Annotated in this window: 48 protein-coding genes; 25 read left to right on the top strand and 23 right to left on the bottom strand. The window is 65.8% G+C overall.

Features of this window, described 5'->3' with window-relative positions:
• Positions 1 to 283 precede the first annotated feature (283 nt).
• The 3 genes from EWH21_RS19570 to EWH21_RS19560 are packed head-to-tail and all read left to right on the top strand — an operon-like array spanning position 284 to position 3,825.
• Positions 284 to 928, top strand: coding sequence for a paraquat-inducible protein A (locus EWH21_RS19570; protein WP_047586646.1), 645 nt, complete (start codon positions 284 to 286; stop codon positions 926 to 928).
• Positions 915 to 1,532 (top strand): paraquat-inducible protein A, encoded by a 618-nt coding sequence (locus EWH21_RS19565; protein ID WP_277699120.1) that lies wholly within the window; start codon positions 915 to 917, stop codon positions 1,530 to 1,532. The genes EWH21_RS19570 and EWH21_RS19565 overlap by 14 nt, the downstream gene beginning before the upstream one ends.
• Complete coding sequence (locus EWH21_RS19560) at positions 1,525 to 3,825, top strand: MlaD family protein (RefSeq protein WP_277699119.1); 2,301 nt, start codon at positions 1,525 to 1,527, stop codon at positions 3,823 to 3,825. The genes EWH21_RS19565 and EWH21_RS19560 overlap by 8 nt, the downstream gene beginning before the upstream one ends.
• Before the next feature lie 190 nt (positions 3,826 to 4,015).
• Here the strand turns inward: EWH21_RS19560 and mksF are convergent, their stop codons facing one another.
• From mksF to mksB, 3 genes are all read right to left on the bottom strand, one after another.
• The gene (gene mksF / locus EWH21_RS19555; RefSeq protein ID WP_277699118.1) at positions 4,016 to 6,847 is read right to left on the bottom strand and encodes an Mks condensin complex protein MksF; all 2,832 of its coding nucleotides are present in this window, start codon (positions 6,845 to 6,847) and stop codon (positions 4,016 to 4,018) included.
• A complete protein-coding gene (gene mksE / locus EWH21_RS19550; protein WP_037055946.1) occupies positions 6,844 to 7,536 on the bottom strand; it encodes an Mks condensin complex protein MksE in 693 nt (230 codons plus the stop codon). The genes mksF and mksE overlap by 4 nt, the downstream gene beginning before the upstream one ends.
• A gap of 168 nt (positions 7,537 to 7,704) precedes the next feature.
• A complete protein-coding gene (mksB, locus tag EWH21_RS19545; protein WP_037055948.1) occupies positions 7,705 to 8,946 on the bottom strand; it encodes an Mks condensin complex protein MksB in 1,242 nt (413 codons plus the stop codon).
• A gap of 224 nt (positions 8,947 to 9,170) precedes the next feature.
• On the opposite strand from mksB, the gene EWH21_RS19540 reads away from it, so the two are divergent.
• The 7 genes from EWH21_RS19540 (at position 9,171) to EWH21_RS19510 (ending at position 17,728) form a co-directional block, all read left to right on the top strand.
• Positions 9,171 to 9,776, top strand: coding sequence for a hypothetical protein (locus EWH21_RS19540; RefSeq protein WP_134678210.1), 606 nt, complete (start codon positions 9,171 to 9,173; stop codon positions 9,774 to 9,776).
• A 186-nt stretch (positions 9,777 to 9,962) separates the two neighbouring features.
• On the top strand, positions 9,963 to 10,991 hold the full coding sequence (locus EWH21_RS19535; RefSeq protein WP_277699117.1) for a DUF6160 family protein: 1,029 nt from the start codon (positions 9,963 to 9,965) through the stop codon (positions 10,989 to 10,991).
• Positions 10,992 to 10,993: 2 nt separating this feature from the next.
• Positions 10,994 to 12,049: a hypothetical protein gene (locus EWH21_RS19530; RefSeq protein ID WP_256662998.1), complete on the top strand. Its 1,056-nt coding sequence runs from the start codon at positions 10,994 to 10,996 to the stop codon at positions 12,047 to 12,049.
• On the top strand, positions 12,036 to 12,626 hold the full coding sequence (locus EWH21_RS19525; protein ID WP_277699116.1) for a DUF6160 family protein: 591 nt from the start codon (positions 12,036 to 12,038) through the stop codon (positions 12,624 to 12,626). Before EWH21_RS19530 ends, EWH21_RS19525 begins: the two co-directional genes overlap by 14 nt.
• Positions 12,627 to 12,636: 10 nt before the next feature.
• The gene (locus tag EWH21_RS19520; protein ID WP_277699115.1) at positions 12,637 to 14,964 is read left to right on the top strand and encodes a DUF6160 family protein; all 2,328 of its coding nucleotides are present in this window, start codon (positions 12,637 to 12,639) and stop codon (positions 14,962 to 14,964) included.
• Positions 14,965 to 15,242: 278 nt separating this feature from the next.
• A complete protein-coding gene (locus EWH21_RS19515) occupies positions 15,243 to 16,340 on the top strand; it encodes a carboxynorspermidine decarboxylase (RefSeq protein ID WP_152489493.1) in 1,098 nt (365 codons plus the stop codon).
• A gap of 143 nt (positions 16,341 to 16,483) precedes the next feature.
• Positions 16,484 to 17,728, top strand: a complete 1,245-nt coding sequence (locus EWH21_RS19510) for a saccharopine dehydrogenase family protein (protein ID WP_037055960.1) — start codon at positions 16,484 to 16,486, stop codon at positions 17,726 to 17,728.
• 60 nt (positions 17,729 to 17,788) lie between these two features.
• On the opposite strand, the gene EWH21_RS19505 is transcribed toward EWH21_RS19510, so the two are convergent.
• Genes EWH21_RS19505 through EWH21_RS19495 form a run of 3 tightly spaced genes read right to left on the bottom strand, consistent with a single transcriptional unit; the run spans position 17,789 to position 20,816 of the window.
• The gene (locus EWH21_RS19505) at positions 17,789 to 19,096 is read right to left on the bottom strand and encodes a citrate:proton symporter (RefSeq protein ID WP_277699114.1); all 1,308 of its coding nucleotides are present in this window, start codon (positions 19,094 to 19,096) and stop codon (positions 17,789 to 17,791) included.
• 50 nt (positions 19,097 to 19,146) lie between these two features.
• Complete coding sequence (locus EWH21_RS19500) at positions 19,147 to 19,467, bottom strand: hypothetical protein (protein ID WP_175253872.1); 321 nt, start codon at positions 19,465 to 19,467, stop codon at positions 19,147 to 19,149.
• The gene (locus EWH21_RS19495) at positions 19,467 to 20,816 is read right to left on the bottom strand and encodes an acyclic terpene utilization AtuA family protein (protein ID WP_277699113.1); all 1,350 of its coding nucleotides are present in this window, start codon (positions 20,814 to 20,816) and stop codon (positions 19,467 to 19,469) included. Before EWH21_RS19495 ends, EWH21_RS19500 begins: the two co-directional genes overlap by 1 nt.
• A 110-nt stretch (positions 20,817 to 20,926) precedes the next feature.
• Between EWH21_RS19495 and EWH21_RS19490 the strand changes: the two genes are divergently transcribed.
• From EWH21_RS19490 to rimI, 3 genes are read left to right on the top strand one after another with little or no spacing between them, the layout of a single operon-like run.
• Complete coding sequence (locus EWH21_RS19490) at positions 20,927 to 21,865, top strand: LysR family transcriptional regulator (protein ID WP_277699112.1); 939 nt, start codon at positions 20,927 to 20,929, stop codon at positions 21,863 to 21,865.
• A 20-nt stretch (positions 21,866 to 21,885) separates the two neighbouring features.
• A complete protein-coding gene (locus EWH21_RS19485) occupies positions 21,886 to 22,677 on the top strand; it encodes an energy transducer TonB (RefSeq protein WP_277699111.1) in 792 nt (263 codons plus the stop codon).
• 31 nt (positions 22,678 to 22,708) lie between these two features.
• The gene (gene rimI / locus EWH21_RS19480) at positions 22,709 to 23,161 is read left to right on the top strand and encodes a ribosomal protein S18-alanine N-acetyltransferase (RefSeq protein WP_134678217.1); all 453 of its coding nucleotides are present in this window, start codon (positions 22,709 to 22,711) and stop codon (positions 23,159 to 23,161) included.
• Positions 23,162 to 23,180: 19 nt separating this feature from the next.
• Here the strand turns inward: rimI and EWH21_RS19475 are convergent, their stop codons facing one another.
• Genes EWH21_RS19475 through hmpA form a run of 3 tightly spaced genes read right to left on the bottom strand, consistent with a single transcriptional unit; the run spans position 23,181 to position 25,797 of the window.
• Positions 23,181 to 24,359 (bottom strand): NnrS family protein, encoded by a 1,179-nt coding sequence (locus EWH21_RS19475; protein ID WP_277699110.1) that lies wholly within the window; start codon positions 24,357 to 24,359, stop codon positions 23,181 to 23,183.
• Positions 24,346 to 24,597 carry a transmembrane sensor/regulator PpyR gene (locus tag EWH21_RS19470; RefSeq protein ID WP_134678219.1) on the bottom strand — a complete coding sequence of 84 codons (252 nt, stop codon included), beginning with the start codon at positions 24,595 to 24,597 and terminating at the stop codon, positions 24,346 to 24,348. Before EWH21_RS19470 ends, EWH21_RS19475 begins: the two co-directional genes overlap by 14 nt.
• An 18-nt stretch (positions 24,598 to 24,615) precedes the next feature.
• Positions 24,616 to 25,797, bottom strand: coding sequence for an NO-inducible flavohemoprotein (hmpA, locus tag EWH21_RS19465; protein ID WP_277699109.1), 1,182 nt, complete (start codon positions 25,795 to 25,797; stop codon positions 24,616 to 24,618).
• Positions 25,798 to 25,990: 193 nt separating this feature from the next.
• On the opposite strand from hmpA, the gene norR reads away from it, so the two are divergent.
• Complete coding sequence (gene norR, locus EWH21_RS19460) at positions 25,991 to 27,541, top strand: nitric oxide reductase transcriptional regulator NorR (RefSeq protein ID WP_277699108.1); 1,551 nt, start codon at positions 25,991 to 25,993, stop codon at positions 27,539 to 27,541.
• A gap of 74 nt (positions 27,542 to 27,615) precedes the next feature.
• On the opposite strand, the gene EWH21_RS19455 is transcribed toward norR, so the two are convergent.
• From EWH21_RS19455 to EWH21_RS19445, 3 genes are read right to left on the bottom strand one after another with little or no spacing between them, the layout of a single operon-like run.
• Positions 27,616 to 28,542 (bottom strand): class I SAM-dependent methyltransferase, encoded by a 927-nt coding sequence (locus EWH21_RS19455; protein WP_179554814.1) that lies wholly within the window; start codon positions 28,540 to 28,542, stop codon positions 27,616 to 27,618.
• Positions 28,535 to 28,873 (bottom strand): FKBP-type peptidyl-prolyl cis-trans isomerase, encoded by a 339-nt coding sequence (locus tag EWH21_RS19450; RefSeq protein ID WP_037055976.1) that lies wholly within the window; start codon positions 28,871 to 28,873, stop codon positions 28,535 to 28,537. Before EWH21_RS19450 ends, EWH21_RS19455 begins: the two co-directional genes overlap by 8 nt.
• The gene (locus EWH21_RS19445; protein ID WP_277699107.1) at positions 28,870 to 29,304 is read right to left on the bottom strand and encodes a group II truncated hemoglobin; all 435 of its coding nucleotides are present in this window, start codon (positions 29,302 to 29,304) and stop codon (positions 28,870 to 28,872) included. The genes EWH21_RS19450 and EWH21_RS19445 overlap by 4 nt, the downstream gene beginning before the upstream one ends.
• Positions 29,305 to 29,465: 161 nt before the next feature.
• On the opposite strand from EWH21_RS19445, the gene EWH21_RS19440 reads away from it, so the two are divergent.
• The 3 genes from EWH21_RS19440 to EWH21_RS19430 all read left to right on the top strand — a co-directional run bounded on the left by EWH21_RS19440 (position 29,466) and on the right by EWH21_RS19430 (position 33,375).
• Complete coding sequence (locus EWH21_RS19440) at positions 29,466 to 31,829, top strand: DNA polymerase II (RefSeq protein WP_277699106.1); 2,364 nt, start codon at positions 29,466 to 29,468, stop codon at positions 31,827 to 31,829.
• Between the two features lie 187 nt (positions 31,830 to 32,016).
• The gene (locus tag EWH21_RS19435) at positions 32,017 to 33,006 is read left to right on the top strand and encodes a TerC family protein (protein WP_037055982.1); all 990 of its coding nucleotides are present in this window, start codon (positions 32,017 to 32,019) and stop codon (positions 33,004 to 33,006) included.
• Positions 33,007 to 33,066: 60 nt separating this feature from the next.
• Positions 33,067 to 33,375: a hypothetical protein gene (locus tag EWH21_RS19430; protein WP_277699105.1), complete on the top strand. Its 309-nt coding sequence runs from the start codon at positions 33,067 to 33,069 to the stop codon at positions 33,373 to 33,375.
• A gap of 7 nt (positions 33,376 to 33,382) precedes the next feature.
• On the opposite strand, the gene EWH21_RS19425 is transcribed toward EWH21_RS19430, so the two are convergent.
• The 6 genes from EWH21_RS19425 to EWH21_RS19400 form a co-directional block, all read right to left on the bottom strand.
• Positions 33,383 to 34,510 carry an FAD-binding oxidoreductase gene (locus tag EWH21_RS19425; protein ID WP_277699104.1) on the bottom strand — a complete coding sequence of 376 codons (1,128 nt, stop codon included), beginning with the start codon at positions 34,508 to 34,510 and terminating at the stop codon, positions 33,383 to 33,385.
• 72 nt (positions 34,511 to 34,582) lie between these two features.
• A complete protein-coding gene (gene rhlB, locus EWH21_RS19420) occupies positions 34,583 to 36,025 on the bottom strand; it encodes an ATP-dependent RNA helicase RhlB (RefSeq protein WP_037055988.1) in 1,443 nt (480 codons plus the stop codon).
• A gap of 110 nt (positions 36,026 to 36,135) precedes the next feature.
• Entirely contained in the window at positions 36,136 to 37,299 is a 1,164-nt protein-coding gene (locus EWH21_RS19415; protein WP_277699103.1) for a membrane dipeptidase, read from the bottom strand.
• Between the two features lie 77 nt (positions 37,300 to 37,376).
• On the bottom strand, positions 37,377 to 38,315 hold the full coding sequence (locus EWH21_RS19410; protein WP_277699102.1) for a GGDEF domain-containing protein: 939 nt from the start codon (positions 38,313 to 38,315) through the stop codon (positions 37,377 to 37,379).
• Positions 38,316 to 38,506: 191 nt separating this feature from the next.
• Complete coding sequence (locus tag EWH21_RS19405; RefSeq protein ID WP_277699101.1) at positions 38,507 to 40,408, bottom strand: acyl-CoA synthetase; 1,902 nt, start codon at positions 40,406 to 40,408, stop codon at positions 38,507 to 38,509.
• Between the two features lie 24 nt (positions 40,409 to 40,432).
• Entirely contained in the window at positions 40,433 to 41,092 is a 660-nt protein-coding gene (locus EWH21_RS19400; protein WP_037055996.1) for an alpha/beta fold hydrolase, read from the bottom strand.
• A 478-nt stretch (positions 41,093 to 41,570) separates the two neighbouring features.
• Here EWH21_RS19400 and EWH21_RS19395 point away from each other — a divergent pair, with 478 nt between their 5' ends.
• From EWH21_RS19395 to EWH21_RS19380, 4 genes are all read left to right on the top strand, one after another.
• The gene (locus EWH21_RS19395) at positions 41,571 to 42,599 is read left to right on the top strand and encodes an amino acid ABC transporter substrate-binding protein (protein ID WP_152489478.1); all 1,029 of its coding nucleotides are present in this window, start codon (positions 41,571 to 41,573) and stop codon (positions 42,597 to 42,599) included.
• A gap of 143 nt (positions 42,600 to 42,742) precedes the next feature.
• Positions 42,743 to 43,927 carry an amino acid ABC transporter permease gene (locus tag EWH21_RS19390; protein WP_152489477.1) on the top strand — a complete coding sequence of 395 codons (1,185 nt, stop codon included), beginning with the start codon at positions 42,743 to 42,745 and terminating at the stop codon, positions 43,925 to 43,927.
• Between the two features lie 9 nt (positions 43,928 to 43,936).
• Positions 43,937 to 45,034, top strand: a complete 1,098-nt coding sequence (locus tag EWH21_RS19385; RefSeq protein ID WP_277699100.1) for an amino acid ABC transporter permease — start codon at positions 43,937 to 43,939, stop codon at positions 45,032 to 45,034.
• Between the two features lie 153 nt (positions 45,035 to 45,187).
• Positions 45,188 to 45,949 carry an amino acid ABC transporter ATP-binding protein gene (locus tag EWH21_RS19380; RefSeq protein WP_037056004.1) on the top strand — a complete coding sequence of 254 codons (762 nt, stop codon included), beginning with the start codon at positions 45,188 to 45,190 and terminating at the stop codon, positions 45,947 to 45,949.
• Positions 45,950 to 46,015: 66 nt separating this feature from the next.
• Here the strand turns inward: EWH21_RS19380 and EWH21_RS19375 are convergent, their stop codons facing one another.
• Positions 46,016 to 46,960 (bottom strand): helix-turn-helix domain-containing protein, encoded by a 945-nt coding sequence (locus tag EWH21_RS19375; RefSeq protein WP_277699099.1) that lies wholly within the window; start codon positions 46,958 to 46,960, stop codon positions 46,016 to 46,018.
• Between the two features lie 120 nt (positions 46,961 to 47,080).
• Between EWH21_RS19375 and EWH21_RS19370 the strand changes: the two genes are divergently transcribed.
• The 4 genes from EWH21_RS19370 (at position 47,081) to EWH21_RS19355 (ending at position 49,727) form a co-directional block, all read left to right on the top strand.
• On the top strand, positions 47,081 to 47,551 hold the full coding sequence (locus EWH21_RS19370; protein ID WP_134678232.1) for a nuclear transport factor 2 family protein: 471 nt from the start codon (positions 47,081 to 47,083) through the stop codon (positions 47,549 to 47,551).
• A gap of 99 nt (positions 47,552 to 47,650) precedes the next feature.
• Positions 47,651 to 48,370, top strand: coding sequence for a phosphatidylcholine synthase (gene pcsA / locus EWH21_RS19365; protein ID WP_037056010.1), 720 nt, complete (start codon positions 47,651 to 47,653; stop codon positions 48,368 to 48,370).
• Complete coding sequence (locus EWH21_RS19360; RefSeq protein WP_037056025.1) at positions 48,367 to 48,684, top strand: GIY-YIG nuclease family protein; 318 nt, start codon at positions 48,367 to 48,369, stop codon at positions 48,682 to 48,684. The genes pcsA and EWH21_RS19360 overlap by 4 nt, the downstream gene beginning before the upstream one ends.
• Before the next feature lie 107 nt (positions 48,685 to 48,791).
• Positions 48,792 to 49,727, top strand: a complete 936-nt coding sequence (locus EWH21_RS19355) for a glutathione S-transferase family protein (protein WP_277699098.1) — start codon at positions 48,792 to 48,794, stop codon at positions 49,725 to 49,727.
• Between the two features lie 97 nt (positions 49,728 to 49,824).
• Here the strand turns inward: EWH21_RS19355 and eutC are convergent, their stop codons facing one another.
• The 4 genes from eutC to EWH21_RS19335 form a co-directional block, all read right to left on the bottom strand.
• Entirely contained in the window at positions 49,825 to 50,634 is an 810-nt protein-coding gene (gene eutC / locus EWH21_RS19350; RefSeq protein ID WP_037056013.1) for an ethanolamine ammonia-lyase subunit EutC, read from the bottom strand.
• 15 nt (positions 50,635 to 50,649) lie between these two features.
• Entirely contained in the window at positions 50,650 to 52,044 is a 1,395-nt protein-coding gene (locus tag EWH21_RS19345; RefSeq protein WP_150606387.1) for an ethanolamine ammonia-lyase subunit EutB, read from the bottom strand.
• Between the two features lie 46 nt (positions 52,045 to 52,090).
• A complete protein-coding gene (gene eat / locus EWH21_RS19340) occupies positions 52,091 to 53,539 on the bottom strand; it encodes an ethanolamine permease (protein ID WP_037056018.1) in 1,449 nt (482 codons plus the stop codon).
• A gap of 63 nt (positions 53,540 to 53,602) precedes the next feature.
• Positions 53,603 to 53,739 (bottom strand): aldehyde dehydrogenase family protein (locus tag EWH21_RS19335; RefSeq protein ID WP_074968520.1); only part of this gene is annotated, 137 nt, incomplete at its 5' end.

The raw sequence follows: 53,739 nt of genomic DNA, 5'->3' as shown, positions 1-53,739 counted from the left end.
AACGACGCATCGCCGATGGTAGTGTGGTGCTTCACCATGTGAGAGTAGGTCATCGTCAAGCTCCTATACGAAACCCCAGATCTCTAACGAGGTCTGGGGTTTCTTCTTTGCGCGGCAGAAAGTCGGGCGTGGATAGCGCCGTCGGTGGCGGGGCAACCTGCAGGACCCGTGATCGCCGGCAAGCCGGCTCCTACGGGGGCGGAAAGTTACAACCTTGCCGGACACGGACGGTCTCATGGCAAATGGCTCGGTTAGAATGCGCGCATGCATTCAGGGGACCTTCATGTCTGCTCCGTTATCCTCCTTGCCTGTGCATGAGCTGGTGGCCTGCCATGAGTGCGACCTGCTCATGCGCAAGCCACAGCTTGCCGATGGCGAGAGCGCTCAATGCCCGCGCTGCGGCTACGAGCTGTTCAGTCACCGCCATCAGGTAGTGCGCCGCAGCCTGGCTCTGGTGATGGCGGCGTTGCTGCTGTACATCCCGGCGAATTTCTTGCCGATCATGCAGCTCAATCTGCTGGGCCAGACCTCTCAGGATACGGTCTGGAGCGGTGTGCTCGGGCTGTACGACAGTGGCATGCAGGCGATCGCCGTGGTGGTGTTTCTTTGCAGCATGGCGGTGCCGCTGCTCAAGCTGCTGTGCCAGTTGCTGGTGTTGCTGAGCATTCGCCTGGACTTCGGGCGCAGCTATGGTCTGCTGCTGTATCGGATTTACCACCACCTGCGCGAGTGGGGCATGCTCGAGGTCTACCTAATGGGCATCCTGGTGGCGATGGTCAAGCTGATGGACCTGGCAGATCTCAGCCTTGGCCTGGGCCTGTTCTGCTTCACTGCGCTCCTGTTGATACAGATCTGGCTGGAGGTGACGATGTCGCCACAGCAGATCTGGCAGGCGCTGTCCGGGGAAGACGTTCATGCGTGCGATTGATGCCGGCCTGCTGGTCTGTCACGAGTGTCACCAGCTCAATCCGATCGAGCCCGAAGTCGAGCACCAGTACTGCAGCCGCTGTGGTGGTTCGGTGCATGCGCGCAGGCCCAACAGCCTGGTTCGGACCTGGGCGCTGCTGCTGACCTCGGCGTTGCTGTACATCCCGGCCAACGTGCTGCCGATCATGACGATCAACAGCCTGGGCAAGGGCGCACCGGCGACGATCATGGAAGGGGTGGTCGAGCTGCTCCAGCACGGCATGCTGCCGATCGCTGCCGTGGTCTTCATCGCCAGCATCCTGGTACCGACCTTCAAGCTGGTCGGCATCGCCTTGCTGCTGTATTCGGTGCAACGGCACCAGCCGATGTCGGCCCGGCAGCGTATTCTGATGTATCGCTTCATCGAGTGGATCGGGCGCTGGTCGATGCTCGACATCTTCGTCATCGCCATCCTCGTGGCCCTGGTCAACTTCGGCAGCCTGGCCAGTATCGAGGCCGGTGCCGGCGCGGCTGCCTTCGCCAGTGTGGTGATCCTCACCATGCTGGCTGCACTTACTTTCGATCCCCGCCTCATCTGGGACAACACGGAAACCAACCATGACTGATCTTCCTATGGCCAAGACGCGTCCTGCTTCCAACTGGTCGGCCATCTGGGTCCTGCCGCTCATCGCCCTGCTGATCGGCGGTTGGCTGGCCTGGCGCGCCTACAGCGAGGCCGGTATCCAGGTCGAGCTGATCTTTGCCAGCGGGGAAGGCATCCAGGCTGGCAAGACCGAGTTGATGTACAAGGGCATGGCCGTGGGCAAGGTGGTCTCGATCAGCCTCGATCAGACCGGCAAGAATCGTGGCGTGGTGGCGCAGCTCGAGGTCAACAAGGATCTGGAGCAGTACCTGCGCAAGGGCACGAGCTTCTGGCTGGTCAAACCCAATGTCAGCCTGGCCGGGATCAGCGGCCTGGAGACGCTGGTGTCGGGCAACTACATCACCTTCAACCCGGGTGACGGCGAGGCAAGCCGTACCTTCACCGCGCTGACGCAAGAACCGCCGATGAGCGACGACGTGCCGGGCTTGCACCTGACCCTGAAGGCCGATCGGCTGGGGTCGCTCAACCGTGACAGCCCGGTGTTCTACAAGCAGATTCAGGTCGGCCGGGTGAAGAGCTACACCCTGGGGGACGATGAGAGCACCGTCGAGGTCAAGGTCTTCATCGAGCCCGAGTACGCCAGCCTGGTGCGCAAGCACACGCGCTTCTGGAACGCTAGCGGCATCAGCATCGATGCCGACCTGTCCGGCTTCAAGCTGCGCAGCGAGTCGCTGGCCAGCATCGTCGCCGGTGGCATCGCCTTCGCCACGCCGGAACATCGCAAGGACAGTCCGCCGACCGATCCGTCGCTGCCTTTCCGCCTGTACGAGAGCTACGACGCCGCACAGGCCGGTATCAAGGTGGTGGTCAAGCTCACCGACTTCGATGGTCTGCAGGAAGGCAGAACGCCGGTCATGTACAAGGGGATCGAGGTCGGCACCCTGAAGACCATGAAGATCGACCGCGACCTCGCCAGCGCCACTGCCGAGCTGACCATCAACCCCTTGGCCGAGGACTATCTGGTCGAAGGTTCCGAGTTCTGGGTGGTCAAGCCTTCCATCTCGCTGGCGGGCATCACCGGGCTGGAGGCACTGGTCAAGGGTAACTACATCGCGGTAAGGCCGGGTGAGAAGGGCAGCCCGCCCGCTCGCAGCTTCGTCGCGCGGAGCAAGGCGCCGCCCCTGGACCTCGGCGCACCGGGGCTGCATCTGGTTCTGTTCAGCGATCAGCTGGGCTCCATCGAAGTTGGCAGCCCGGTGCTCTATCGCCAGATCAAGGTGGGCTCGGTACAGAGCTATCAGCTGTCCAGGGACAATAGCCAGGTGGTGCTCGGCGTGCATATCGAGCCGGACTACGTGCATCTGGTCAACACCTCGACACGCTTCTGGAACGCCAGTGGCATCACCCTCAAGGGCGGGCTCTCCGGGGTGGAGGTGAAGAGCGAATCCCTGCAGACGCTGTTGGCCGGCGGTATCGCCTTCGAGACCCCGAACCCCGAGGCCCCCGCTTCGGGGCGCCAGGTGCAGCGCTTTGCGCTGCACGCGGACCGGAACAGTGCCCTGCAGCCCGGCACGCAGATTCGCATCCGGGTGAACGATGGCGATGGCCTGCAGCCGGGGACCCTGATCCGCTACAAGGGGCTGGAAGTCGGCAAGGTGGAAAGCCTGGCCCTGACCGATGACCTGCAGGCGGTGATGCTCGATGTGCGTCTCACCCAGGCGGCAGGGCAGATCGCCCGCGAAGGCTCGCGCTTCTGGGTGGTCAAGCCCGAACTGAGTCTGACCCGCGCCGCCAACCTCGGCACGCTGGTCAGCGGCCAGTACCTGGAGGTGCTGCCGGCGTTGCAGGGCGGTGCCCAGCGCCTGCAGTTCACGGCACTGGATGGCCCGCCCAACCAGGCGGTACGCGAGCAGGGGCTGCGTCTGGTGCTGAGTGCGCCACGACGCGGTTCGATCAAGCCGGGGGTGGTGGTCAGCTACCGTGAGGTGCCGGTGGGCAAGGTGGTGGATTTCGAGCTGGGGCCGACCTCGGATCGGGTGTTGATCCACGTGCTGATCGAGCCGCGCTACGCGCCGCTGGTGCGTTCGGGCAGCCGCTTCTGGAACGCCAGCGGTATCGGGGTGGATGCGGGGTTGTTCAAGGGCGTGAAGGTGCGTACCGAGTCGCTGGAGGCGCTGATCGAAGGCGGAATCGCCTTCGCCACGCCGAACAATCCGGAGATGGGCGGTCCGGCGCAGCCGGGGCAGACCTTCGCATTGTTCGATGAGCCGCAGGATGCCTGGATGCAGTGGGCGCCGAAGATCGTCCTGGAGTAGGGCGGGGCGCGCGGCGGTTGCCGGGAGGGATGTAAGAACGACATCCTCCCTGCGCAGTAACGAGAAGGGCCGCATTGTGCGGCCCTTTCTCTTGGGGGATGTGAACAGCGGCATCCAGATACAAGCTCGCGGCTGAAGCCGCTCCTACGCTCATGTCCCGAGCCGTGGGAGCGTCTTCGGCCGCGACGAGTCAGGCCGGTTCGGCCGTTTCTGCCTGCTCGGGCGCCTGCGCCTTGGCATTCTCGCGGGGCTTGATGAACTTCCAGTCCGCCTCGTCGATGTAGATGCCGTTGGGGCCGCTGCCGCCTTCCAGGTCGATGGCCACGTGGGCCGAAACCTGCGGCTTGACCGAGGCCAGGATAGGCACGAAGCCCAGCTGCAGGCTGGTCTCGATCAGCGCCTGCTGGTTGCGTTCATCGATGTCCGCCGCCTCGTCGAGGTAGTAGGGCAGACGCACGCGCCCGGCCTGCTCGCGATCCATCAGGTGCAGCAGCAGGTACATGTTGGTCAGCGCCTTGATGGTCATGGTGGTGCCGTTGCTGGCTGCGCCATCGATGTCGGTGTGAATCACCGGCTGGCCATGCACCTTGGTGATCTCGAAGGCCAGTTCGAACAGGTCCTTCAGGCCCAGCTGGTTGCCGTTGGCGGCCACCAGGCGCGACAGGTAGTCCTTGGCTTCTTCGTTCCTGGCGTCCTGCTCGGCCGACTGCGACAGGTCGAACACCGACAGGGTCTCGCCTTCCTCGTACTGGCCGGCGCTGTGGATGATCTGGTCGATGTGGCGCAGGGCTTCCTTGTTCGGCGCGAGGACGATGCGGAAGCTCTGCAGGTTGGAGACCTGGCGCTTGTTGATCTCGCGGTTGAACAGGGCCAGCTGGTGTTCCAGGTTGTCGTAGTCGCTGCGGATATTGCGCAGGGTACGGGCGATATCGGTGACCGCTGCGCGTCTGGCCTTGGCCAGCGTGAGGGCTTCGTCCTGGCGGTGGGCGTAGGCGTTGACCAGCAGTTGCAGGCGGCGCTCGACGTCGTCTTCGCTGTCGAACTTGGCCACGCCCTTGAGGCGAACCTGGGCGTACAGCGCCTCGATCTGGCCGTCGATGCGTTGCAGTGCCTGCCAGGTATCCTGGTAGTCGTTGAGCAGCGGCAGCAGGTTGTCCAGCGAGTCGTCCACCGGATCCATGAACGGCGTGCCGAACGGCAGGTCGGCCGGCAGCAGCTGGCGACGGCGCAGGGCGTCCTCCAGGGTGCGTTCCTTGGCTTCCAGATCGGCCAGTTGGCGGCCGACCAGCTGCAGCTTGGCGGAGAGCTGCTGCACCCGCTCGGCGAAGGCGTCGCTGGCACGCTTGAGTTCGTCCTGAGCGCCTTCCAGTTCGGCCAGACGTTCCAGTTTCTGCGGCTCCTCGGCGGCCAGGGTCTGGCTCTTGCGGAAGTCTTCCAGGGCTTTCTGCGCGTCCAGCACGGCCTGGTACAGGGTCTCGGCCTGGGCCTTGCTGGCGGCGCGGTCGGCGGCGACCGACTGCTGGGTCTTGAGCTGCTTCAGCTCGCGCTCCAGGCGATCCTTCTGGTCGCGCAGGGCGGCGCGGTCGGCCAGTGCCTGCAGGGCCGGCGGCTCGATATGGCTGAGGTCGATGGACAGGCCGGGTACGGCGAAGGTGTCGCCCTTGAAGCGGTCGAGCACGGCTTCGACCGCCTTGACCCAATCGTCGCCGTCGGCCTGGATGCCTTTCTCGCCCAGCGGCAGGCTGAACAGCTGGCCGTTGAACAGGCGCATCAGGCGGTCGACGTCGGCCTGGCTGAACTCCTCGCGCAGGCGCGAGTAGCTGTTGTTGTCGGCGTGGTCGAGCTGCTGCCGGACCGACTTGAGGCGTTTTTCCAGATCGCGCAGACGCTCGTCGAGGTCTTCGCTGGAGAACTGCCGCGACTGCGCCAGGGCGCCAGCCAGCTCGTCGTGGGCGTCCTTGGCGGCGAGCAGTTGCTCTTCCAGGACCTTGGCGTCTTCGACTAGGGCGAAGCGGTTCTTCAGCACCGCCAGTTCGCCCAGCCAGCGCTGGATTTCGCTGATCTCGCGCTCCAGGCGCATCAGCTCGCTGGTGCCGCCGCGCTGTTCGTTCTGCAGGCCGTCCTGCTCGTTGCGGTAATGCTCGGCCTGGATCACCAGCTCTTCCTTGCGCGCATCCGCGTAGTCGTGCCAGGTGCCCAGCAGGTTGTCGAGCAGTGGCGACAGGCGATGCAGCTTGCCGCGCAGGATCTCGCGCTGGCCGACGCCGGTGGCCAGTGCTTCGATCAGCGGGCCGGCAGTGACCAGTGCCTGGTAGTCCTGCTCCATGCGGCGCACGTCGCGGAAGGCTTCCTCGGTGGCGGCGATGTAGTCGACGCTGCCCGAGCGCAGGCTGTGCTCGAAGGCATCGAGGAACAGCTGCTTGAGCTTGGCCGCAGTGATTTCGCGCATGTGCAGCAGGTTGATGAACAGCGCGCGGAAGGTCTTCAGGCTCTGCTCGCTGGTCGAGCGCAGCGGGATCAGGGTCAGGTCCAGCGGGATGCTGGTGTGCCCACCCACCAGCAGGCGGCGCAGTTCGTCGGGCTTCAGCTCGTAGGCGGTGATGCCGGCCTGGCCGAGGTTCTTGAACAGTTCGCGCTGGCGCAGGCAGGTGCCGTTCTGCTGGTAGTGCTCCAGGTCCAGCTCGCCGGCGTAGGCGAAGAACTGGTGGCCGAAGCCGCCGCCCGGGCCGCGTCCGGCCACGCCGATGACGTGCGGGCCATGGGGCAGGGCGACTTCGACGAGGATGTAGCTGGTGTCGCTGGCGAAGTAGAACTTGCGCGAGGCTTCCAGGCTGTACTTGCCGAAGCTCATGTCCGACATGCGCGCCAGGATGGGGAACTGCAGGGCGTTGATCGAAGCGGACTTGCCCAGGTTGTTGGCGCCGTACACCGACAGCGGGTTTTCCAGTGGGAACAGGCCGAGGCTGTAGCCGGCAGTGTTCAACAGGGCGAAGCGGCGGATGCCGTAGCGTTCCTGGCTCATGCGTCCATCTCCTGTGCAGCGCGTTCTTCTGCCATGGCGCGGGCCAGGGCGTCTTCCTCGGACTCCTCGGTGTCGCTGGCCTCGGCCACTGCGGCATCACCGTCATCGTCCAGCAGCACCGGTGCCGGCAGCGGCAGGTCGCTGCTGTGCAGGCTGGCGGCCAGGTCACGGTCGTGCTGCACCGACAGGCAGACGTCGAGGAAACGGTGCATCGGCGGCAAGAAACGGTACACGCCGTTGCTGTCCTCGGCGAAGCCGAGCTGGGTCAGGCGGCGGATGATTTTGTCTTCCAGCTCCTCGAAGGTGGTCACCTCGGCCTGCAGGAACAGGTCGCGGTACTTCTCCAGCAGGGCTGGCAGTTCGTCACGGCCAATGCTGCCGCCGTCGAGCACGGAGAGCGGGTCGCGGCCCTGGTCGGCCAGGTGCTCGACCAGGATGAAGGTGAACAGCGCCAGGCGCTGGGCGGTCTTGTTCACCTGCGGTGCGACCTGCTCGGGGACGAAGTAGTAGAAGCCGCGCGGGTCGCAGACCAGCTCGAAACCGAGGGCGCGGAACAGGGCACGGTACTGGTCCTGCATGCTCGACAGCTGGGCGTAGCACTCCGGCTCGCTGCGGGAGATGTGGTAGCCCTTGAACAGATCGCGAAACGCGGCTGCCAGCTGGGTCATTTCTTTCAGGTCGATATTCATAGACGGTGCTCACGGGCAAGCATTGGGTCGAGTGCGCCTGGGCGCGCTCCACCTGAGAGTTCGGGGTGGCCGATGGCGGGCAGGCGCAGGGCGGACGACGCTTGATCCGTCCGCCGCCCGGCCAGCGGCGAGATGGGCAAGTAGAGCGTTGTCCACCCTAGGGGTTGCTCATGCATCGGGGCGGCCCACCAGGGCGTAGGAGCTGATGCTGATTTCATGCTCGCGGGTCAGGTAGGTCTGGCGCTGCAGGCGGTCGCGCTGGAAGCGCGATTCGCGCGACAGGCGCGAGAACCAGTAGAGCAGTTCGTCGGTGGCGCCTTCCGGTTCCTGCTCCAGCAGCCAGGTCATCAGGTCCGGCAGCGGCAGGGCCTGTTCGCAGCGTTCGATCATCTCCCGTGCGGTCTTCGGCGCCTTGGGCGCGCCGCCCTTGCGGCTGCTGCTGGCCTTGGGGAAGTGCGCCGGCTTGGCTTCGAAGCGGGCCAGGGCGTAGACATAGGCCTCGACCTGGCTGGCCGAGCCCAGGAAGTTGCTCTGCGGTCGGGTGAACAGCGGCATGGCGGCCTGGGGCACGGCGTCGATGCCCTTCTTGCGGATCACCGACAGGGCCAGCGCCGCGCCACGGGTCACGGCGTTGTGCCGGCGCGCTTCCTCGCGCAGCGGCAGCAGCAGTTCGCGGGCCTTGCGCAGGGTCAGCTGGGCGGTGGTCTGCATTTCCAGGATGCGCGCGTGGGTACGCAGCAGCAGGTCGTCGTCGACCAGTTGGCCGAGGCGCTGCTGGTCGCCGAGCAGGCGCAGCAGCACCTGTTCGACCCGGCGTACACCTTGCTCGAAGGCACCATCGGCGGCGACCAGCTGGATCATCGGCTCGACGTATTCGTCCCAGGTCGCCAGGACCTCGGCGTAACGCTGGCGCAGGGGAATCTGCCGGTCGCTGGTCTTGGCCCGGTCGGCCACGCCGACCAGGGCCTGTTCGTCGTTGCCGAGTTTCTTCAGCACGTCGCGCACGCGCATGTCGAGCAGGCGCAGCTGGCGTGCCAGGTCGTTGGCGTCGCGTACCTCGAAGGCGTCCTGGATATAACCGGCCAGGCGCTCCAGATGGCGCAGGTAGGCCTCGATCTCCAGGCACAGGCCCAGACGGTGCTCGCGGCGCAGGTAGGCGAGGAAGTCGTGAATCTGCGCGTTGAGCTCGAAACGGTTGGGGCTCTTCGCCACCGGCACCAGAATGTCCAGGCGAATCCAGGTGTCGAGCAGAGCGGTGGTGTCACTGGGCGTCGCGTCGGGCAACTGGGCCGCGAGCTGGCCGCGCAGCTCGACCAGGCTCAGGGTGCCCGCGTCGAAACGCTCGCACAGCGGTTCGAGCAACGTCCAGTGTTCGGCGAGGGCGCGCAATACGCGCTTGGGATCGATCATCGAGGCGCCGGGTTCCAGGCAAGTGAAAAGGAGCGATTGTACTGCAAGGCGGATGCCTGTTTTGAGCCCGAATCGATCAGTTGCAGGTGACGTTATTCGGCACATTGGGACGGGCTGCGGTTCGCTGGTAGCTGCAATCCCTTGAAATGCCGCAGAAATCGGCACTCTGGCGGATGGCACGCTTTCTGCCATGTCCCTGAAGAGAACCTGCCAGTGGAGTCACCATGTCCGCCCTTGCCCTTAATGTCGATGCCCGTTGGCACGAGTTGCAGCATCAGCGCGACCTGGATTGGGACCTTCACGCCATCACCGACCGCGCCCAGGCGATCGCGTTCCTGCGGCGTTTCGAAAACCGCCTGTGCATCTACTCCAGCTACGTCGAGAAGCTCTACAGCAACTACAGCTTCGTGGTACCGCAGGACGAGCAGGGCGGCATCACCATCCTGCCCGACGAGATGGCCTGGCACGACATCTTCCATGACATCCCCGCCGACGCGGTGGAGCCTACCGGCGTGCACGTCCTGCCGGGTGAGGCCATCGGCTGTGACGGGCTGTACATCAAGGTTCCAGGAGAGTCGCGGCTGGTGGCCTCGCGCGAGCTGCCGTTCCAGGAAGGATTGCGCCTGCTGATCGAGCGCTACCGCCAGCGCGGCGAGCATTTCCTGCCCGTGCTGGTGAAGGGGGATCTGCGCGAGTACGAGGCGCGCATGCCGTCGTTACACCTGCACCGCATCAACCCGAGCAAGCTCGGGCACTGCTCCCGGCTGAGCATCGACGCCATTCGCAGCGCGATCGCCGAGCACCTGCTGAGCCTGTTCCGCCAGCGTTGACCGGCAGTGGTGTTACGCCGATGTGACTGCTGGTAACACCCGTCTTGCGGTCATTCTCCCGCTGCAGGCCGTTTGCCAGCCTTTTCTCGACTATGGGTCGGGCCGCTTTTGCCGGTGCGCTTCTATAGTGGCTTCAAGAAATCGAGTCGGAGCGCTCGATGCCACTATAAGAAAAGGGGTTTTGCCATGCGCCGGTCCTTTCGCTTCGCCAGACATGCCCTGGCGGTGGTTTGTGCTGGAGTCCTGAGTGCCCAGGTCCAGGCCAAGATGGTCGAGCTCGAGGACAGCGAGCTGTCGGACATCACCGGACAGGCCTTCATCAACCTGACCACCGACAGCAATGCCGGCATCAACTACACCCGCGTCAATCTCGGCCTGAACATCGACACCCAGCTGAACGTCAAGAAGCTGCAGCTCGGCCAGTACACCCGTCCGGGGGAGGCCGCCGGTTCGTCCGACATCCTGATCAACAACTTCGCACTGGGGACGGTGGGGCCGAACGACACGATCAACCCGTTCAAGATCTCCAATCCCTTTCTCGAACTGGCTTACGAAGGCGATCGCGTCGTCGGGGTGCGCATCGGCTTCGGTGAGGCCAAGGGTACGCTGTCCGGGGATATCCAGAGCCTGACGGGCAACATCCCGGTGCACATCAAGGGCACCGGCGATGCCATCTACGACAAGGCGACCTTCGCCCAGCGCGCCGCGCTGGTGCTTGCGGGGGTGTATCGCAGCAGTACCGTCGAGGCCGACGCCATACTGGTCAACTCCGGTGGCACGGCAGACCCGGTCAGGGGCACCATGGCCGGTATCAAGAATGGCGATGGTCTGACCTGCACCTCCGGCTGTGCCGGCGGCTGGACCGATGCCCTGCTGGGTGCCTTCGCCTCGGGCAATTGCAGCATCCTCGGCATCCAGACCTGCTTCAATCTGTCCCAGTTCCAGTCGCTGCCGGTGGGTAACACCAGCGACATGAGCAACATGCAGAACGCCGCCAAGGGCTTCTTCATCTCTCTGCAGACCCAGGACGTCGCCTGGCGAGACATGGACAGCAATGCCTTCATCACCGCGCTGCAGGGCGCGTTCATGAACCTGCCCAAGTACCGTGACGCCAACGGCAACCTGGTGTCGCCGATCAATATCGACTTCGACCAGGCCTTCAACGGTATTCCCCGGCAGGATACCTGCGTCGGTAGCGCCACTGCGGGGTGCTGAGCATGCGTAACGGGGTGCTGCTGATGGCGCTGCTCCACGCCGGAACCACGCTGGCGATGGAGCCGCTGAGCGACGCGGAAATGTCCGACGTGCAGGGCGCCGGCCTGGGCTTCGTGCTGGATCAGGTGCTGCTGGATGGTTCCGGTGCGCAGATCGTGATCAACGACATCACCGACGGTCAGGGGCGCAACGTGCCCATCTCCCTGAAGAACCTCTATCTGGGGGCCGCCGGCAGTGACAAGGGCAGCAATCTCAATCCGGTGACCATCGGCAGTCTGGACCATCCCTTCGAGCTGGAGCTGGCCAAGGGGGAGGAGCTGCGCAGTCTGCGCGACGACGGGCAGTGGGTGCAGACCACACCGAACGACATCACCGTGCTGTCACTGAAGTTCCCTGAGCGTCTCGTATCGGGCGGCAATCCTTGCATCGCCAGCTATGCCGGTGCCGGTTCCAACTGCTCGACCGGCCCCAGCGGGCGTGCTGACCTGGGCATGCGTTTCGATTTTCAGGTGTCGGCCGGACGTACCGAGATGCTGGCGCTGGACATCCATCAGTTGGTGATGGACGGCTCCTACCTGCGGCTGTGGGGTGATCCTGGGCAGAATGGCAATGGCGAGCTGGTTGGCGAGGCGCGGATCAACATCTTCGCCAAGACCCTGGAAGTGATGTCCTGCGCCCAGGCCAATTGCGATACCGCCGGCGAAACCGCTGCGCAGCGCGGCGCGCGCACCCTCTATATCACCAACGGTTACGCCAACATTGCCCTGGGTTACGGCAAGTCGCAGCCGCTGCGGTTGCGGGCGAGCGCTGACGGCCAGTTCGTGCTGGAGTTGCAGAACCCGACGGCGACCGGCACCACGGCGGCACAGCGCCAGGCCCTGGCCAGCGACTTCTATGCCAATGCGCCGCGGACCAACCTGGTGTTCGAGAACCTCACCATGGGCGGCACGCGCAGCAGCCCCACGGCGGTTCCCACCGGCGGCTACAACTTTGGCCGCAACGAGATCTCTGGGTTGAGCTTCAACTACCTGAAGGTGAGCAGCTATGACCTGCGTTAGCCGAGCGATTGCCGTGCTGGCGCTGCTTCCAGGTCTGGCGCTGGCGGAAATGCAGGCTCTGGATGACGACGCCCTGAGCGAGCTGAGCGGCCAGGGTGGCGTCTACCTCTCCGGCGAGTTCAGCATCAACAAGAACGGGGGCGTGCTCTGGGATACCCCCGTCAGCAACAACCCCGCGCAGTGGACGGCCAACCAGCGCAGCTGTGCCCTGGTCGGTGCCAGCAGCCCGGAGAGTTGCGGCATGCGGGTGGCGGTGCGCTCCGGTGCCAATGCCGGCTGGTATGTGCTGGACAACATCAAGGGCATCTTCAGTTTCGAGGGCCTGACCCTGGATACCCGCACCCTCACCAGTGCCGGCGGTGAGCGTGAGGTGCTGGCGTTGGGGCTGCCCAACGAGATTCGCTTCAAGGACGGCAACTTCGCCTTTGCCGTGGCCAGCCAGGGCGGTTGGAAGAACAAGGCGCTGAGCGCCGCCAGTGGCGGTGACCCGAGCTACCAGCAGACCACGATCTTCTCCGCCAAGATCGATGGCAGCATCCGCATGCAAGGCAGCGTGCTGGTGTTCCCGACCAACTGAGGAGGCCGTTATGCAGCGTTACGGATGGCTTTCTGCGCTGCTGCTCGGCAGCACGCCGGTCTGGTCGATGCAGGCGCTGGACGATGCCGGCCTGGCCAGTGTCAGTGGCCGTGGCGGTATCAGCATCGAAACGAGCGGTGGCGGCTGGTCCGCCGATAGCCTGGAATACCGCGAGGACGGCCAGAGCCTGCGTGTCGAAGGCATCTCCAGTCGTGCACAGCAGGCTGGCAGCCGCTCCACGACGCAGATCGACGTGATCGACGACCGCTTGCATGTCGAACACCAGGGCCGAGCGAACGAGCTGGCGGTGAACGGTATCGGTTTTGCCGGCAGCGACAGGAGCTTTGGCGCCTTCCGGGCCTTCTATACCCTGGGGGCCAGCCTACAGTTGCGCGGTGGCGGCGCCAGCGGTGTCGCCGGGTTCAGCGTCGATGACAGCCGCCTGAGCCTGGATGCGGTGACCTTCTATTACCGCGACAACGGCTTCGACCTGATCGTGCGCAACGCTTCGTTCGATGCCTACCTGAACAACGCCTATCTGGACATCGTCAGCGGCGGCAACGGCTCGGCGGTGCGGCTCGATCTGGGGGACACGCGCTTCGTCGCGCAGATTGGCGGTATCGGTCTGGATCTCGCCCATGGTGACCCTGATCCGGGTGTCGCTGCGACACCGAGTGCGCCGGATACCCGTCACGTCGACCATGCGCGCAGCTTCGGTCAGCTGGACATGGATCTGCGCCTGGGCGGCAGTGTCCGCATCGCCGGCGGCGGCGCGAGTGGCCAGGGCGTGCGCCTGATCCCCCAGATCACCATCGCCAACAGCCTGTTCCAGTACAAGGATGATGGCGTGCTGCGCGCCGAGAATTTCGCCGGAGTGCTCAGCAGCCAGAATGGCATCACCCTCGACCTGGGTGAGGACGGCAGCGGGCGCTATGCCCAGTTGGCGTTCCAGGATCTCAAGCTGAATGCCAGCCTTGGCGGGCTGATTATCGGTAACCCGAGCAATCAGAAGATCGGCAGCCTGGCCCTGGACCTGAACTTCCAGGATCAGGGCGCGCGGCAGAACTGGTTCAAGCTGCGCCCCGGCGGTGAGCCCAATTCCGGCTTGCAGGGCATCACCGCCGATGTGTCGTGGAACATGGTCAGCAGCTCGGTCTCGCTCACCGATAACGGTAACAGCATGTGGTTCAGCGGCCTGCGCACCCATGGTGTCGGTCAGCTCACGCTCGACCTGACCCGTAGCTGTGCCGGCGGCGTCAGCACCGGCTGCTACGCCGGCAGTGTCGACACGCAGCCCGGCAGTGGCGGCTATGACGGACATTTCGACGGCCTGCGCCTGGGGCTGAAGAACGTCAGCGGTGGCTACAGTTTCGATGGCCTGCGGGTCGGCGGGGCCGACGCACCGTTGCAGGGCGGTACCGAACTGCTGGTTCTGCTGGAGATCTTCCCGGCCTACGACTTCACCCTCAACGGCCAGCTTACGCTGCGTCCCGGCGGCGCCAGTGGCGACGGTGTGCGCTACAACGCCGACTTCTTCGTCACCGATGCCAACGCGGCGATCACCGTCGATGAGACCGGTCGCGGTCTGTGGCTGGCGGGTACGCGCTACGACATGCACTTTCGCGATGGGTCGCTGGACGTGACCCAGGCCGGTGTGCAATTGAGCAAGGGCACCTACTGGTCGACCCTGGATGTGCACGATGTACGCTGGGGCGACCGAGCCGCTGGACAGAGTCTCGGCCGCATCGTGCTGCGCCGCTACGAACAGGGCTCCACCCTCAGCCTCAGTTCCGGTGGCGCCGGCGCGCTGTGCGTCGGCGGCAGTGGCAGCAATGCCTCGGCGTGTGCCGCCAGCGGCGGGCGCTGGGAGGATCGCGGCAACGAAGGCCTCACCGCCGGGCTGAAGAACGTCTTCGTCCGCGATGCTTCGGGCAACCCGGCGGGGAGCGTGTCGAACAGCGAGAAGCGCAACCAGCTGATCATCGAGACGGACCGGGTGAACGGCGTCGACGGCACCGGCGCGCAACTGGTGGTGGACAACTTCTACACCTCCGATGCCAACCCCGGCGATGCCAATGCCAACAGCTACGGGGTACGGGTCGACCTCAACCTGGACGTGGCGCCGACCAGCGTCTGCGACAAGAGCACCAGCGGCTGCCCCCCGGTGTCGCCGGATCCGTTGGGCTTCGCCGTCAACGGACGGGTGCATTTCAAGGAAATCAACATCGACCGTATCCAGAACGTCCACCCGAGCGGCGGGGCGGTCACCTCCATGTACGGCATCAAGCTGCAGAACGCCGATATCCGCGCCAACCTCACCGCCACCCCCATGAACTGAAGCGGAGCCTGCAACGCATGGCCCCTGCCGCCAGGCGCTCGTCGCGGCGGTTGTCGCGGCCGAAGCCACTCGCACGGGTCAACCGGGCGCCCCGTCATACCGCTGTAACCGCGCTGTCCTAGCGTGCTCGTCCAGGCGGGCCAGCTTCCGGTCATCACCGGTTGTACAAAAAATCTCCAATGCCCTTTCGATATGCGCCGGTTATCGGCACAATTCGCGTCCACTTTTTTCCGGGGGGCAGAATGTCCCTCACTGGCTGACCTTGCTGGGGCGACGAGATGATCCAGACGCCGTACTACCTCATCGACAAACAGAAGCTGCTGGTCAACCTGGAGAAGATCGCCTACGTGCGTGAAAACTCCGGTGCCAAGGCGCTGCTGGCGCTGAAATGCTTCGCCACCTGGTCGGTCTTCGACCTGATGCAGCAGTACATGGACGGCACCACGTCGTCTTCGCTGTACGAGCTGAAACTGGGGCGGCAGAAGTTCGCGGGCGAGACCCATGCCTACAGCGTCGCGTGGGCCGACGACGAGATCGAAGAGATGGTCGCCAACTGCGACAAGATCATCTTCAACTCCATTGGCCAGTTGGAGCGTTTCGCCGAGCGGACCTCGGGCACCATCCGTGGCCTGCGCGTCAACCCGCAGGTGAGCAGCTCCGACTATCTGCTGGCCGACCCGGCGCGTCCGTTCAGCCGCCTGGGCGAGTGGGACCCGGCCAAGATCGAGACGGTCATGGGGCAGATTTCCGGCTTCATGTTCCACAACAACTGCGAGAACGGCAGTTTCGAGCTGTTCGACAAGATGCTGGGCACCATCGAGGAGCGCTTCGGTCATCTGCTCGCGCAGGTCGAGTGGGTCAGCCTCGGTGGCGGCATCCACTTCACCGGCGAGGGCTACCCGATCGATGCCTTCTGTGCGCGACTGAAGGCCTTCTCCGAGAAGTACGGCGTGCAGGTCTACCTGGAGCCGGGCGAAGCGGCGATCACCCTCAGCGCCTCGCTGGAAGTGACCGTGCTCGACACGCTGTACAACGGCAAGAACCTCGCAGTGGTCGACAGCTCCATCGAGGCGCACATGCTCGATCTGCTGATCTACCGCCTCAACGCCAAGATGGCGCCCAACGATGGCGAACACACCTACATGGTGTGCGGCAAGTCCTGCCTGGCTGGCGACATCTTCGGCGAATACCAGTTCGACAAGCCGCTGCAGATCGGTGATCGCCTGTCGTTCATCGACGCCGCCGGTTACACCATGGTCAAGAAGAACTGGTTCAACGGCCTGAAAATGCCGTCCATCGTGGTGAAACAACTCGACGGTAGCGTCGAGGTGGCTCGCCAGTTCGAGTTCGACGACTACCTGTCCAGCCTGTCGTGATATCCCCTGGGGTGGATGAGGCTTTGCTCGTCCACCCTGGTGCGGCGGTGAGGTGGACGCTGAAGCGTCGTCCACCCAACGGCTCGCACTTCCCGTGCAACGCAGTACCTATCTAGAAATGCAGTACTCAGGAGGTGAAACAATTGAAGAAGAACGTTCTTATCATTGGTGCAGGAGGTGTCGCCAAGGTGGTGGCCCACAAGTGCGCGCAGCATAACGACGAGCTGGGTCGTATTGCCATCGCGTCACGGAACATCTCCAAATGCCAGGCCATCATCGACAGCGTACAGGCCAAGGGCAGCCTCAAGCAGCCCGGCGAGATCAAGGCCTATGCACTGAACGCCCTGGACGTGGAAGCGACCAAGGCGCTGATTCGTGAAACCGAGTCGCAGATCGTCATCAACGTGGGCTCTGCCTTCCTCAACATGTCCGTGCTGCGCGCCTGTATCGATACCGGCGTGGCCTATCTGGACACCGCGATCCACGAAGACCCGAGCAAGATCTGTGAAACCCCGCCGTGGTATGGCAACTACGAGTGGAAGCACCTGGCCGAATGCCAGGACAAGGGCGTGACCGCCATCCTCGGTGTCGGCTTCGACCCGGGCGTGGTCAATTCCTATGCCGCACTGGCGCAACAGCAGTACTTCGACAAGATCGAGTCGATCGACATCCTCGACGTCAACGCCGGCTCGCACGGCAAGTACTTCGCCACCAATTTCGACCCGGAAATCAATTTCCGCGAATTCACTGGCACGGTCTACAGCTGGCAGAACAGCCAATGGACCAGCAACAGCATGTTCGAAGTCAAACGCACCGACGATCTGCCGGTGGTTGGCGTGCAGAACCTGTACCTGACCGGCCATGACGAGGTGCACTCGCTTTCCAAGCACCTCGACGTGCCGAACGTCCGTTTCTGGATGAGCTTCGGCGACCACTACATCAACGTCTTCACCGTGCTGAAGAACCTCGGCCTGCTCTCCGAGCAACCGGTCAAGACTGCCGAAGGTCTTGAAGTGGTACCGCTGAAGGTGGTCAAGGCCGTGCTGCCGGATCCGTCCTCGCTGGCGCCGGGCTACAGCGGCAAGACCTGCATCGGCGACCTGGTCAAGGGCACCAAGGATGGCCAGCCGCGCGAGCTGTTCATCTACAACGTGGCCGACCACAAGGAAGCCTACGTCGAGACCGACAGCCAGGGCATTTCCTACACCGCCGGTGTACCGCCGGTTGCCGCCGCCCTGCTGGTGGCGCGTGGCGAGTGGGACGTGTCGCGCATGGTCAACGTCGAAGAGCTGCCGGCCGAACCGTTCCTCAAGCTCCTGGATGTGATGGGCCTGCCCACCCGCATCAAGGACGAGCACGGCGATCGTCCGTGGGACCAGGCCATCTGAGCCCGTCCCCAGCATGAAAAAAGGATCGCCTCGGCGATCCTTTTTCGTTTCAGGCCAGGCTCAGAGCGTGACCACGCCCAGCAGCACGGCGGCGGCCAGCATCACCAGGCTGATTCCCCAGGCCCACAGCAGGGTGTAGCGAATGTGCCGGTACAGTTCGACCCCCGCCAGGCCGATGGCCAGGTACACGCTGGGCACCACCGGGCTGATGCCGAAGCCGGTGTTCTCGCCGATCAGCAGGGCCTTGGCCACCGCAGCCGGGTCGACCCCGGCCGCCACGGCGACGTCGCGGATCACTGGCAGCAGGGCGAAGTAGTAGGCGTCCGGGGAGAACAGCATGCCCAGCGGTACGCCGAAGGCGCCGATGATCAGGTGCAGCCAGTTCGCCGAGCCGTCTGGCAGGATGTTGATCATCCAGTGCGCCATGCCGTCGGACATCCCGGCGCCGGCCAGCACGCCGAGCAGAATGCCGGCCGCGAGCATCACCAGGGCCATCTGCATGGCGTCGCTGGCGTGACGCAGCACGGCCTGGTTCTGCTCTGCCAGGCTCGGGTAGTTGAGCCGCAGCGCGACACCGAGGCCGACCATGAAGCAGGCGAACAGCGGGAAGGCGCCGGTGAACAGGCAGGCGAGGATGATCAGGGTCAGTGCCAGGTTGGCCCAGTAGCGCCAGTGGCCGAGACTCAGCTGGCGGCTGTCGTCGGCCTGTTGCGCGGTCTCCGGCAGCGGCCCGCCGGCCACCCGGCTATCGCCGTTAATGCTGCGTTGGGCACGCAGGCCGAGAAACGCCGCCAGCGCCAGTACCAGGGCCAGACCCACCGCTTGTACCGGAATCAGCGCGATCCACAGCTGCGAGGCGTCGATGCCGGTCACCGCCGAGGCGCGTGCAGTGGTGCCGCCCCAGGGCACCATGTTCATCACCCCGGCGCTGAGCACGACCAGGCACAGGAGCATTTCGCGCGGCATGCCCAGGCGCAGGTACAGCGGCAGCAAGGCGGGAATCACCAGCAGGAAGGTGGCGGCGCCGATGCCATCGAGGTGGGTCACTGCCGTCACCGCGACGGTGACGAGTGCCACGGCCAGCGGCTTGCCGCCCGTGCTGCGCAGCAGGAAGTTGACCAGCGGGGCGAACAGGCCACGCTCGCGCATGACCCCGAAGTAGAGGATGGCGAAGATGAACAGGGTGGCCGTGGGCGCCACGGCCTTGAGCCCGTCGGTGGCGAACTTGCCGATCTCGCTCGGGGTGAAACCGGCCATGGCGCAGGCGATCACCGGCAGAGTGACGAAGGCTACCAGCGGGCTGATGCGGCGCAGCAGAATCAGGGTGACGATGAGGAACATCAGGCCGAAGCCCAGGGCGGTGATCATGATGATCTCTCCGGTGTTGTTATTGTTGGAGACAGGGTGAGAGTGCGCGCTCAGTCGGGAGGCGGCAGCCTCAGGCCGAGCAGGGCGTAACTCAGGCTCTTGCCGTGACGGTCCAGGCCGGGACTGGCATTGACGCCACCTTCCAGGGCGTTCTCCACGACGAAGTTGAAGCCGCCCAGGTTGGGCAGCGCGTAGCGTGTCACCGCGCCGATGGCGCGATGGCCCAGGCAGGCCGCCACGCGCTCGCAGGTCAGCTCGCGCTCCAGCCAGGCGTAGTGCTCGGCGGCGAAGGCGAATACCGCCACGCTGAGGGTGTTGCCCTTGTCGCCCGCGCGGGCATGGGCGTAGTCGCACAGCAGGACGTCGATCATCAGAACCACTCCAGTCGTTGTTGCACTGCTGTGCGTTCGATAAGGAAGCTGGCCGTAGCGAGCGATTCGCCGATATGCCGGCGTACCCCGCCACCGCCGGCAGGGCCGTTGGTGTAGAGCGATTCGGCATCGAGCAGCAGGCGCTCCAGCAGCGCCTTGTCGTGATCCAGGAAGCTGATGCGCAGGCGCGCGTCCTGGCAGTCGGATGCCTGTGCCAGGCGCTGCTGCAGCCACTGGCCGGCGGCATCGTTGAACAGGCTGGCGACGCCGATGACATCGATCCATGGCGTGAGTCGAGGGGCCAGCCTGGCGCAGCGTTGCAGCAGGATGTCGCGTGCCAGTGCGGCACGGGCGGCCGCGCCTGGGCCGGCGTAGGAAATCTCCGCCTCGGCGAACCACTTGCCGCGCAGGCCGATCAGCCCCTTGAGCTGCGTGGGGCGTGGTTTGCCCTGCACGCCGCTCACCTCGACCTGGTCGATGGCGACCTGGCGCACGCGCACCTGGCTCAGGTCCATGACCACGTCCGGCGTCAGGTAGGCGGCCGGATCATGCACTTCGTAGAGCAACTGTTCCTTGACCGTGCGCTCGGTGACGCAGCCGCCGGTGCCGGCCGCCTTGCCGATGACCACGCGGCCATCGGCCGCGACCGTGGCGATGGGGCAGCCGACGTTGGCCAGGTCCGGCACGTCCTTCACGCCCGGATGGGCGAAGTAGCCGCCGCTGACCTGGGTGCAGCATTCGAGCAGATGGCCGACCGCCGTGGCCTGGGCGATGCGTTGCCAGTCATCGGCCGCCCAGCCGAAGGCATGGCGCAGCGGGCCGACCGCCAGGCTGGGGTCGGCGACACGGCCGCAGAGCACGATGTCGGCCCCCTGGTCCAGTGCCTCGGTGATGCCATCGGCCCCGCTGTAGACGTTGACCGAAACCACCTCGCCATCGAGCGACGCGGGCAGCCAGCGTTGCAGCTCGATGCCGGCATCCAGCAGGTCGTCACCCAGAACGCAGGCGATGCGTGCCGCTGCGTGGCGCGTGGCGTCCAGGCGCTGGCGCAGGCGGCGGGCTGCGGCGACCGGGTTGGCGGCGCCGCCGTTGGTGATGATGGGGATGCCGGCATCCAGGCAGGTCTCCAGCACCGGCTCGAGGAAGTCGAACAGGCGCAGGGCGTAGCCACTCTGGGCGTCGTTGAGGCGGCGCAGCTGGGATTCGGCCAGGGTGCGTTCGGCCAGCAGCTCGAAGAACAGAAAGCGCCGGCCAGCGCGAGCGGCGAGGTCGTTGGCCAGGGCCAGCGCGGCATCGGGACGGTCGTTGGCGAAGCCCGCCCCGCACCCGATATGGACTGTTGTGGTCATTGTCGATCCATTTAACGGTCAGGTCTGGGGCAAGGTTGACCTGTGGCGATTTAGTTGTGAATTCGAAATGTGATATGAATTAATAAGCGTGTTTTATAAGTTGCCTCGTCATGGATATCAGCTTCCGTCAGCTTCAGGCGTTCGTCCTGATCGCCGAACAGCGCAGTTTCAGCCGCGCCGCCGAACAGATTCACCTGTCGCAACCCGCGTTGAGCTACAGCCTGCGCAAGCTCGAGGACGCCCTCGGCCTGTCGCTGCTGGCGCGCAACACGCGCAGCGTGGAGCTGACCGATGCCGGCCTGCGTTTTCTCGAGCAGGCGCGGCGCCTGCTGCGCGACATGGATAACGCCGTGCACGATGCCCGCGAGCAGTTGCATCTCGAGAGCGGTTCGCTACGCATCGCCGTGTTGCCGTCGGTGGCGATCGAGCCGTTGCCACGGGTGTTGCAGGAGTACCGGCGGCGCTATCCCGGCATCGACATCAGCCTGTGCGATGGCCGTGCCGGAGAGATCCGCCAGTGGGTGAGCGCCGCCGAGGTGGATTTCGCCATCACCTCGGCGGCGGACGATCTCGGGGCGCTGGATTTTCGGCCGCTGTACGACGACAGCCTGGTGCTGCTGGTACGTGGTTCGGCTCGCCTGCATGGCAAGGCCCTGCTGTCTGCGCTGCGCGAGCAGGACTACATCGCCACCACCCGTGACACCAGCCTGCGCGGCATGGCCGATGCCACGTTGCAGCGCATGGGCCTGCTGCGCGAGCCGGCGTGGGAGGTGGCCTACATGAGCAGCGCCGCGGCGCTGGCACGCTCCGGGCTGGGCTATGCGCTGCTGCCGGCGAGTGTCGCCGATACCTTCAACGGCGATGGCAGCCTCGCCGTGCACGTTCTGTCCGAGGCGCCCGTGCGCAGCATCGGCCTGCTACAGCGCAAGCCCTGCTACCTGAGTCCGCCGGCGCAGGCCTTCGTCACGCTGCTGCAGCAACTGACGCGGGGTGCTCAGGGACTATCCGCAGGCGTCGATTCACGCGACAATCCCACCTCTTTCAACTGACTGCACTGGATACCGCTGGTTTGAACACCGAGCTGCGCCGTCGCGCCTACCTCGATGCCATGCAGGTGGCCACCTGGCTGCCGCGTGCCGAGCTGCCTTTCGCCGCGCCGTCGCGTCAGGAACTGCTCGCGCCGCCGCCCGCTGAAGAACCGCAGCCGGCGCAGGCCGAGGCACCGCTGGCGGCCGTCGAAACGGTACGCGAGGCGCCTGCCGAGCGCCCCAGGATCGAGATTCCACGACCAGCTGCTCAGCCGCGTCAGGCGGCTGTCGAGACGCCCGTCGCCGCGCCGGAGGCGGTCGAGGAGAAGCCGGCGCGGGTCAACGTCCCGCCGCCGCGCTTCGCCCTGCAGCTGCTGCGTGCCGGCGACTGCGCGCTGCTGGTGGAGCTGCCCACTGGCGAGCCCTTCCAGAGCCGTGACCCGGCCTACATTCTGCTCAAGGACCTGCTGCGTGCCGCCGGCCTGCCGGACAGCCCGCAGCTGCTGGGCGAGCCGGTGCGCTGGCCGCTGCTGGTGCGCGGCAACATGGACCAGGGCCCGCAGGCGGCGCTGGAGTTCGTGCAGAGCTTCGTCGCGGCACGCCTGGAAGAGCAGCCAAGCACCTGCCTCTGGCTGGTCGGCCTGCCGGCCATTCGCTTCGCCGGTGAAGCTGACGAGCACAGCTACAACCGCGAGTTGCAGATCGATGGCCTTGGCGCCTGCTGGGCGTTGCCGGGCCTGGAGCTGCTGATGGAAGAGCCCACGCGCAAGCGCGAACTGTGGCAGGCCATGCGGCGTGTCCGGCAGCGCTGGCTGGCACCTGCTCGTTCCTGAGAATCCCACCTTTGCGCCCGAGTGACGCCCCATGAGCGATGCGATTTCCTTCCGCCCGATGACCGAGGCGGATCTCGATGCCGTGCTGAAAGTGGAGTACGCCGCCTTCAGCCACCCGTGGACGCGCGGCATCTTCAGCGACGCGCTGAAGTCCTACAACTGCTGGCTGATGTTCGAAGGCGGGCAGCAGGTCGGTCATGGCGTGATCAACCTGATCCTCGATGAAGCGCACCTGCTCAACATCACCGTCAAGCCCGAAAGCCAGGGCCGTGGCCTGGGGCTGTGTCTGCTCGAGCACCTGATGAAGGAAGCTCACGAGCTGGGCGGGCGCGAGTGCTTCCTCGAAGTGCGCGCCAGCAACCAGGCGGCCTACCGCCTGTACGAGCGTTTCGGCTTCAACGAAGTGGGGCGCCGCCGCGACTACTACCCGGCCGTGGGTGGTCGCGAAGACGCCCTGGTGATGGCCTGCACCCTGGTCGAGTGAGACGTTTCGGCGTCGCCGTTCAGCCGGGATGCCCGTCCAGCCGCGCCCGGCACAGCATGGGCGCGTAGTTCAGGCTGAACAGGGCGAACGCCATCCCCCAGCACAGCGCCGCCAGCCACAGCCAGTCGCCGCCGGCCGCGACCCGGAGCAGTGCACCCAGGTTGAGCAGGGCGAAGGCCCAGGCCATGGCCCTGGGAGGCTGCAGCGGACGCCCGGTATGCCCGAGGCTGACCCGCGCCATCATCGCCAGGATCAACCCACCCATCGCCCCCACTGCCAGTGCGTGGCTGGCCAGGCTGGCCTGAGGCAGCCAGCCCAGGTGCCAGGCTGCCATGCCGAGGGCGGCCAGCAGCAGCCAGGCATAGGCCAGGTGCAGCGACCAGAGCAACGGCACGCGCCAGATGCCGGGCAGGTACCAGCGCCACAGGCGCAGGCCGTGCAGCGTGGCCAAGCCGACGAACAGCGTGGCCAGCCAGGGCTGCGCCTGCAGGCCGTATCCGTTGGCATTCAGCGCGGCGGCCAGCACGCCGCCGAGCAGCAGCGCGCGGTCCTGCCAGGGATGGGGAGCGAAGGCTTCGCTGCGGCCCAGGCCGCGCTGGGTGAAGAAGGGGATCACCCGCCCGCCGATCAGGCTCAGCAGCACGGCGATCAGCCACAGGGCGGCCAGTGCCCCGCGACGTTGCAGGTCGTCGTCGCCCTGCGCCAGGCCGGCGAGGGTCAGTGACTGGCACAGGGCGAGCAGGGCCAGCACCAGCAGGATCGGGTAGTTGTTGCGCTGCCTGGCGCTGATCAGCTGGCGCGCCATCTGCGCGATGAACAGGCCGACGAAGGCCAGTTGCAGGCCGATCAGGACAGCCGGCGGCACGGGCACGAACCAGGCCAGGCGTGCAGCCAGCCACAGCCCGAACAGGGCGATCAGTGGCCGCCCGCTGAGACCGGGGCGCCCCGTCCAGTTCTGTACGGCCGTAAGCAGGAAGCCGGCGATGATCGCCAGGGCGAAGCCGAACGGCATCTCGTGGCGGTGCCAGGCCAGCATGCCGCCGGGCACCGCCACGAGGCTCACCGCACCCTGCAAGGCCAGGGCCCAGAGGGCGATGGCGAGCAGGGCGAAGACGGCTCCGGCGAGGAAGAAGGCGCGAAAGCCCAGGCGCCAGAGCGGCAGCACCGCCAGCGCCTGTTTGCGATCAAGCAACTGCATGCGTACCCGCTCCTTCTGCCAGCCGCGCCTGAGCGATCAGGCGCAGCACGTAGCCGATCTTCAGCACGCTCGGGCCGATCAGCGTCAGGCTGTGTGCCAGTACCAGCGCGGCCAGGTTCAGCTGCTTGTCCAGGCCGTAGGCCGCGACCAGGCCCAGGATCAGAAGCAGCAGGCCGGCCCAGAGCAGGCGGGTGGACAGCAGCAGGATCTGTAAGGGTGGAAGATTGAGCGGGTACATGATTCACCTCCTGATCGATCAGCTGTCCAGTGCCGAAGCCGGGCCGAAGAACTCGTAGCGGCTCTGTTCATCCGGTACGCCCAGTGCCTGCAGATGGCGCTTGACCTGGGCCATGAAGGGTTTGGGGCCGAGGAAGTAGGCGTCCAGGTCGCGTTCGGCGGGCAACCACTGCTCGAGCAGCTCCTGGCTGAGGTAGCCGGTGGCATCGGCCTGGTCAGCGGCGCCTGGCTCGCTGTAGCAGACGTAGTGGCGGATCTGCGGGTGCTCGGCGACCTGGGCGTCGACCCAGTCGCGGAAGGCGTGCACGTCCGCATTGCGCGCGCAGTGGATGAAATGGATGGGCCGCCCGGAGTGGCGCGCCGCGTCGAGCATCGCCAGCGCCGGCGTGATGCCCACGCCGGCAGTGATCAGCGCCAGCGGTTTGTCCGACTCGCTCAGGGAGAAGTCGCCGGCAGGTGGGAACAGGTCCAGCTCATCGCCTATCTGGACGTTGTCGTGCAGGTGGTTGGAAACGCGCCCGCCCACTTCGCGCTTGACGCTGATGCGGTACTCGCGGCCGTTGGCCAGGGCCGACAGCGAATAGTTGCGGCGGACCTCCTCGCCGTCCAGCAGCAGGCGCATGCCGATGTACTGGCCCGGCAGGTAGTCGAGCAGGGGCCCGCCATCGACCGGTACCAGGTGGAAGGAGGTGATCTCGTCGCTCTCGCCGACCTTGCGAGCCACCCGGAAACGGCGCGCACCACGCCAGCCGCCGGGGGCTGCTGCGTTCTGCTGGTACAGCTGTTCCTCGGCGCCGATGAAGATGTCGGCCAGTTGCTGGTAGGCCACGGCCCAGGCGTCGATCACCGCATCGGTGGCGACTTCGGCACCCAGCACTTCGCGGATAGCGCGCAGCAGGCAGCCACCGACGATAGGGTAGTGCTCCGGCAGGATCTGCAGGGCGACGTGCTTGTTCACCACCTGCTTGACCAGCGGTCCCAGGGCCTCGAGGCGGTCGATGTGACGGGCGTACATGAGCACGCCGTTGGCCAGGGCGCGGGGCTGATCGCCGCTGGCCTGATGGGCCTGGTTGAACAGCGGGCGCACCTGCGGAAACTCGCTGAGCATCATCCGGTAGAAGTGAGTGGTCAGCGCTTCGCCGCCGCTTTCCAGAAGCGGGACGGTGGCTTTGATCAGGTCGCGTTGGGTGGTGGTGAGCATGGGGAGGGTCTCCGCAAGGCAAATAAAGGCGCCGGGGTGGCTCGTCTGGCCATTGCCGACGTGCTAGCGTTAGCGCTCTATTCATTCCATTAAGCGTGCCATTTGTTTTGTTCTTATAAATCAATGGCTTATATGTTTTGCGGTATTTATGACAGCAACTCTTCTTGTGTCATAAAGACTTCTGGTAGTCGATATGACCACTAATCCCTTGCTCGAAACGCTGATCCCCCTGGTCGCCGACCTGTCCCGCGAACTGGACGATGGCGAGCGCTACCGGCGCTTGCTGGCCGCACTGCGCCGGCTGTTCCCCTGCGATGCGGTGGCGCTGCTCAAGTTCGATGGCGAACTGCTGTTGCCGGTGGCGGTGGAGGGGCTGAGTGCCGATACCCTGGGGCGGCGTTTCAGGATCAGTGAGCATCCCCGCCTGGCGGCACTGGTGGAACATCGTGGCCCGACCCGTTTCGCCGCCGACTGTGGCTTGCCCGACCCCTACGATGGGCTGGTCGACGGCCTGCACGGTCACCTGGAGGTGCACGACTGCCTGGGCTGTCCGCTGTACCTGGATGATCAGCTGTGGGGCCTGCTGACGCTGGACGCGCTCGACCCTTCGAGTTTCGCGCGCGTCGACCTGGACAGCCTGGATGCGTTCGCCAGCCTGGCGGCCGCCACGGTCAAGGCCAGCGAGCGCATCAGCGGCCTGGCCCAGCGCGTCGAGACCGAGCGCCAGCTCACCGAGCTGTACAAGCAGGCACGCCAGCAACCGCGCGAGCTGGTGGGGCAGAGTGCGGCGTTGCGCAAGCTGCAGGATGAGATTCGCCTGGTGGGCGACAGCCCGCTCACTGTGTTGATCACCGGCGAAACCGGCGTCGGCAAGGAGCTGGTGGCCGAAGCCATTCATGCCGCGTCACCGCGTGCGCGGCGGCCGCTGGTCAGCCTCAACTGCGCTGCGCTGCCCGATTCGCTGGTGGAAAGCGAGCTGTTCGGCCACGTGCGTGGCGCCTTCTCCGGCGCGGTGAACGAGCGCAGTGGCAAGTTCGAGCTGGCCGACGGCGGCAGCCTGTTCCTCGACGAGGTCGGCGAGCTGCCACTGGCGGTGCAGGCCAAGCTGTTGCGCGTGTTGCAGAGCGGGCAGCTGCAGCGGGTCGGTTCGGACCGCGAGCATCGTGTCGATGTGCGGGTGATCGCCGCTACCAACCGTGACCTCGCCGCCGAGGTGCGCGCCGGGCGTTTCCGTGCCGATCTGTACCACCGCCTGAGTGTCTACCCGCTGCCTGTGCCGCCGCTGCGTGAGCGCGGCCGTGACGTGCTGCTGCTGGCGGGGTACTTCCTCGAAGAGAATCGCGCGCGTCTCGGCTTGCGCAGCCTGCGTTTGGCGGCCGAGGCACAGAAGGCGCTGCTGGCGCATGACTGGCCGGGCAACGTGCGCGAGCTGGAGCATCTGGTGGGCCGCGCCGCGATCAAGGCGCTGGCGCGGCATGACGAGCGGCCGCGCATTCTCAGCCTGGAGGTTCAGGACCTGGACCTGCCGACGGGCGCGGTGAACAGCGCCGTGGAGGCGACGCTGGCCAGTGCAGAGCCGGTGCCGGCAGGCCTGGAGCTGCGCACGGCGGTGGACGCCTTCCAGCGCCAGCTGATCGAACAGTGCCTGGCGCGTCATCACGGCAAGTGGGCCGATGCGGCGCGTGAGCTGGGGGTGGATCGAGCCAACCTCAGCCGCCTGGCCAAGCGCCTGGGCATTCGCTAGCAGGCTGCTAAGTCGGGGTCGATGCTCGGCGTGGCCCGGATGCTTCCGGGGGCAGGGCGTCGGGTTGCACCTGGCTAAAGCTCGAACACCAGTGCCTTCAGGCCGCTTTCCGGCGAGATGTCGGGAAACTCCGGCGGGTTGTCCAGGCGCTCGACGAAACGCAGCTGTGGCGCCTCGGCGGCCATGCCGGCGATGAGGAAGTCCGGGCCGGTGTCCGGGTCATTGACGCAGGCCAGTACCGTACCCCGTTCGCCGAGCAGCTCCGGCAGGCGACGGAGGATGCGGGCGTAGTCCTGGGTGAGGGCGAAGCTGCCTTTCTGGAAGCTCGGCGGGTCGATGATGATCAGGTCGTAAGGCCCGCTCTTGCGCACCTTGCCCCAGGATTTGAACAACTCGTGGCCGAGAAACTCCACCTGGCTCAGGTCGTGCTGGTTGAGGCGGTGATTGTCGCGTCCACGGGTCAGGGCGGCGCGCGCCATGTCCAGGTTGACCACCCGCGTCGCACCGCCGGCAATGGCTGCCACGGAGAAACCGCAGGTGTAGGCGAACAGGTTGAGCACGCGCTTGCCGGCCGCCTGCTGGCGCACCCACTGGCGGCCCAGGCGCATGTCGAGGAATAGGCCGCTGTTCTGCTTGCTGCCCAGGTCGAGCAGGTAGCGCAGGCCGTCCTCGCGGATCGTCCACTGCGCCTGCTCCTCGCCGGCCAGCCATTCGCTCTCGCTGCCGTGCACGTAGCGGTGCTGCAGCAGCAGGCCACGGGCGCCGCTGGCCTGCCACTCTGGCGTGTCCAGCAGTTCCAGCAGCAGCGGGCGCAGGGCGGCATCCGGCTCGCGGAACAGCATGACCAGGACGATGCCCGACAGCCAGTCGACGGTGATCTGCTCCAACCCCGGCCAGCAACGGCCACGGCCATGGAACAGCCGCCGGGTCTCGTCGCCGGGCGGGTTGTGCAGCGCCTGCAACAGGTGCTGGCGCAGGGTGGCGAGGGGCGCGTCAGTCATCGCGGGTCAGCACTTCCAGCAGTTCGATCTCGAAGGTCAGGTCGGCGTTGGCAGGAATCGAGCCGACGCTGCGTTCGCCGTAACCCAGGTGCGCCGGCACCTGCAGCTTGCGCTTGCCACCGACCTGCATGCCCATCAGGCCCTGGTCCCAGCCCTTGATCACCCGCCCGGTGCCGATCACGCACTGGAACGGCTTGCCGCGCGAGAAGGACGAGTCGAACTCGCTGCCGTCGGCCAGCCAGCCACGGTACTGGGTGGTGATCAGGGCGCCCTTGACCACGGCCTTGCCGTCGCCGGGTTGCAGGTCTTCGATGATCAGTTCGTTGCTCATGTCGGGGTTTCCTTGCGGTGACGATTCTGACTGGCCTGCACCGAGCGTTCGGCAGGCACGCGCAGTTGCCTCAGCAGGTAGTCGGCGAATGCCGGCGCATAGCCCTGCCGGGCGATGGCGCCGGCCATGCAGCTCAGCCAGCTCTCGGCCAGGGCCTGGTCAATCGGCCACTGCGAATGGAAGGCCGGAATGCTGATGCTGCCGTATTTCTCGGCGAACAGGCGCGGCCCGCCCAGCCAGCCGCTGAGAAAGCACGCCAGCTTGTCCCGCGACGCGCTCAGGTCGGCCGGATGCAGGGCGCGCAGGGCAGCGGCCTCGGGACGTTGGTCCATCAACCGGTAGAAGTCGTCGACCAGCCGGCGCAGGCCGTCGATACCGCCGGCAGCCTGGTAGGACGCGTCGAGAGTGCCGTAGGGCAGGGTGTCGCTCATGCGCGCCTCCTGAAAAGGCGCCATTGTAACCGCTGGCGTAGAATGGTCGGCCATTTGAAGTGCACGCCCTGTGGGAGGCGCTTTAGCGGCGACGGTCGCGGCTCAAGCCCCTCCCACACGTAGCACGTAAGCACCGAGTTTGAATCCGCAGCCCATTCCCGATGACCCAACCCCAGCAAGGCTTCGTGCTCAGCCGCCATTGGCGCGATACGCCGCAAGGCACCGAGGTGGCGTTCTGGCTGGCGACCGACGCCGGCCCGCTACAGGTGCGCCTGCCGTTGCAGGAGTCGGTGGCGTTCATTCCAGTCGAGCAGCGCGCCTGGGCCGAGCCGTTGCTGCGCAATGAACAGGGCGCCGAGTTGCGCGAGCTGGCCCTGCGTGATTTCCGCCAGCGCCCGGTGCTGGGCCTGTACTGCCGTCAGTACCGCCAGTTGCTGCAACTGGAGAAGAAGCTGCGCCAGGTCGGCGTGGATGTCTACGAGGCCGATATCCGTCCGCCGGAGCGTTACCTGATGGAACGCTTCATCACCGCCAGCGTCGCCTTCGAGGGGGTCGAACAGGCGGACGGCAGCCTGCTGTGCAAGTCGCTCAGGCCGGCCGCCGACTACCGCCCGCGCCTGCGCCTGGTCTCGCTGGATATCGAGACCAGCGCCCGTGGCGAGCTGTACTCCATCGCCCTGGAGGGCTGTGGCCAGCGTCAGGTCTACATGCTCGGCCCGGCCAACGGTGACGCCAGCGGCGTCGACTTCGACCTCGCCTACTGCGACAGCCGCAAGGCGCTGCTCGAGTGCCTGAATGCCTGGCTGGAGCGGCATGACCCCGACGCCATCATCGGCTGGAACCTGGTGCAGTTCGACCTGCGCGTGCTGCGCGAGCACGCCGAGCAGCTCAAGGTGCCGCTGCGCCTGGGGCGTGGTGGCGACGTGCTCGGCTGGCGTCAGCACAACAGCAGCCAGCACTACTTCGCCGAGGCGGCCGGGCGGTTGATCATCGATGGCATCGAAGCCTTGCGCTCGGCCACCTGGAGCTTCCCTTCGTTCAGCCTGGAGTCGGTGGCGCAGACCCTGCTGGGCGAAGGCAAGGCGATCGACACACCCTATGCACGCATGGACGAGATCCAGCGCATGTTCGACGAGGACAGGCCGGCGCTGGCGCACTACAACCTCAAGGACTGCGAGCTGGTCACGCGCATCTTCGCCCACACCGAGCTGCTCGCCTTCCTGCTGGAACGCTCCAGCGTCACCGGCCTGGCCGCCGATCGCAGTGGCGGCTCGGTCGCGGCGTTCACCCATCTGTACCTGCCGCCGATGCATCGCCTCGGCTTCGTCGCGCCCAACCTCGGCGACATCCGCGGCGAGAACAGCCCGGGCGGTTTCGTCATGGATTCGCGTCCGGGGCTCTACGACTCGGTGCTGGTGCTGGATTACAAGAGCCTGTATCCGTCGATCATCCGCAGCTTCCTGATCGACCCGGTGGGGCTGGTCGAAGGCCTGCAGCGCCCGGACGACGCGCATTCGGTGGAAGGCTTTCGCGGCGCGCGCTTCTCGCGCACGCAGCACTGCCTGCCGAGCATCGTCGAGCGCGTGTGGCAGGGGCGCGAGACGGCCAAGCGCGACGGCAATGCGGCGCTGTCGCAGGCGCTGAAGATCATCATGAACGCCTTCTACGGTGTGCTTGGCTCCAGTGGCTGCCGCTTCTTCGACCCGCGCCTGGCGTCGTCCATCACCCTGCGCGGGCACCAGATCATGAAACGCACCCGCGAGCTGATCGAGGCCGAGGGGCACGCGGTGATCTATGGCGATACCGACTCCACCTTCGTCTGGCTCGGTCGGGCGCATGACGAGGACGAGGCGGCGCGCATCGGCCGCGCGCTGGTGGCCCGCGTGAATGCCTGGTGGCGCGAGCACCTGCAGCACGCGTACGGGCTGGACAGTGCGCTGGAGCTGCAGTTCGAGACCCACTACCGGCGCTTTCTGATGCCCACCATCCGTGGCACCGAAGAGGGCAGCAAGAAGCGCTATGCCGGCCTGGTGCGCGACGCCGCTGGCGCCGAGCGCATGGTGTTCAAGGGCCTGGAAACGGTGCGCACCGACTGGTCGCCGCTGGCGCAGCGCTTCCAGCAGGAGCTGTACCGGCTGGTCTTCGCCGGCGAGCCCTACGAGGCGTACGTGCGCGACTACGTCGAGCGCACCCTGGACGGTGAGCTGGATGAACTGCTGGTCTATCGCAAGCGCCTGCGCCGGCGCCTCGACGACTACCAGCGCAACGTGCCGCCGCACGTGCGCGCCGCGCGCCTGGCCGACGAGCACAACCAGCACCTGGGCAGGCCGCTGCAGTACCAGCGCGGCGGCTGGATCAGCTACCTGATCACCAGGGGCGGGCCGCAACCGCTGGAGCGCCTGCTGTCACCCGTCGACTACGAGCATTACATCAGCCGCCAGCTGAAGCCGGTGGCCGATGCCATCCTGCCGTTCGTCGGTGGCGACTTCGAGCGCCTGCTGGACGGGCAGTACAGGCTGTTCTGAGTGCTGCTGGCGGGCGTCTCCCGCGCGTGACGCGGATGCCGCTGGCAGGAAATAATTTGCAAAGCTCGTCCCGTTGAGCGGCGTTCACGGCCTGAATATATTGGCGCCCGTGATGCCGGGCCCCTCTGGCGGTTAACACCGCGATGTCGGAATCACAGTCTGTTCAATCTGACTGTAGGAGGGGCTCATGACTGCCCTCGAACCGTTCCTCTTTGCCGACTTCCTCGGTACGGCCACCTGGTTGTGGCTGGTCTTCATCGCTGTCGTCATCTCCCTGCTGGCCTTCGACCTTGGCGTGCTGCATCGCGACAATCGCGAGATCGGCGTGCGCGAGAGCCTGTTGCTGTCCGCCGGCTACATCAGCGCCGGCCTGCTGTTCGGCGTCTGGGTGTTCTTCCAGAAGGGCGGCGACGCCAGCATGGATTACCTCACCGGCTTCCTGATCGAAAAATCGTTGTCGATGGACAACGTGTTCCTCATGGCCATGATCTTCAGCTTCCTGGCGATCCCGCGGCAGTACCAGCACAAGGTGCTGTTCTGGGGAATCATGGGGGTGCTGGTGCTGCGCGCGATCATGATCGGCCTGGGTGCGGCGCTGATCCATGAGTTCAGCTGGGTGCTCTACCTGTTCGGTGCGTTCCTGTTCTTCACCGGAGTGAAGATGCTGTTCTCCAGGCTGGACGACGCACCGGACCTGCAGAACAACCTGCTGGTCAGGTTCCTGCGCAAGCACCTGCGCGTGACCGACGGCCTGCACGGCCAGCGCTTCTTCGTGCGCCAGGACGATGGCAACGGACGCCGCGTGCTGTGGGTGACGCCGCTGTTCCTCGCGCTGATCCTGATCGAGTGTGCCGACCTGGTGTTCGCCATCGACAGCGTGCCGGCGATCTTCGCCATCACCCAGGATCCGTTCATCGTCTACACCTCGAACATCTTCGCCATCCTCGGCCTGCGCGCCCTGTACTTCGCCCTGGCCGCGCTGATCCACCGCTTTGCCTATCTCAAGTACGCACTGGCCCTGGTGCTGGTGTTCATCGGCACGAAGATCTTCCTGGTGGGCATCATCGGCAAGATCCCGGCGGCCGTATCCCTCAGCGTGACCCTCGGCCTGCTGGTCGGTGGCGTGGCGTTGTCGCTGTACAAGACCCGTGGCCAATCGCAGCCACACGAACATTGATGCTCGCCCCGGCCCCGCCGCTGGCGTGGTCGGAGGCAGCCCGAAACTGGAGAATCACTGATGAATAGCTGCCGCAAACGTCCCCTGGCATTCGCTGCCTTGGGCGCCATTGTGTTCACCCTGGCCGGCTGCGAGGCCGCCGAGCAGTCGGCGCAGAAACTGGCCGACGAGGCGAAGAAGGAAGCGCAGGCGTTGATCGAGGGCTCGGTCGGAGAAGTGGTGGACGAGGTCAACCGCCAGGTGGACGCCTTGCAGGACTCCACCAACCGCGCCCTGGGCAAGGCCGAAGCCGAGGCCGAGGAGGGCAGCGACAGGCCGCACGACGAACCATCCGCCGAACGTCCCGTCGAGCCAGGCGTGGAAACCTGATGAGGCGTCAGCCGAGCAGCCGCTGCGGGCTGAGCATGGCGGCGGTCAGGCCGGCGGCGATCAGCTGTTCCGGCAGCGGCTGCTTGCGGATCAGCGCGGCGCAGGCCTGGCCCATGGCCGCGCTGGTCTGGATGCCGTAGCCGCCCTGTGCGGCGACCCAGAAGAAGCCCGCCGCCTGCGCATCGAAACCGCCGACCAGGTCGCCGTCGGCAACGAAGCTGCGCAGGCCGGCCCAGGTGTGCTCCGGGCGGCGAATCTGCAGGCTGGTATGGGTTTCGATCTGGTGGATGCCGAGGGCGATGTCCAGCTCTTCCGGTTGTACGTCGTGGGCCGCCACCGGGTCGGCATTGGCCGGTGAACCCAGCAGCAGACCGGCATCGGGCTTGAAGTAGAAGGATTCGTCCAGGCTGACCAGCGCCGGCCAGTTCTGGCAGTCGATGCCCTCGCCGGCTTGGAAGGTGAAGGCGGCGCGTCGTTTGGGTTGCAGGCCGATGCCGGGCAACCCGGCCAGCTGGGCGATCTGGTCGCACCAGGCGCCGGCGGCGTTGATCAGCAGCGTGGCGCTGTAGGGCTGCCCCGCGCAGTCCACCTGCCAGCCCTCGGCGCTGCGGCTGATGGCCAGCACCTCGCGGTCGCAGTGTATTTCGCCACCCTGCTGGCGGATGCCGCGCAGGTAGCCCTGGTGCAGGGCGGCGGTATCGATGTCGGCGGCGCTGGGGTCGTACAGCGCCCCTCGGACCCGTTCGCGACGCAGCACCGGCACCATCGCGCAGGCCTGCTCGGCGCTGAGCAGGCGAGCCTCGGCGACCTGTTGGCGCGCCTGCTCGAACTGGCGCTGCAGCTCGGCCGCATCGCCGCTGAAATCCACCACCAGTTCGCCACGCGGGGTGAGCAGCGGGTGGTCGCTGAAGCCAGCGGGTGGCGCGTCGTAGAAGGCGCGGCTGGCGGCGGTCAGTGCGCGCACCTGGGGCGTGCCGTAGGCCACGGTGTAGAGCGCGGCCGAGCGACCGGTGGAGTGGTAGCCCGGTTGCGCCTCGCGCTCCAGGACGATGGTCTTGCCGTGGCCGGCGAGAAAGTAGCCGGTGGAGGCGCCGGCGATACCGCCGCCGATGATGAGGTAGTCGCAGTGCTGCATGTCGTGTCGTTCGATGGGGTCAAATGAAAAAGGCGAAGCCACAGGCTTCGCCTTTGTTCGCTCGCCGTCGCTTCAGTGCTTGCGCGGCACGGCCTTGAGCAGCTCGTCCGGCGGCATCTCGCACTGGATCTTGCGCCCGATCAGTTCTTCGATCGGTGGCAGGGCGAAGGCGTCGTCCTCGCCGGCGAAGCTGATCGAGGTGCCGCTGGTGCCGGCGCGGCCGGTACGACCGATGCGGTGCACGTAGTCGTCCGGGTCTTCCGGCAGGGTGAAGTTGATCACGTGGCTGATGCCGTCGACGTGGATGCCGCGACCGGCCACGTCAGTGGCGACCAGTACGCGGATGTGTCCGGCACGGAAGCCTTCGAGCACCTTGATGCGCTTGTGCTGCGGCACGTCACCGGACATCTGCGCGGCGCTGACGCCGTCGCGGGTCAGGCGTTCCTCGATGCGGCGCACTTCGTCCTTGCGGTTGGCGAAGACCATCACCCGGTCCCAGGCGTTCTGCGTGACCAGGTTGTACAACAGCTTGTACTTGTCGCTGGAGGCGACGGCGTAGACGTGCTGCTCGACGGTGTCGCTGGCGACGTTCTCCGGCTCGATCTCGACGATGGCCGGGTTGACCGTCCACTGCTTGGCCAGGTTCATCACGTCTTCGGTGAAGGTGGCGGAGAACAGCAGGGTCTGGCGGTCACCCTTCATCGGCGTCTGGCGGATGATCTGGCGCACCTGCGGGATGAAGCCCATGTCGAGCATGCGGTCGGCTTCGTCGAGGACCATCACCTCGACCATGTCCAGGTGCACCTCACCGCGCTGGTTGAAGTCCAGCAGACGGCCCGGGGTGGCCACGAGGATGTCGCAGAAGCGCGACTCCAGCTGCTTGAGCTGCTTGTCGAAGTCCATGCCGCCGACGAAGCTCATGACGTTGAGCCCGGTGTACTTGGTCAGCTCGGCGGCGTCCTTGGCGATCTGTACCACCAGCTCGCGGGTCGGCGCGATGATCAGCGCACGCGGCTCGCCCATGTAGCGCTCTTTCGGCGCCGGGGTCTGCAGCAGCTGGGTGATGATCGAGATGAGGAACGCGGCGGTCTTGCCGGTGCCGGTCTGGGCGCGGCCGATGGCATCCTGGCCCTTGAGGGTGTAACCGAGGACGCCGGCCTGGATCGGTGTGCAGTAGGGGAAACCCAGGTCGTGGATGGCATGCATCAGCTCGGGCGCGAGTCTGAAGTCATGGAAGCGCACCTTGCCTTCGGCAGGCTCGACCACGAAGTCTTCCAGCTTCCAGGTGTCCACCGGCTTGGCCGGGCGTTCGCGACGGGGCTTGTCGGCCTTGGCGGGGCGTGGTTGCTGCTGCGGGCTGGGCGTGCCGGCGTTGTCGCTGGCGGCACGGGCGGGTTTGTTCTTGCGGGAGCGCTGGTCGTCTGTGCCGCGGGCCGGGCTGGGCGCTGCTACGGGGGACGCTTGTGGCTGCTCGTCTTCGGCCTTGCCGAACATTTTCTTGAGTGCTTTGAGCACGGGCTTCTCATCGACTGGTTAAGGAGTGAACGCTCGCCAGTGTAATGCAAGACGCGAGCGTGGCGAAGTGCTTCGCTCGCGTCTGTCAAGGGGACCGAGTGGTCAGCGCCTCATTGCTCCGGCAGGCTGGCCAGCAGCAGGCGCTGCACGTTGCCGCCCATGATCGCGGCGATGGCGCTGTCATCGAAGCCGGCCTGCTGCAGGCCTTCGGTGATCTGCGCCAGGCCGGTCACGTCGAACGGCGTATGCACGGTGCCGTTGAAGTCCGAGCCGAGGGCGACATGCTCGACCCCGACTTGGTCGACGGTGTAGCGGATGGCCTTGACGATGGCCGCGACCGAGGTATCGCACACGGCGGTGCTCCAGTAGCCGATGCCGATGACCCCGCCTTTGGCGGCAATGGCCTGGATATGCTTGTCGCTGAGGTTGCGGGTGCCGGGGCAGGTGCCTTCGACACCCGTATGCGACACCAGCACCGGGCGCGTGGCCATGGCCAGCACGTCATCGATCAGTGGGAGCGAGGCGTGGGCCAGGTCCACCAGCATGGCCTTTTCTTCCAGGCGTGCGATCACCTGGCGCCCCAGCGGCGTCAGGCCGCCCTTGTTCAGGCCATGGGCCGAGCCGCCGACTTCGTTGTCGAAGAAGTGCGTGAGGCCGGCGATGCGAAAGCCGGCGTCGTACAGCACGTCGATGTTCTCCAGCTTGCCCTCGATGGGTTGCAGACCCTCGGTGGCCAGCAGCCCGGCGACGCGGCGAGGGTCCTGCTGCCAGGCGGCGATGAAGCCGGTGAGGTCCTCGCGGCTGCGGATCAGTACCAGGCGCCCGTCGCTGCCGGCCGCGGCGTCACGCAGTTTCTGCGCCTGGTACAAGGCGCGCTGCAGCAGGCTGCTCCAGGTTTCCCGTGGCCAGCGCTGGGCCATCGCCAGCAGGGTGATGTTGTCGCTGTCGGCGCCATTGCTCTCCATGTTCAGCCCGCGCGGGGTCTTGGTCACGGTGGAGAACACCTGCAGGCCGAGACGCCCCTCGAGCATGCGTGGCAGGTCCGAGTGCCCGTAGTCGTAGCGCTTGAGCAGGTCGCGCTCCCAGAGCAGGGCGTCGTCGTGCAGGTCGGCGACGAACAGGCCCTGGTGCAGTTTCTGCGCGCTGGCGCTGGTGCTGTAGGGCGGCGGGCTGGCGACGCTGTTCATCTTCGCGTCGAGCAGCGACGGCAGGCCGAGAACGGCCAGGGCGGAGAGGGGAACGAGGAGCAACAGGGCGAGCAGGAGTTTGCGCATGAGTGGCCATCCAGGCGTGTTGTTATGCCGGGCACTCTAGCAGGGAAGTTCTGGCGCGGGCGTGTGCGGGGGGCGATTCAGCCGCAGAGGCAGTTGCGCCCCTGCTGCTTGGCCTGGTACAGCGCGGCGTCGGCGCGGGCGATGAGCCCCGACAGGCTGTCGCTGTGCTGCATCTGCGCCAGGCCGATGGAGATGGTGACGCCCGGCAGCACGCCGACCGGCGAGTAGAACGAGTCGATCTGTTCCAGGCTGGCACGCAGTCGCTCGCCGATGGTGCGGGCATCCTGATCGGCGATCTCCGGCAGCAGGATGACGAATTCCTCGCCGCCGAAGCGTATCAGGCTGTCCTTGGGACGGAGCTGGTTGCGCAGGGTGTGGGCGACCAGGCACAGGGCGTAGTCGCCGGCCAGGTGGCCATGCTGGTCGTTGTAGGCCTTGAAGTGGTCGACATCCAGCATCAACAGCGACATCGGCTCGTCGTTGAAGGCGCAGCGGGTGCTCTCGCGCTCGAACACATGCTCCAGCCAGCGCCTGTTGAAGCAGCCGGTGAGGGTGTCGATATTGGCATTCTGCTCGCTGTCGAGAATCTGCCGGTTGCCCTGGCGAACCCGTTCGCAGAGCAGCTCCAGCAGGTTCTGCATCAGCTGCGGCGATTGCTGGAACAGGGCGATCAGCGACTCACGGTGCAGGCGCAGGACGACCGAGGGACGCTCGGCCACCACATAGGCGGAAGGGTGCTCGTTGTCGATGAAGCTGATCTCGCCTGCGCAGTCGCCCACTTCCAGGGTGCTCACGGCCTGGTTGTCCAGTGAACCGAGGTAGACGCGCAACTGGCCTGAAATCAGCAGGTAGAGGTGTTGGTTGCGATTGAAGGGGGAGAGCAGGACTTCGCCTGCTTCCAGCTCACAGGCACGAAACTCCCGCAGCAGCTGATCGAGGCTGCTGGCCGCGACATTGTGAAAAAGCCGCAGTTGCCGAACTTGCTGCAGGTCTGCCTGCCAGTGCGCCGATTTCATCGCGATCTCGTCGTGCCAGACCGGGCAAAAACGCCGGAAGGCAAAACCAACGCTCCCTGTCATGTCCACGAATAATCTTCGACATTATTCTCGGGTCGCAGACCTGGCAATGCTCGGGCAAAGCCTCACCGACCAATGGTTGTACCTCGGTGCGAAGCTGTTAACTGATGCCTGTTCGTGTGTGCTCGAGATCACGGCGCGAAATGAATGCGGTGGCCGACGGCGTAGCCGGCCAACCGCTCGCCGATGGCCGATGCCAGCGCCTCGTCCTGGTTCGGCACATGGACGTGGGCCAGCTGCCCGGCCTGGTCATCGCTCAGCACCTCGACGCGGATGGCGGGATGCAGCTCGGCGAGGTCACTCTGGTAGACGCGGGCGATGGCGTCGAAGCGCAGTGCCGGCTTGAACGTCTTGCCCACCGCGGTCAACGGGATGGCGTCGACGATCCAGGCGTTCTTGGGGATGGCCGCGCGTTCGGGGATGTGCGCCGCCGCGTGCTCCAGCAGCTCCGCCTCGCTGGCCTGGTTGCCGGGTTTCAGTTGCACGTAGACCACCGGCAGCTCGCCGGCTTTCTCGTCCGGTTTGCCGACGGCTGCGGCCATGGCCACGGCGGGGTGCTTGTGCAGCGCCTCCTCGATCATCTGCGGGTCGATGTTGTGCCCGCCTCGGATGATCAGGTCCTTGCTGCGGCCGGTCAGCCAGATGTAGCCATCGGCATCGACGCGGCCGAGGTCGCCGGTGTTGAACCAGTCACCGTCGACCCAGATGCCGGCATTCTTGCTCGTCTGCAGGTAGCCCTTGAACACCGTCGCGCCACGGATGCACAGGTTGCCGATCTCGTTCTGCGCGGCGTCACGCAGGTAGCGGCCCTGGTCGTCGAGGACCTTGATGCTCACCTCGCAGTAGGGCATGCGCAGGCCGATGGAGCCCGGGCGCCGTTCTCCGGCCGGCGGGTTGGCGCAGCTGCCGCAGGTGCCTTCGGTCAGGCCGTAGCCTTCGATCAGGGTCAGGCCGGTCTTGACCTCGAACTGACGGATCAGCTCGACCGGCATCGGCGCCGCACCGCACAGCGCGTACTTCAGCGAGGACAGGTCATGGCCTTCGCTGGGCACCTGCAGCAGCCCGGCATAGATGGTCGGTACGCCACTGAAGAAGCTGACTCGGTGGCGCTCGATGACTTTCCAGAAGTTGCCGATCAGCGTGGTGTTGCGATAGCCCTGTGGCGTCGCCAGCAGCACCTCGGCACCGCCGATGAAGGCAGCCAGGCCGGTAACCACCACGCCGTTGACGTGGAACAGCGGCAGGCCGCAGAGCGTCACGTCGCCCGGACCGAAGCGGGTGACCAGGTTCATGCTGTAGGCCATCGCCACTTCGTTGCCATGGCTGTGCGGGGCGAGCTTGGGCGTGCCGGTGGTGCCGCCGGTGTGGAAGTAGCTGGCTACGTCGTCCGCGGCGATGATGCGGCCGCTTTCCAGGTGGTCGTTCGGGCAGGCGGCGATGGTCTCGTCGAAGTCCAGCACACCTTCCGGCCAGGCGCCGCGCTGGGCCTTGAGCGCACTGCGTTGCGGCTCGGGCAGCAGGTTGGCCATGTCCACGCAGAGAATCGCCTTCAACTCGGGCAGTTGCCCGCGCAGGGCCTGCACCTTGTCCCACAGGTCGGTGCCGGGGAAGGGGGCGAGGGTCACCAGCAGTTCGGAGTCCGAGGCGTGGATCAGCTCGGCGATATGCTCGGGATCGAGCAGCGGGTTGATCGCGTTGACGATCCCGGCCGCTTCGCCGCCCCAGATGGTGTAGTGGGTCTGCGGCAGGTTCGGCAGGAGGAACGACACGGCCTTGCCCGGGCGCAGGCCCAGGCGGTGGAAGGCGTTGGCGGTCTGGGTGAGCTTGCCCAGCAGCTCGGCGTAGCTCAGGCGCAGCGGGGTTTCCTCGCCATTGCCCTGGAGAATGAACGACAGCGCCGGGGCATCGGGTTGCGCACTGGCCGTCCGGCGGATCAGCTCGAAGGTGCTCGGCGGCAGGTTGCGTTCGCTCAGTGCGACGGCCTCGATCTGCTCGATGTCCTGCAGGGTGCGAATCAGGGGCGCTGTGCTCATTTATTGTGCATCTCTTCGGTTCGGTCAGCCGGCTTGCAGCTGGCTCAACCAGTCGGCGATATCGCGAATTTCCTCCGGCAGTACCTCGTGCGCCATCGGATAGTCGCGCCATTGCACCGGCACTCCGCAGGCGTGCAGGCGATCATGCGCGGCGCGCCCCATGTCGGGCGTCACCACGTCATCGAATTTGCCATGCAAACACAGCACCGGCAGTTGTCTTTTTGTATCCGTCAGCTGCATTTCATCGCTGAAGGTCGGGGCGTAGGTCGACAGCGCCAGCACGCCGCCGAGCGTTTCGGCGTAGCGCAGGAAGGCGGTATGCAGCACCACAGCTCCGCCCTGGGAGAAGCCGGCCAGGACGATGCGTTCGGCGGCGATGCCGCTGTCCCGCTCGGCTTCGATCAGGGCGATGACCTGGTCGGCGGAGGCCTCCAGTTGCGCCTGGTCGATGGCGCGGGCCGGGCTCATGGCGAGGATGTCGTACCAGCTGGGCATGCTCCAGCCGCCATTGATGGTCACCGGGCGTGTGGGGGCCTGCGGCAGGATGAAACGGGTGGTTGCCAGCCGCTCCTGCAGCATCTCCGCGACCGGCAGGAAATCGTAGCGATCAGCCCCCAGCCCGTGCAGCCAGATCACACTGGCGTCGGCGGTTTGTGGGGGCTGCAGAATCATGGGTGCGGTCATTGGTAGCTCCAGTGTGGTGCGAGTGCCCGATGTTGGGGCGGCGCTATGTGCCAGTCTCGACTAATCTGTGAATAAGTTGTCGCAAGGGTGAACATTTTGCTCTTGACCCTTGTTCATCCTGCATTTTGCAGGCTGCTGGTACGGGGCTTGCTAAGGCAGATGTGGACTGACGATGCAGTGCGGCAAAGGTAACACTGTGCCATTGCCGACTGCTCAACAGGCAGGAATCTGCTGTGTGGGGTTCCTTAGTAGACCGTCCGGGTGGCACGCCGCCCAGGCGGATGACGATCCGTCTCTGGCCCGTTCAACCAATGGGCAGGGCAGGGGCAGTTGGCCAGCAGAGGGCATTGCCGACTAGACTCCCGCCTGACGTCCGAGTTTCTCGCCGACCTCGTTGCTGCCAGCGGGGCGTGCACCTCAAAAGGGTTGGGAAGCCGGACTGAGACTCCAACACAACAAGAGCAACTGGAGGTTTTTGATGAAGATGGTGAAATCCACCCTGGCTATGCTGACCACCGCTGCGGTGCTTGGCGTCAGTGGCTTCGCTCAGGCGGGCGCCACCCTGGACGCCGTGCAGAAGAAAGGCTTCGTGCAGTGCGGTATCAGCGACGGTCTGCCGGGCTTCTCCTATGCAGATGAGAAAGGCAACTACCTGGGTCTGGACGTCGACGTCTGCCGCGCTGTTGCTGCCGCGGTCTTCGGTGACGCTACCAAGGTCAAGTACAGCCCGCTGACCGCCAAGGAGCGCTTCACCGCGCTGCAGTCCGGCGAGGTCGACATCCTGTCGCGCAACACCACCTGGACCAGCTCGCGCGACTCGGCGCTGGGCCTGAACTTCACTGGCACCAACTACTACGACGGCCAGGGCTTCCTGGTGAACAAGAAGCTGGGCGTTTCCAGTGCCAAGGAACTGGACGGCGCTACCGTCTGCATCCAGGCCGGTACCACCACCGAACTGAACCTCTCCGACTACTTCCGTGCCAACGGCATGAAGTACACCCCCATCACCTACGATACCTCCGACGAGAGCGCCAAGTCGGTCGAAGCGGGCCGTTGCGACGTGCTGACCTCCGACCAGTCGCAGCTGTACGCGCAGCGCATCAAGCTGGCCAACCCGGACGAGTACGTGGTACTGCCGGAAGTCATCTCCAAGGAACCGCTGGGCCCGGTCGTGCGCCAGGGTGACGAGGAGTGGTTCGACATCGTGCGCTGGACCCTGTTCGCCATGCTCAACGCCGAAGAACTGGGCGTGACCTCGGCCAACGTCGAAGAAACCGCCAAGACCACCAAGAACCCGGACGTCGCTCGTCTGCTGGGTGCCGAGGGTGAGTTCGGCAAGGACCTCAAGCTGCCGAAAGACTGGGCCGTGCAGATCGTCAAGCAGGTCGGTAACTACGGCGAGTCCTTCGACCGCAACGTGGGTGCCGGTAGCGAGCTGAAGATCGAGCGTGGTCTCAACGCCCTTTGGAACAAGGGTGGTCTGCAGTACGCACCGCCGGTGCGTTGACCGTCCACAGCGGCAGGCGGGAATCTGTTCATAGGCTCGCGCGCAGCAGCCTATGGACCGGTTCTCGGGGTCTGCCGCTGTCGTTTCCGCTGATGTGAACTCCGGCCGGCTTGCGTGCGGCCGGGGCTTCCAAGAGGGTTGTTATGCAAACGACTGCTAATGCCCCGCGCCCGCGAGGATCGTTCCTGAACGATCCGCAGGTGCGCGCGTGGCTGTTCCAGATCATCGCCGTTGTCGCTGTCGTGGCGCTCGGCTGGTTTCTCTTCCAGAACACCCAGGCCAACCTGGAGAAGCGCGGGATCATTTCCGGCTTCGCTTTCCTCAACAACAGTGCCGGCTTCGGCATCGCCCAGCACCTGATCGATTACACCGAGAGCGACAGCTACGTCCGCGTCTTCGTGATCGGACTGCTCAACACCCTGCTGGTCTCGGTCATCGGTATCGTGCTGGCCTCCATTCTCGGGTTCCTGCTCGGCGTGGCGCGCCTGTCGCCGAACTGGCTGATCAACAAGCTGGCCACCGTCTACATCGAGATATTCCGCAACATCCCGCCGTTGCTGCAGATACTCTTCTGGTATTTCGCCGTGTTCCTCGCCCTGCCTGGTCCCCGGCAGAGTCTGGATCTGGGTGAAACCTTCTTTCTCAACAGCCGTGGCCTCTACCTGCCTGCGCCGAGCCCGTCGGAGAACTTCGGGCTGTTCGCCGTGGTGCTGCTGGCGACCATCGTCGGCATCGTCGCTCTCGGGCGCTGGGCCAAGAAGCGGCGTGAGGCTACCGGCCAGATATTCCCGCTGCTGTGGACCTCGCTGGCGCTGATCGTGGTGCTTCCCGGCCTGGCCGTGCTCGTCGGCGGTAACCCGCTGCAATGGAGCGTGCCGCAGCTGGCCGGTTTCAACTTCCGTGGCGGCTGGGTGATGATCCCCGAGCTGATGGCGTTGACCCTGGCACTGACCATCTACACCGCCGCCTTCATCGCCGAGAACGTGCGCTCCGGGATCATGGCCGTCAGCCATGGCCAGACCGAGGCCGCCCGCTCGCTGGGGCTGCGTCCGGGCATCACCCTGCGCCTGGTGATCATCCCGCAGGCCCTGCGGGTGATCGTTCCGCCGCTGACCAGCCAGTACCTGAACCTGGCGAAGAACTCGTCGCTGGCCGCCGGTATCGGCTATCCGGACATGGTCTCGCTGTTCGCCGGCACGGTGCTCAACCAGACCGGCCAGGCCATCGAGGTGATCGCCATCACCATGAGCGTCTACCTCGCCATCAGCATCAGCATTTCCCTGCTGATGAACTGGTACAACAAGCGCATTGCGCTGACCGAGCGGTAAGGAGCAGCCATGCAATCCCATACTTTCAAACCGGACCTGCCGCCGCCGCGCATGAGCGTTGGCATGCTGGGCTGGCTCAAGGCGAACCTGTTCTCCAACTGGTTCAACAGCCTGTTGACCGTCTTCGCGATCTACCTGATCTGGCTGGTGGTGCCGCCGCTGCTGCAGTGGGCGATCATCGATGCCAACTGGGTCGGCAGCACCCGCGCCGATTGCACCCAGGAGGGCGCCTGCTGGGTGTTCATCCAGCAGCGCTTCGGCCAGTTCATGTACGGCTTCTACCCCAGCGAACTGCGCTGGCGCGTGGACACCACCCTGTGGCTGGCGATCGTCGGCGCGGCGCCGCTGTTCGTCCCGCAGATGCCGCGCAAGGCGCTGTACGGCCTGGCGTTCCTGGTGCTCTATCCGCTCATCGCCTGGAGCCTGCTGCATGGCGGCGTGTTCGGCCTGAGCGTGGTCGCCACCAGCCAGTGGGGCGGCCTGATGCTGACGCTGGTGATCGCCTCCGTCGGCATTACCGGGGCGTTGCCGCTGGGCATCCTGCTGGCGCTGGGGCGACGCTCCAACCTGCCGGCGATCAAGGTCATCTGCGTCACCTTCATCGAGTTCTGGCGTGGTGTGCCGCTGATCACCGTGCTGTTCATGTCCTCGGTGATGCTGCCGCTGTTCCTGCCCGAGGGCATGCACTTCGACAAGCTGATGCGCGCACTGATCGGGGTGATCCTGTTCCAGTCCGCCTACATCGCCGAAGTGGTGCGTGGCGGTCTGCAGGCCATTCCCAAGGGCCAGTACGAGGCCGCTGCGGCCATGGGCTTGGGCTACTGGCGGATGATGGGCCTGGTGATTCTGCCGCAGGCGCTCAAGCTGGTGATTCCGGGCATCGTCAACGTGTTCATCGCCCTATTCAAGGACACCAGCCTGGTGATCATCATCGGCCTGTTCGACCTGCTCAACAGCATCAAGCAGGCAACCACCGATCCGGCCTGGCTGGGCATGGCCACCGAAGGCTATGTGTTCGCCGCACTGATTTTCTGGATTTTCTGTTTCGGCATGTCCCGCTACTCCCAGCGACTGGAGAGGAAGCTGGATACCGGCCACAAGCGTTAGGAGCTGATCAGTATCTGCTGCGCGTCGGTCAGGCGGCGTTGAAAACGGTCCCGGAATGCTCAGGTACACCAGTACGCTGCGCGTCCTCACCTGTTTTCGCCTTGCCTGGCTGCAGCGCCAAATCCTGAATCGGTTCCTCGAGAGGAGTGAATTATGAGTGAAGCAGTCAAGCAACCCAGCGCCGAGCCGATGATCCTGCTGCAGGGCGTGAACAAGTGGTACGGCCAGTTCCACGTGCTCAAGGACATCAACCTGAGCGTGCAGGCGGGTGAGCGTATCGTGCTGTGCGGGCCTTCCGGCTCGGGCAAGTCGACCACCATCCGCTGCATCAACCGCCTGGAGGAGCACCAGCAGGGGCGCATCGTGGTCGATGGCACCGAGCTGACCGGTGACCTCAAGCACATCGAGGCGATTCGTCGCGAGGTGGGCATGGTGTTCCAGCACTTCAACCTGTTCCCGCACCTGACCGTGCTGCAGAACTGCACCCTGGCGCCGATGTGGGTGCGCAAGATGCCCAAGCGCCAGGCCGAGGAAATCGCCATGCACTTCCTCGAGCGCGTGCGCATCCCCGAGCAGGCGGGCAAGTACCCGGGACAGCTCTCCGGCGGTCAGCAGCAGCGTGTGGCGATCGCCCGTGCGCTGTGCATGAAGCCGAAGATCATGCTGTTCGACGAACCCACCTCGGCACTGGACCCGGAAATGGTCAAGGAGGTGCTCGACACCATGATCGGTCTGGCCGAAGACGGCATGACCATGCTCTGCGTGACCCACGAGATGGGCTTCGCCCGTACCGTGGCCAACCGGGTGATCTTCATGGACAAGGGCGAGATCGTCGAACAGGCCGATCCGGATACCTTCTTCACCAACCCGCAGAACGAGCGTACCCAGCTGTTCCTCAGCCAGATCCTGCACTGAGCCAGCGCCACGCGAGTCATCAGGGAGCCTGCGGGCTCCCTTTTTCGTGGTCGCCCGGCGGGCGGGTCAGCTGCTGCGTCGCATGCGTTTGCGGAACGCGCCGGGCGTTTCGCCGCACAGCTGCTTGAAGCGCTTGGCGAAGGTCGCGCGATCACTGAAACCGACCTGACAGGCGACCTGCTCCAGCGACTGCGTCGACTCGGCCAGCGCCTGCTGCGCCTGGCTGATGCGCAGGCGTTGCAGGTATTCGCCCGGAGTCATCCCGGTGGCCAGGCGGAAGCGGCGCAGCAGGGTGCGCGAGGAGCAATGCGCCTGCCGGGCGAGACGGGGCAGGTCGAGTGCCTCGGCATGGTGTTCGCGCAGCCACTGCAGCAGCGGCGCCAGCGTTCGGTCTTCGCTGTGCGGCAGCAGCGGGGCGAAGCGGGTCTGCGTGCCGCGCTGGCGTTCGATCACCATGGCGGCGGCCACCTGCTGGGCCAGCCATTCGCCGGCGTGCAGGGCGATCAGGTGCAGGCACAGGTCGAGTCCCGCCTGGGCGCCGCCCGAGCAGAACAGCGGGCCATCCTCGGTCAGCAGCAGGTCGCTGCGCAGGTGCACCTGGGGGTAGTGTCTGGCGAAGGCATCCGCCAGCGCCCAGTGCGTGGTCGCCTGGCGTCCGTCGAGCAGGCCGGCGGCGGCCAGCAGGAAGGCGCTGCTGCACAGGCTGGCGACTTGCTGGCGGTCGCGGCGTGCCAGCCAGGGCAGCAGCCTGGCATTGCTTTCCAGGGTCAGGCCGACCGCGCTGCCGGTGGCCGGCACGATCAGCAGGTCGGCCTGTTCCGCCAGCTCCAGTCCGCCATCGACCTGGATCTGGGCGAACTCCAGCTGCACGGGACGGGCATCGAGGCTGAAGCGCTGGAGCCTGAAGCAGGGCGCGGCTGCCAGGCGGTTGGCCAGGGCGAAGGCGTCCTGCGCCATGCTCAGGCTGGAGCAGATGGTCTGGGGGCAGACGTACAGCGCGATGCGCAGCATGGTGGTATCCGGTGAAGAGGTTGGCGATTATTGACACAAAGTTGTCCTGATCGCCAATCGTCTTCAGAGCGGGCGACGCGCAGACTAGGCTGCATTCATCAGCGATTCGCAGGAACGCCCATGAGCCACCCCAATGCCGAACTGATCCAGCGCTTCTACAGCGCCTTCCAGCGTCTCGACGCCGAGAGCATGGCCGGCTGCTACGCCGAGGACGTGCACTTCTCCGACCCCGTGTTCACCGATCTGCGAGGTGCGCAGGCGGGGGACATGTGGCGCATGCTGTGCAGCCGAGCCGAGGGCTTCTCGCTGACCTTCGACGGGGTGGAGGCCGACGAGCATGGCGGCCGCGCGCGCTGGGTGGCCAGCTACCGCTTCAGCGCCACGGGGCGACAGGTTGTCAACCGTATCCAGGCGCGCTTCGTGTTCCGCGATGGCCTGATCGTCGAGCACCACGACCACTTCGATCTCTGGCGCTGGTCGCGCCAGGCGCTCGGCCTCAAGGGCCTGCTGCTGGGCTGGGCGGCGCCGGTCCAGGCGGCCATCAGACGACAGGCGGCACGTGGTCTGGAGCAGTTTCGCGCGTCGCGCTGAGGCGGGCGAAGGAACGCAGTGGTAGGCTAGCCGGTCTCAATTGCCAATAAAGCGTGCGCACACGGTGTGCTGCACCACCACTGCCCATCGAGACCTGCCGTGACCGAACTGATCGTTGCCGTTAAACAGGCCAAGGCCTGGGGGGTTCATGCCGTCACTGCCAGTGGCGTGATCCTCGCCCTGCTGGCCCTGCTCTCCGTACTCGATGGCCAGCCCAAGCAATGCCTGTTGTGGCTGGGCCTGGCCCTGCTGGTCGACGGCCTGGATGGTTCGCTGGCGCGGCGTTATGACGTCAAGAGCGTACTGCCGCACTTCGATGGTTCGACCCTGGACCTGGTGATCGACTACCTGACGTACGTGTTCATCCCGGCGATCTTCCTCTACCGCTTCATCCCGTTGCCCGATTACACCCCGTTGTTCGCGGTCGGGCTGATCCTGCTGTCGTCGCTGTTCTGTTTCTGCAACCTGAACATGAAGAGCCAGGACAACTACTTCGTGGGGTTCCCGGCGGCCTGGAACGTGGTGGTGCTGTACTTCTACATCCTCGATGTGCACCCCTGGATCACCCTGGGCATGATCGTGCTGCTGGCCGCGCTGACCCTGACCAAGATGAAGTTCCTGCACCCCTTCCGGGTGCGTCAGTTCATGCCGCTGAACATCTTCGTGACCTTCGTCTGGATGCTCTCCAGCGCGCTGCTGATCCTGCAGTACCCGCACAACTCGGTGTGGATACTGGGCCTGTGGTTCGCCGCCTCGACCTATTTCGTCGGCATGTGCCTGTGGCGCTCGGCGCGCGAATGGTTGCCGCGGCGCGCATGAGTGCCGCGCCGGACAAGGCCTGGTTCGTCTACCTGGTACGCGCCGCCAACGGTGCCCTGTACTGCGGCATCAGCGATGACCCGCAGCGGCGTTTCGCCCAGCATCAGGCCGGCAAGGGTGCGCGTTTCTTCCATACCAGCCCGGCGCTGGCGCTGGCCTACGTCGAGGCCTGTGCCGGCAAGGGCGATGCCCTGCGTCGCGAGCGGGCGATCAAGCGCCTGAGCAAGGCAGCCAAGGAATCGCTCATTCTGGCCATTGATGGCGACGCATCAGCCCAAGGCGGTGTGCGCGACCCCCTGGCGCGGGTAAGCTGACGGCTTGGAGTCTTTTCAACGTCTGCGAGCCTGAGTCGCTGCCAGCGTCACATGGCTGAGAGAGCGCAGACCTTGAACGGGCATTCGGACCTGATACGGAGCGCCTCATGCACGAGTTGATTCTTCACCATTACCCCACTTCGCCGTTCGCCGAGAAAGCCCGCCTGATGCTGGGCTTCAAACAGCTGTCCTGGCGCTCGGTGATGATTCCTCCGCTGATGCCCAAGCCCGATCTCACCGCGCTGACCGGCGGCTACCGCAAGACCCCGGTGCTGCAAGTCGGTGCCGACATCTATTGCGATACCGCGCTGATCGCCCGTCGCCTCGAGGCCGAGAAAGCCGCGCCGGCGCTGTTTCCCGAAGGGCAGGAGTTCAATGTCGGCCTGCTGGCCCAGTGGGCCGACTCGGTCCTGTTCCAGCATGCCGTGGCGCTGGTGTTCCAGCCCGAGTCCATGGCCCTGCGTTTCGCCAAGGTGCCGCCGGAATTCGCCAAGGCCTTCGCGGCCGACCGCAGCGCGCTGTTCTCCGGTGGCACGGCCACCCGCGTGCCGCTGGATCAGGCCAGGCACCAGTGGCCGGCTCTGATGGGGCTGTTGCAGCAACAGCTGCAGCGCGAACAGGGCGATTTCCTCTTCGGCGAACCCTCGCATGCCGACTTCGCCGTGGCCCACTGCCTGTGGTTCCTGCGTGGTACCCCGGTGACCTCGCCGCTGGTCGACGACTACCCGGAAGTCGCCGCCTGGCTCGGCCGTGTACTGGGCTTCGGGCATGGTTCGTTGAGCGAGATGAGCAGCGAGCAGGCCATCGCCATCGCCAGCGAGGCGAGCCCGGCGGCGCTGCCGGAGGAGGCGTTCAGCGACCCCAACGGCTTCGTGCCCGGTCAGGCGGTGAGCATCGCGGCGGTGGACTATGGCGTCGATCCGGTGCAGGGCGAGCTGGTCTTCGCCGGGCGCGACGAGCTGATCCTGCGTCGTGAAGACGAGCGAGCAGGCACCGTTCATGTGCATTTCCCGCGCCTGGGCTTCCGTATCGAAGCACGCTGATCGCTCGCAAGGGTTGCGGTTAAGCCGCTCCCGCAGAAGCCCCTGCCACTGCCGTGGGAGGGGCTTTGGCCGCGACAGGTGCGGCCAAAGCCCTCCCTCAGCGCTGATCGGGCAGCAGGAAGTTGCCCGGCCCGCTGTCTTCGAGCGTCGGCACCTCGGCTTCGTCCTTGAGGTCGACCCCCGAGAGCTGGCGCCGGCAGGCCTCGCGCATCAGGTACATCAGGCGGAAGGTGGCCATGCCGTAGCTCAGGCCCTCCAGGCGCACGTTGGAGATGCAGTTGCGGTAGGCGTCGTTGAGGCCGACTTTCGGCCCGTAAGTGAAGTACAGCCCCAGGCTGTCCGGGGAGCTCAGCCCCGGCCGTTCGCCGATGAGGATCACCGTCATCTTCGCCCCGAGGCGTTCGCCGATCTCGTCCGCCACCGCGACCCGACCCTGTTCGACCAGGGTGATCGGCGCCAGCGACCAGCCTTCTTCCAGTACCTGCTCCAGCAGACGATCGAGAAACGGCAGGCTGTGCCGCTGCACCGCCAGCGACGACAGGCCGTCGGCGATGACGATGGCCAGGTCGTAGCCCCGGCCGTGCTCTTCGGCATAGTCGACCAGCAGTTGGGCTGCGTCTTCATGCAGGCGCCTGCCGAGGTCCGGGCGCTGCAGGTAGGTGTGACGGTCGGCGGCAGCGCTGTGCAGCAGCAGGGTCGGTAGCTGGCGGTCGTGCAGCGCTTCGCGCAGGGCCGTGTGGTCGAACGGCAGGTGCACGGCGTCACGCGCCTGGGCGTGGGCGAACTGGAAATCCAGCTGGGCGCTGGTCGGCAGGCTGGTGCCGGCCCGGCCCAGGGCAATGCGCGCCGGTGTCAGCTGGCGCAGCTGCTGCCAGGGGTTTTCGGTAGCGGGGGACTTTTCGCTCATGACAACCTCGAATGATCAGGCCAGCTGGGCCAGGGCCTTGCGGAACGCCGGGGGCAACTCGTCGCCCATGCGCAGCTGTCCGCCCTGTTGCTGGAAGATGCCCATGCGTGCCAGCCACGCCTCGAACTCCGGCGCGGCGTGCAGGCCGAGGACCTTGCGCGCGTAGAGCGCGTCGTGGAACGAGGTGGTCTGGTAGTTGAGCATCACGTCGTCGGAGCCGGGAATGCCCATGATGAAGTTGATGCCGGCCGCGCCGAGCAGGGTCAGCAGCATGTCCATGTCGTCCTGGTCGGCCTCGGCATGGTTGGTGTAGCAGATGTCGCAACCCATCGGCACGCCGAGCAGCTTGCCGCAGAAGTGATCCTCCAGCCCGGCGCGGATGATCTGCTTGCCGTTGTACAGGTACTCCGGGCCGATGAAGCCGACCACGGTGTTGACCAGAAACGGATTGAAGTGACGGGCCACCGCATAGGCACGGGTCTCGCAGGTCTGCTGGTCGACGCCATGGTTGGCGTTGGCCGACAGCGCGCTGCCCTGGCCGGTCTCGAAGTACATCAGGTTGTTGCCCAGGGTGCCACGCTTGAGGCTCAGGCCGGCTTCGTAGCCTTCCTGCAGCACCTTGAGGCTGACGCCGAAGCTGGCGTTGGCCGCCTCGGTGCCGGCGATGGACTGGAATACCAGGTCCAGCGGCGCACCGCGCTCGATGGCGGCGATGGAGCTGGTGACGTGGGTCAGCACGCAGGACTGGGTAGGAATCTCGTAGCGCTGGATGACCGCATCGAGCATCTCCAGCAGGGTGCACACCGCGCTCATGCTGTCGGTGGCCGGGTTGATGCCGATCATGGCATCGCCATTGCCGTAGAGCAGGCCGTCGACCACGCTGGCGGCGATGCCGGCCGGGTCGTCGGTCGGGTGGTTGGGCTGCAGGCGCGTGGACATGCGCCCGCGCAGCCCCTGGGTGTTGCGAAAGCGGGTGACCACGCGGGTCTTCTGCGCCACCAGCACCAGGTCCTGCACGCGCATGATCTTCGATACCGCGGCGACCATCTCCGGCGTCAGCCCCGCGGCCAGGGCGGTGAGGGCGGCTTCGTCGGCGGCGTCGCTGAGCAGCCAGTCGCGCAGACCGCCGACCGTGAGGTGGCTGACCGGGGCGAAGGCTGCGCTGTCGTGGCTGTCGATGATCAGCCGGGTGACCTCGTCCTGCTCGTAGGGAATCAGCGCCTCCTGCAGGAAATGCTTGAGCGGCACCTCGGCCAGGGTCATCTGTGCGGCGGCGCGCTCGGCGTCGCTGCTGGCGGCGACGCCGGCCAGGTAGTCGCCGGAGCGCGCCGGGGTGGCCTTGGCCATCAGCTCGCGCAGGCTGTCGAAGCTCCAGGTCATGCTGGCGATGGTATGGGTGAAGCGGGCCATGCAAATCCTCCTGTCGCGGCCGCCCGTGGGCGGCCGCTTGAGCCTGTCAGCGCAGCGAACGTTCGGCGGCCTGGATGGCGGCGAACTCTTCCTCCGGTGTGCCGGACACCAGATGATGACGGCTGTACAAGGCGAAATAGGCGATGAACAGAGCGTAGATGACTGCCGCACCGATCACGACCCGTGGATCGACCAGGAAACCGGCGACCAGTGCCACCGCCGCCAGTACCAGCGCGACCGATGAAGTCAGCACTCCACCGGGCGTACGGTACGGACGCGGCATGTCCGGGCGGCGGATGCGCAGGGTGATGTGCGCCGCCATCATCAGCACGTAGGAGATGGTCGCGCCGAACACCGCTACCAGGATCAGCAGGTCGCCCTGGCCGCTCAATGACAAACCAAAGCCGATAATTCCAGGCACGATCAGTGCCAACACCGGCGCCTTGTTGCGGTTGGTCAGCGACAGGCTGCGTGGTAGGTAGCCGGCGCGGGAGAGGGCGAAGATCTGCCGCGAGTAGGCATAGATGATCGAGAAGAAGCTGGCGACCAGCCCGGCCAGGCCGACCAGGTTGACGAACTGGCTCATCCAGGTGGAACCGCCGTAGACCTTCTCCAGCGCCTCGACCAGCGGGTTGCCCGAGGCCATCAGCGCCTGGGCACCAGCGCCGCCCGGGCCGACCAGCAGGATCAGACCGGCGAAGGCCAGCAGCACCAGCATGGCGCCGATCAGGCCACGCGGCAGGTCGCGTTTCGGGTTCTTGGTTTCCTCGGCGGCCAGCGGCACGCCCTCGACCGCGAGGAAGAACCAGATGGCGTAGGGCAGGGCGGCCCAGATGCCCAGGTAGCCGAACGGCAGGAAGGTGCTGGCGCCGGTCGCTTCGGTGGCGGGGATGTCGAACAGGTTGGCCAGCTGGAAGTGCGGCACCATGGCGACGATGAACACACCCAGGGCGATGGCCGCCACGGCGGTGATGACGAACATCAGCTTCAGCGCCTCGCCGGCCCCGAGCACATGGATGCCGATGAAGACCACGTAGAAGGCCAGGTAGACCACCCAGCCGCCGATGCCGAACAGCGATTCGCAGTAGGCACCGATGAAGCAGGCGATGGCAGCGGGGGCGATGGCGTACTCGATGAGAATCGCCGTGCCGGTGAGAAAGCCGCCCCAGGGACCGAACGCGGTACGGGTGAAGCCGTAGCCGCCGCCGGCCGTGGGGATCATCGACGACAGTTCGGCCAGCGAGAAGCACATGCACAGGTACATGGTCGCCATCAGCAGCGTGGCGACGAACATGCCGCCCCAGCCGCCCTGGGCCAGGCCGAAGTTCCAGCCGGCGTAGTCGCCGGAGATCACGTAGGCCACGCCCAGGCCGATCAGCAGGATCCAGCCGGCGGCGCCCTGTTTCAGCTGGCGGCTGGCGAAGTAGTCGGCGCTGACCGCTTCCGTTTCCACGCCGCCTGCCGAGGCAGGCGTGGCAAGGGTTTCTTTGCTCATTGAGGTAACTCCTTGGCACCCCGTGACGCGGTCACGGGGTGAGGTTGTCGGGGGAATGGCAGATCAGAAGAACCCCAGCGGATTGATGTCGTAGCTGACCAGCAGGTTCTTGGTCTGCTGGTAGTGATCGAGCATCATCTTGTGGGTCTCACGCCCGACCCCGGACTTCTTGTAGCCGCCGAAGGCAGCATGCGCCGGGT

The sequence above is a fragment of the Pseudomonas sp. REST10 genome (assembly GCF_029542605.1).
GTDB classification, from domain to species: Bacteria; Pseudomonadota; Gammaproteobacteria; order Pseudomonadales; family Pseudomonadaceae; genus Aquipseudomonas; species Aquipseudomonas khazarica.
Note: the sequence above shows the minus strand (reverse complement) of the source record. Positions and strands in the feature narration are given on the sequence as shown.

Excerpts from the sequence above, each read along its gene's own strand:
- EWH21_RS19570 (WP_047586646.1), top strand. The coding sequence starts at position 284 with ATGTCTGCTCCGTTATCCTCCTTGCCTGTGCATGAGCTGGTGGCCTGC.
- EWH21_RS19565 (WP_277699120.1), top strand. The coding sequence starts at position 915 with ATGCGTGCGATTGATGCCGGCCTGCTGGTCTGTCACGAGTGTCACCAG.
- EWH21_RS19560 (WP_277699119.1), top strand. The coding sequence starts at position 1,525 with ATGACTGATCTTCCTATGGCCAAGACGCGTCCTGCTTCCAACTGGTCG.
- mksF (WP_277699118.1), bottom strand. The coding sequence starts at position 6,847 with ATGAGCCAGGAACGCTACGGCATCCGCCGCTTCGCCCTGTTGAACACT.
- mksE (WP_037055946.1), bottom strand. The coding sequence starts at position 7,536 with ATGAATATCGACCTGAAAGAAATGACCCAGCTGGCAGCCGCGTTTCGC.
- mksB (WP_037055948.1), bottom strand. The coding sequence starts at position 8,946 with ATGATCGATCCCAAGCGCGTATTGCGCGCCCTCGCCGAACACTGGACG.
- EWH21_RS19540 (WP_134678210.1), top strand. The coding sequence starts at position 9,171 with ATGTCCGCCCTTGCCCTTAATGTCGATGCCCGTTGGCACGAGTTGCAG.
- EWH21_RS19535 (WP_277699117.1), top strand. The coding sequence starts at position 9,963 with ATGCGCCGGTCCTTTCGCTTCGCCAGACATGCCCTGGCGGTGGTTTGT.
- EWH21_RS19530 (WP_256662998.1), top strand. The coding sequence starts at position 10,994 with ATGCGTAACGGGGTGCTGCTGATGGCGCTGCTCCACGCCGGAACCACG.
- EWH21_RS19525 (WP_277699116.1), top strand. The coding sequence starts at position 12,036 with ATGACCTGCGTTAGCCGAGCGATTGCCGTGCTGGCGCTGCTTCCAGGT.
- EWH21_RS19520 (WP_277699115.1), top strand. The coding sequence starts at position 12,637 with ATGCAGCGTTACGGATGGCTTTCTGCGCTGCTGCTCGGCAGCACGCCG.
- EWH21_RS19515 (WP_152489493.1), top strand. The coding sequence starts at position 15,243 with ATGATCCAGACGCCGTACTACCTCATCGACAAACAGAAGCTGCTGGTC.
- EWH21_RS19505 (WP_277699114.1), bottom strand. The coding sequence starts at position 19,096 with ATGATCACCGCCCTGGGCTTCGGCCTGATGTTCCTCATCGTCACCCTG.
- EWH21_RS19500 (WP_175253872.1), bottom strand. The coding sequence starts at position 19,467 with ATGATCGACGTCCTGCTGTGCGACTACGCCCATGCCCGCGCGGGCGAC.
- EWH21_RS19495 (WP_277699113.1), bottom strand. The coding sequence starts at position 20,816 with ATGACCACAACAGTCCATATCGGGTGCGGGGCGGGCTTCGCCAACGAC.
- EWH21_RS19490 (WP_277699112.1), top strand. The coding sequence starts at position 20,927 with ATGGATATCAGCTTCCGTCAGCTTCAGGCGTTCGTCCTGATCGCCGAA.
- rimI (WP_134678217.1), top strand. The coding sequence starts at position 22,709 with ATGAGCGATGCGATTTCCTTCCGCCCGATGACCGAGGCGGATCTCGAT.
- EWH21_RS19475 (WP_277699110.1), bottom strand. The coding sequence starts at position 24,359 with ATGCAGTTGCTTGATCGCAAACAGGCGCTGGCGGTGCTGCCGCTCTGG.
- EWH21_RS19470 (WP_134678219.1), bottom strand. The coding sequence starts at position 24,597 with ATGTACCCGCTCAATCTTCCACCCTTACAGATCCTGCTGCTGTCCACC.
- hmpA (WP_277699109.1), bottom strand. The coding sequence starts at position 25,797 with ATGCTCACCACCACCCAACGCGACCTGATCAAAGCCACCGTCCCGCTT.
- norR (WP_277699108.1), top strand. The coding sequence starts at position 25,991 with ATGACCACTAATCCCTTGCTCGAAACGCTGATCCCCCTGGTCGCCGAC.
- EWH21_RS19455 (WP_179554814.1), bottom strand. The coding sequence starts at position 28,542 with ATGACTGACGCGCCCCTCGCCACCCTGCGCCAGCACCTGTTGCAGGCG.
- EWH21_RS19450 (WP_037055976.1), bottom strand. The coding sequence starts at position 28,873 with ATGAGCAACGAACTGATCATCGAAGACCTGCAACCCGGCGACGGCAAG.
- EWH21_RS19445 (WP_277699107.1), bottom strand. The coding sequence starts at position 29,304 with ATGAGCGACACCCTGCCCTACGGCACTCTCGACGCGTCCTACCAGGCT.
- EWH21_RS19440 (WP_277699106.1), top strand. The coding sequence starts at position 29,466 with ATGACCCAACCCCAGCAAGGCTTCGTGCTCAGCCGCCATTGGCGCGAT.
- EWH21_RS19435 (WP_037055982.1), top strand. The coding sequence starts at position 32,017 with ATGACTGCCCTCGAACCGTTCCTCTTTGCCGACTTCCTCGGTACGGCC.
- EWH21_RS19430 (WP_277699105.1), top strand. The coding sequence starts at position 33,067 with ATGAATAGCTGCCGCAAACGTCCCCTGGCATTCGCTGCCTTGGGCGCC.
- EWH21_RS19425 (WP_277699104.1), bottom strand. The coding sequence starts at position 34,510 with ATGCAGCACTGCGACTACCTCATCATCGGCGGCGGTATCGCCGGCGCC.
- EWH21_RS19415 (WP_277699103.1), bottom strand. The coding sequence starts at position 37,299 with ATGCGCAAACTCCTGCTCGCCCTGTTGCTCCTCGTTCCCCTCTCCGCC.
- EWH21_RS19410 (WP_277699102.1), bottom strand. The coding sequence starts at position 38,315 with ATGAAATCGGCGCACTGGCAGGCAGACCTGCAGCAAGTTCGGCAACTG.
- EWH21_RS19405 (WP_277699101.1), bottom strand. The coding sequence starts at position 40,408 with ATGAGCACAGCGCCCCTGATTCGCACCCTGCAGGACATCGAGCAGATC.
- EWH21_RS19400 (WP_037055996.1), bottom strand. The coding sequence starts at position 41,092 with ATGACCGCACCCATGATTCTGCAGCCCCCACAAACCGCCGACGCCAGT.
- EWH21_RS19395 (WP_152489478.1), top strand. The coding sequence starts at position 41,571 with ATGAAGATGGTGAAATCCACCCTGGCTATGCTGACCACCGCTGCGGTG.
- EWH21_RS19390 (WP_152489477.1), top strand. The coding sequence starts at position 42,743 with ATGCAAACGACTGCTAATGCCCCGCGCCCGCGAGGATCGTTCCTGAAC.
- EWH21_RS19385 (WP_277699100.1), top strand. The coding sequence starts at position 43,937 with ATGCAATCCCATACTTTCAAACCGGACCTGCCGCCGCCGCGCATGAGC.
- EWH21_RS19380 (WP_037056004.1), top strand. The coding sequence starts at position 45,188 with ATGAGTGAAGCAGTCAAGCAACCCAGCGCCGAGCCGATGATCCTGCTG.
- EWH21_RS19375 (WP_277699099.1), bottom strand. The coding sequence starts at position 46,960 with ATGCTGCGCATCGCGCTGTACGTCTGCCCCCAGACCATCTGCTCCAGC.
- EWH21_RS19370 (WP_134678232.1), top strand. The coding sequence starts at position 47,081 with ATGAGCCACCCCAATGCCGAACTGATCCAGCGCTTCTACAGCGCCTTC.
- EWH21_RS19360 (WP_037056025.1), top strand. The coding sequence starts at position 48,367 with ATGAGTGCCGCGCCGGACAAGGCCTGGTTCGTCTACCTGGTACGCGCC.
- EWH21_RS19355 (WP_277699098.1), top strand. The coding sequence starts at position 48,792 with ATGCACGAGTTGATTCTTCACCATTACCCCACTTCGCCGTTCGCCGAG.
- eutC (WP_037056013.1), bottom strand. The coding sequence starts at position 50,634 with ATGAGCGAAAAGTCCCCCGCTACCGAAAACCCCTGGCAGCAGCTGCGC.
- EWH21_RS19345 (WP_150606387.1), bottom strand. The coding sequence starts at position 52,044 with ATGGCCCGCTTCACCCATACCATCGCCAGCATGACCTGGAGCTTCGAC.
- eat (WP_037056018.1), bottom strand. The coding sequence starts at position 53,539 with ATGAGCAAAGAAACCCTTGCCACGCCTGCCTCGGCAGGCGGCGTGGAA.